General features: G+C 69.9%; 56 protein-coding genes, 1 pseudogene and 2 riboswitches (1 of these 59 running past the window's edge). Of the genes and pseudogenes, 16 read left to right on the top strand and 41 right to left on the bottom strand.

Features of this window, described 5'->3' with window-relative positions; all coding sequences use genetic code 11:
* Positions 1 to 88: 88 nt before the first annotated feature.
* The 4 genes from IT40_RS06710 to IT40_RS06695 form a co-directional block, all read right to left on the bottom strand.
* Positions 89 to 847: an electron transfer flavoprotein subunit beta/FixA family protein gene (locus IT40_RS06710; protein ID WP_036752139.1), complete on the bottom strand. Its 759-nt coding sequence runs from the start codon at positions 845 to 847 to the stop codon at positions 89 to 91.
* A gap of 120 nt (positions 848 to 967) precedes the next feature.
* Entirely contained in the window at positions 968 to 1,540 is a 573-nt protein-coding gene (locus IT40_RS06705) for a cob(I)yrinic acid a,c-diamide adenosyltransferase (RefSeq protein WP_036752137.1), read from the bottom strand.
* Positions 1,540 to 1,740 (bottom strand): twin transmembrane helix small protein, encoded by a 201-nt coding sequence (locus IT40_RS06700; protein WP_036752134.1) that lies wholly within the window; start codon positions 1,738 to 1,740, stop codon positions 1,540 to 1,542. The genes IT40_RS06705 and IT40_RS06700 overlap by 1 nt, the downstream gene beginning before the upstream one ends.
* Positions 1,741 to 1,764: 24 nt before the next feature.
* The gene (locus IT40_RS06695) at positions 1,765 to 2,583 is read right to left on the bottom strand and encodes an SDR family NAD(P)-dependent oxidoreductase (RefSeq protein ID WP_036752131.1); all 819 of its coding nucleotides are present in this window, start codon (positions 2,581 to 2,583) and stop codon (positions 1,765 to 1,767) included.
* Between the two features lie 103 nt (positions 2,584 to 2,686).
* Here IT40_RS06695 and parC point away from each other — a divergent pair, with 103 nt between their 5' ends.
* Positions 2,687 to 4,930: a DNA topoisomerase IV subunit A gene (gene parC, locus IT40_RS06690; RefSeq protein WP_036752156.1), complete on the top strand. Its 2,244-nt coding sequence runs from the start codon at positions 2,687 to 2,689 to the stop codon at positions 4,928 to 4,930.
* Positions 4,931 to 4,960: 30 nt separating this feature from the next.
* Here parC and IT40_RS28400 read toward each other — a convergent pair whose 3' ends face one another.
* The 9 genes from IT40_RS28400 to cbiE all read right to left on the bottom strand — a co-directional run bounded on the left by IT40_RS28400 (position 4,961) and on the right by cbiE (position 11,241).
* The gene (locus tag IT40_RS28400) at positions 4,961 to 5,116 is read right to left on the bottom strand and encodes a hypothetical protein (RefSeq protein ID WP_155984334.1); all 156 of its coding nucleotides are present in this window, start codon (positions 5,114 to 5,116) and stop codon (positions 4,961 to 4,963) included.
* Positions 5,117 to 5,220: 104 nt separating this feature from the next.
* Complete coding sequence (locus IT40_RS06685; protein ID WP_036752128.1) at positions 5,221 to 5,802, bottom strand: cytochrome b/b6 domain-containing protein; 582 nt, start codon at positions 5,800 to 5,802, stop codon at positions 5,221 to 5,223.
* Positions 5,802 to 6,257, bottom strand: a complete 456-nt coding sequence (locus IT40_RS06680; protein ID WP_036752125.1) for a c-type cytochrome — start codon at positions 6,255 to 6,257, stop codon at positions 5,802 to 5,804. The genes IT40_RS06685 and IT40_RS06680 overlap by 1 nt, the downstream gene beginning before the upstream one ends.
* A gap of 369 nt (positions 6,258 to 6,626) precedes the next feature.
* Entirely contained in the window at positions 6,627 to 6,935 is a 309-nt protein-coding gene (locus tag IT40_RS06675) for a DUF1636 family protein (protein ID WP_036752122.1), read from the bottom strand.
* Complete coding sequence (cobF, locus tag IT40_RS06670) at positions 6,920 to 7,669, bottom strand: precorrin-6A synthase (deacetylating) (protein ID WP_036752119.1); 750 nt, start codon at positions 7,667 to 7,669, stop codon at positions 6,920 to 6,922. Before cobF ends, IT40_RS06675 begins: the two co-directional genes overlap by 16 nt.
* On the bottom strand, positions 7,666 to 8,955 hold the full coding sequence (locus IT40_RS06665; RefSeq protein ID WP_036752117.1) for a cobyrinic acid a,c-diamide synthase CobB: 1,290 nt from the start codon (positions 8,953 to 8,955) through the stop codon (positions 7,666 to 7,668). The genes cobF and IT40_RS06665 overlap by 4 nt, the downstream gene beginning before the upstream one ends.
* Positions 8,952 to 9,725 carry a precorrin-4 C(11)-methyltransferase gene (cobM, locus tag IT40_RS06660; protein WP_036752114.1) on the bottom strand — a complete coding sequence of 258 codons (774 nt, stop codon included), beginning with the start codon at positions 9,723 to 9,725 and terminating at the stop codon, positions 8,952 to 8,954. The genes IT40_RS06665 and cobM overlap by 4 nt, the downstream gene beginning before the upstream one ends.
* On the bottom strand, positions 9,722 to 10,072 hold the full coding sequence (locus IT40_RS06655; protein WP_036752152.1) for a cobalamin biosynthesis protein: 351 nt from the start codon (positions 10,070 to 10,072) through the stop codon (positions 9,722 to 9,724). Before IT40_RS06655 ends, cobM begins: the two co-directional genes overlap by 4 nt.
* The gene (gene cbiE, locus IT40_RS06650) at positions 10,069 to 11,241 is read right to left on the bottom strand and encodes a precorrin-6y C5,15-methyltransferase (decarboxylating) subunit CbiE (RefSeq protein ID WP_036752111.1); all 1,173 of its coding nucleotides are present in this window, start codon (positions 11,239 to 11,241) and stop codon (positions 10,069 to 10,071) included. The genes IT40_RS06655 and cbiE overlap by 4 nt, the downstream gene beginning before the upstream one ends.
* On the opposite strand from cbiE, the gene IT40_RS06645 reads away from it, so the two are divergent.
* Positions 11,240 to 11,977, top strand: a complete 738-nt coding sequence (locus IT40_RS06645; RefSeq protein ID WP_036752106.1) for a cobalt-precorrin-6A reductase — start codon at positions 11,240 to 11,242, stop codon at positions 11,975 to 11,977. The genes cbiE and IT40_RS06645 overlap by 2 nt on opposite strands.
* Here IT40_RS06645 and cobJ read toward each other — a convergent pair.
* The 7 genes from cobJ to IT40_RS06610 are packed head-to-tail and all read right to left on the bottom strand — an operon-like array spanning position 11,953 to position 19,829.
* Positions 11,953 to 12,681, bottom strand: a complete 729-nt coding sequence (cobJ, locus tag IT40_RS06640) for a precorrin-3B C(17)-methyltransferase (protein ID WP_036752103.1) — start codon at positions 12,679 to 12,681, stop codon at positions 11,953 to 11,955. The genes IT40_RS06645 and cobJ overlap by 25 nt on opposite strands.
* A complete protein-coding gene (locus tag IT40_RS06635) occupies positions 12,678 to 13,427 on the bottom strand; it encodes a precorrin-2 C(20)-methyltransferase (protein ID WP_036752100.1) in 750 nt (249 codons plus the stop codon). The genes cobJ and IT40_RS06635 overlap by 4 nt, the downstream gene beginning before the upstream one ends.
* A 2-nt stretch (positions 13,428 to 13,429) precedes the next feature.
* Entirely contained in the window at positions 13,430 to 14,059 is a 630-nt protein-coding gene (locus tag IT40_RS06630) for a precorrin-8X methylmutase (protein ID WP_036752097.1), read from the bottom strand.
* Between the two features lie 54 nt (positions 14,060 to 14,113).
* A complete protein-coding gene (locus IT40_RS06625) occupies positions 14,114 to 15,277 on the bottom strand; it encodes a precorrin-3B synthase (protein WP_036752094.1) in 1,164 nt (387 codons plus the stop codon).
* The gene (gene cobN, locus IT40_RS06620) at positions 15,274 to 18,435 is read right to left on the bottom strand and encodes a cobaltochelatase subunit CobN (protein WP_036752091.1); all 3,162 of its coding nucleotides are present in this window, start codon (positions 18,433 to 18,435) and stop codon (positions 15,274 to 15,276) included. Before cobN ends, IT40_RS06625 begins: the two co-directional genes overlap by 4 nt.
* 2 nt (positions 18,436 to 18,437) lie before the next feature.
* Positions 18,438 to 19,472, bottom strand: coding sequence for a cobalamin biosynthesis protein CobW (gene cobW / locus IT40_RS06615; protein WP_036752088.1), 1,035 nt, complete (start codon positions 19,470 to 19,472; stop codon positions 18,438 to 18,440).
* A gap of 3 nt (positions 19,473 to 19,475) precedes the next feature.
* Positions 19,476 to 19,829, bottom strand: a complete 354-nt coding sequence (locus IT40_RS06610; RefSeq protein WP_036752083.1) for a DUF1636 family protein — start codon at positions 19,827 to 19,829, stop codon at positions 19,476 to 19,478.
* 76 nt (positions 19,830 to 19,905) lie between these two features.
* Positions 19,906 to 20,107: riboswitch (cobalamin riboswitch) on the bottom strand.
* A gap of 37 nt (positions 20,108 to 20,144) precedes the next feature.
* Between IT40_RS06610 and cobO the strand changes: the two genes are divergently transcribed.
* Together cobO and IT40_RS06600 are read left to right on the top strand one after the other, a co-directional pair.
* Positions 20,145 to 20,756: a cob(I)yrinic acid a,c-diamide adenosyltransferase gene (cobO, locus tag IT40_RS06605; protein WP_036752079.1), complete on the top strand. Its 612-nt coding sequence runs from the start codon at positions 20,145 to 20,147 to the stop codon at positions 20,754 to 20,756.
* 59 nt (positions 20,757 to 20,815) lie between these two features.
* Positions 20,816 to 22,318, top strand: a complete 1,503-nt coding sequence (locus IT40_RS06600; RefSeq protein ID WP_036752075.1) for a hypothetical protein — start codon at positions 20,816 to 20,818, stop codon at positions 22,316 to 22,318.
* A gap of 33 nt (positions 22,319 to 22,351) precedes the next feature.
* Here IT40_RS06600 and bluB read toward each other — a convergent pair whose 3' ends face one another.
* The 6 genes from bluB to leuD all read right to left on the bottom strand — a co-directional run bounded on the left by bluB (position 22,352) and on the right by leuD (position 26,510).
* Complete coding sequence (gene bluB, locus IT40_RS06595) at positions 22,352 to 22,975, bottom strand: 5,6-dimethylbenzimidazole synthase (RefSeq protein WP_036752149.1); 624 nt, start codon at positions 22,973 to 22,975, stop codon at positions 22,352 to 22,354.
* The gene (locus tag IT40_RS06590) at positions 22,975 to 23,511 is read right to left on the bottom strand and encodes a hypothetical protein (RefSeq protein WP_036752070.1); all 537 of its coding nucleotides are present in this window, start codon (positions 23,509 to 23,511) and stop codon (positions 22,975 to 22,977) included. The genes bluB and IT40_RS06590 overlap by 1 nt, the downstream gene beginning before the upstream one ends.
* Positions 23,512 to 23,581: 70 nt before the next feature.
* Complete coding sequence (locus IT40_RS06585; protein ID WP_036752064.1) at positions 23,582 to 24,280, bottom strand: CbtA family protein; 699 nt, start codon at positions 24,278 to 24,280, stop codon at positions 23,582 to 23,584.
* Between the two features lies 1 nt (position 24,281).
* A complete protein-coding gene (locus IT40_RS06580; RefSeq protein ID WP_024843046.1) occupies positions 24,282 to 24,458 on the bottom strand; it encodes a CbtB domain-containing protein in 177 nt (58 codons plus the stop codon).
* Positions 24,459 to 24,495: 37 nt separating this feature from the next.
* A riboswitch (cobalamin riboswitch) is annotated at positions 24,496 to 24,701 on the bottom strand.
* 160 nt (positions 24,702 to 24,861) lie between these two features.
* Complete coding sequence (locus IT40_RS06575) at positions 24,862 to 25,914, bottom strand: endonuclease/exonuclease/phosphatase family protein (RefSeq protein WP_036752059.1); 1,053 nt, start codon at positions 25,912 to 25,914, stop codon at positions 24,862 to 24,864.
* A complete protein-coding gene (gene leuD, locus IT40_RS06570; RefSeq protein ID WP_036752056.1) occupies positions 25,905 to 26,510 on the bottom strand; it encodes a 3-isopropylmalate dehydratase small subunit in 606 nt (201 codons plus the stop codon). Before leuD ends, IT40_RS06575 begins: the two co-directional genes overlap by 10 nt.
* An 89-nt stretch (positions 26,511 to 26,599) precedes the next feature.
* Between leuD and IT40_RS06565 the strand changes: the two genes are divergently transcribed.
* Positions 26,600 to 27,181, top strand: coding sequence for a hypothetical protein (locus tag IT40_RS06565; protein ID WP_052095767.1), 582 nt, complete (start codon positions 26,600 to 26,602; stop codon positions 27,179 to 27,181).
* Between the two features lie 19 nt (positions 27,182 to 27,200).
* Here the strand turns inward: IT40_RS06565 and leuC are convergent, their stop codons facing one another.
* Positions 27,201 to 28,637 carry a 3-isopropylmalate dehydratase large subunit gene (gene leuC, locus IT40_RS06560; RefSeq protein WP_036752053.1) on the bottom strand — a complete coding sequence of 479 codons (1,437 nt, stop codon included), beginning with the start codon at positions 28,635 to 28,637 and terminating at the stop codon, positions 27,201 to 27,203.
* A gap of 298 nt (positions 28,638 to 28,935) precedes the next feature.
* Between leuC and IT40_RS06555 the strand changes: the two genes are divergently transcribed.
* The 4 genes from IT40_RS06555 (at position 28,936) to IT40_RS06540 (ending at position 30,813) form a co-directional block, all read left to right on the top strand.
* The gene (locus tag IT40_RS06555; protein WP_036752050.1) at positions 28,936 to 29,169 is read left to right on the top strand and encodes a hypothetical protein; all 234 of its coding nucleotides are present in this window, start codon (positions 28,936 to 28,938) and stop codon (positions 29,167 to 29,169) included.
* 132 nt (positions 29,170 to 29,301) lie between these two features.
* Positions 29,302 to 29,700 carry a ribosome silencing factor gene (rsfS, locus tag IT40_RS06550; RefSeq protein WP_114535008.1) on the top strand — a complete coding sequence of 133 codons (399 nt, stop codon included), beginning with the start codon at positions 29,302 to 29,304 and terminating at the stop codon, positions 29,698 to 29,700.
* 3 nt (positions 29,701 to 29,703) lie between these two features.
* Entirely contained in the window at positions 29,704 to 30,171 is a 468-nt protein-coding gene (rlmH, locus tag IT40_RS06545; protein ID WP_036752047.1) for a 23S rRNA (pseudouridine(1915)-N(3))-methyltransferase RlmH, read from the top strand.
* A 111-nt stretch (positions 30,172 to 30,282) separates the two neighbouring features.
* Positions 30,283 to 30,813, top strand: coding sequence for a hypothetical protein (locus IT40_RS06540; protein WP_036752044.1), 531 nt, complete (start codon positions 30,283 to 30,285; stop codon positions 30,811 to 30,813).
* A gap of 34 nt (positions 30,814 to 30,847) precedes the next feature.
* On the opposite strand, the pseudogene IT40_RS29950 reads toward IT40_RS06540, so the two are convergent.
* Positions 30,848 to 31,037: pseudogene (locus IT40_RS29950) on the bottom strand (SAM-dependent methyltransferase); the annotation flags it as partial.
* An 808-nt stretch (positions 31,038 to 31,845) separates the two neighbouring features.
* A complete protein-coding gene (locus IT40_RS06535; protein WP_036752041.1) occupies positions 31,846 to 32,673 on the bottom strand; it encodes an LOG family protein in 828 nt (275 codons plus the stop codon).
* A gap of 92 nt (positions 32,674 to 32,765) precedes the next feature.
* Between IT40_RS06535 and dapD the strand changes: the two genes are divergently transcribed.
* Together dapD and IT40_RS06525 are read left to right on the top strand one after the other, a co-directional pair.
* Positions 32,766 to 33,590, top strand: a complete 825-nt coding sequence (gene dapD / locus IT40_RS06530; RefSeq protein ID WP_036752038.1) for a 2,3,4,5-tetrahydropyridine-2,6-dicarboxylate N-succinyltransferase — start codon at positions 32,766 to 32,768, stop codon at positions 33,588 to 33,590.
* A gap of 106 nt (positions 33,591 to 33,696) precedes the next feature.
* Complete coding sequence (locus IT40_RS06525; RefSeq protein ID WP_024843035.1) at positions 33,697 to 33,948, top strand: GlsB/YeaQ/YmgE family stress response membrane protein; 252 nt, start codon at positions 33,697 to 33,699, stop codon at positions 33,946 to 33,948.
* Between the two features lie 34 nt (positions 33,949 to 33,982).
* On the opposite strand, the gene IT40_RS06520 is transcribed toward IT40_RS06525, so the two are convergent.
* Positions 33,983 to 34,453, bottom strand: a complete 471-nt coding sequence (locus IT40_RS06520) for a YbaK/EbsC family protein (protein WP_036752035.1) — start codon at positions 34,451 to 34,453, stop codon at positions 33,983 to 33,985.
* Positions 34,454 to 34,509: 56 nt separating this feature from the next.
* Between IT40_RS06520 and IT40_RS06515 the strand changes: the two genes are divergently transcribed.
* Both IT40_RS06515 and IT40_RS06510 read left to right on the top strand, forming a co-directional pair.
* Positions 34,510 to 34,824 carry a hypothetical protein gene (locus IT40_RS06515; protein ID WP_036752145.1) on the top strand — a complete coding sequence of 105 codons (315 nt, stop codon included), beginning with the start codon at positions 34,510 to 34,512 and terminating at the stop codon, positions 34,822 to 34,824.
* A gap of 85 nt (positions 34,825 to 34,909) precedes the next feature.
* Entirely contained in the window at positions 34,910 to 36,160 is a 1,251-nt protein-coding gene (locus IT40_RS06510) for a lytic murein transglycosylase (RefSeq protein ID WP_036752031.1), read from the top strand.
* A gap of 92 nt (positions 36,161 to 36,252) precedes the next feature.
* Here the strand turns inward: IT40_RS06510 and IT40_RS06505 are convergent, their stop codons facing one another.
* From IT40_RS06505 to IT40_RS06480, 6 genes are all read right to left on the bottom strand, one after another.
* Positions 36,253 to 36,744 carry an RNA pyrophosphohydrolase gene (locus tag IT40_RS06505; RefSeq protein ID WP_036752028.1) on the bottom strand — a complete coding sequence of 164 codons (492 nt, stop codon included), beginning with the start codon at positions 36,742 to 36,744 and terminating at the stop codon, positions 36,253 to 36,255.
* A complete protein-coding gene (locus IT40_RS06500) occupies positions 36,741 to 38,156 on the bottom strand; it encodes a S41 family peptidase (protein ID WP_036752025.1) in 1,416 nt (471 codons plus the stop codon). The genes IT40_RS06505 and IT40_RS06500 overlap by 4 nt, the downstream gene beginning before the upstream one ends.
* Positions 38,153 to 39,388, bottom strand: coding sequence for a murein hydrolase activator EnvC family protein (locus IT40_RS06495; protein WP_036752022.1), 1,236 nt, complete (start codon positions 39,386 to 39,388; stop codon positions 38,153 to 38,155). The genes IT40_RS06500 and IT40_RS06495 overlap by 4 nt, the downstream gene beginning before the upstream one ends.
* Positions 39,385 to 40,908 (bottom strand): 2,3-bisphosphoglycerate-independent phosphoglycerate mutase, encoded by a 1,524-nt coding sequence (gpmI, locus tag IT40_RS06490; RefSeq protein ID WP_036752019.1) that lies wholly within the window; start codon positions 40,906 to 40,908, stop codon positions 39,385 to 39,387. The genes IT40_RS06495 and gpmI overlap by 4 nt, the downstream gene beginning before the upstream one ends.
* A 209-nt stretch (positions 40,909 to 41,117) precedes the next feature.
* Positions 41,118 to 42,314 (bottom strand): dual-specificity RNA methyltransferase RlmN, encoded by a 1,197-nt coding sequence (gene rlmN, locus IT40_RS06485; RefSeq protein WP_036752016.1) that lies wholly within the window; start codon positions 42,312 to 42,314, stop codon positions 41,118 to 41,120.
* A 110-nt stretch (positions 42,315 to 42,424) separates the two neighbouring features.
* On the bottom strand, positions 42,425 to 42,952 hold the full coding sequence (locus IT40_RS06480) for an invasion associated locus B family protein (protein WP_036752013.1): 528 nt from the start codon (positions 42,950 to 42,952) through the stop codon (positions 42,425 to 42,427).
* 151 nt (positions 42,953 to 43,103) lie between these two features.
* Between IT40_RS06480 and IT40_RS06475 the strand changes: the two genes are divergently transcribed.
* Complete coding sequence (locus tag IT40_RS06475) at positions 43,104 to 44,090, top strand: asparaginase (RefSeq protein ID WP_036752010.1); 987 nt, start codon at positions 43,104 to 43,106, stop codon at positions 44,088 to 44,090.
* 219 nt (positions 44,091 to 44,309) lie between these two features.
* Here the strand turns inward: IT40_RS06475 and IT40_RS06470 are convergent, their stop codons facing one another.
* The 4 genes from IT40_RS06470 to fsa form a co-directional block, all read right to left on the bottom strand.
* Complete coding sequence (locus IT40_RS06470) at positions 44,310 to 45,068, bottom strand: TSUP family transporter (protein ID WP_036752007.1); 759 nt, start codon at positions 45,066 to 45,068, stop codon at positions 44,310 to 44,312.
* A 126-nt stretch (positions 45,069 to 45,194) separates the two neighbouring features.
* Positions 45,195 to 46,133, bottom strand: a complete 939-nt coding sequence (locus IT40_RS06465) for a tyrosine recombinase XerC (RefSeq protein ID WP_036752004.1) — start codon at positions 46,131 to 46,133, stop codon at positions 45,195 to 45,197.
* On the bottom strand, positions 46,130 to 46,840 hold the full coding sequence (locus tag IT40_RS06460; RefSeq protein WP_036752001.1) for a DUF484 family protein: 711 nt from the start codon (positions 46,838 to 46,840) through the stop codon (positions 46,130 to 46,132). Before IT40_RS06460 ends, IT40_RS06465 begins: the two co-directional genes overlap by 4 nt.
* A complete protein-coding gene (fsa, locus tag IT40_RS06455) occupies positions 46,840 to 47,493 on the bottom strand; it encodes a fructose-6-phosphate aldolase (RefSeq protein WP_036751998.1) in 654 nt (217 codons plus the stop codon). Before fsa ends, IT40_RS06460 begins: the two co-directional genes overlap by 1 nt.
* Positions 47,494 to 47,744: 251 nt before the next feature.
* Here fsa and IT40_RS06450 point away from each other — a divergent pair, with 251 nt between their 5' ends.
* Positions 47,745 to 49,946, top strand: a complete 2,202-nt coding sequence (locus IT40_RS06450; protein WP_036751995.1) for a primosomal protein N' — start codon at positions 47,745 to 47,747, stop codon at positions 49,944 to 49,946.
* Positions 49,947 to 49,981: 35 nt separating this feature from the next.
* Positions 49,982 to 50,110 carry a hypothetical protein gene (locus IT40_RS30430; protein WP_275600381.1) on the top strand — a complete coding sequence of 43 codons (129 nt, stop codon included), beginning with the start codon at positions 49,982 to 49,984 and terminating at the stop codon, positions 50,108 to 50,110.
* 330 nt (positions 50,111 to 50,440) lie between these two features.
* On the opposite strand, the gene katG is transcribed toward IT40_RS30430, so the two are convergent.
* Positions 50,441 to 52,366, bottom strand: partial view of a catalase/peroxidase HPI gene (katG, locus tag IT40_RS06445; protein ID WP_036751992.1) — the 3' portion only. It continues 246 nt past the right edge of the window; the window shows 1,926 of its 2,172 coding nt (coding positions 247–2,172); the start codon falls outside the window, past its right edge; its stop codon occupies positions 50,441 to 50,443.

Raw genomic sequence — 52,366 nt, 5'->3', positions numbered from 1 at the left:
CCCAAGGACCCGACCGCGCCCACCGCCTTCGCCGTCGCGTCGCGGTTCAGCACCCCGTTCGTCACTTCCCCAAGCAGCAGAACAGCCATCAGATCACCCCCGCTTCCTTCAACTTGCCGACCAGCTCGTCCACCGAGCCGACCTTGATGCCGGCCTTGCGGCCCTCGGGCTCGCGCACCGAGACCACCTCCAGCCGCGGCGCGACGTCGACGCCGTAATCGGCGGCGGTCTTTTCCTCCAAGGGCTTCTTCTTGGCCTTCATGATGTTCGGCAGGCTCGCGTAGCGCGGCTCGTTCAGCCGCAGGTCGGCGGTGACCACCGCCGGCAGCGCCACCGCGATGGTCTGCAGCCCGCCGTCGACCTCGCGCGTCACCCTGGCCTTGCCCCCGTCGATCTCGAGCTTCGAGGCGAAGGTCGCCTGCGCCCAGCCCAGCAGCGCCGCCAGCATCTGGCCGGTCGCGTTCATGTCGTTGTCGATCGCCTGCTTGCCGGCGATGATCAGTTCGGTGCCCTCGGCCTTGGCCACCGCGGCGAGGATCTTCGCCACCGCCAAGGGCTCGATGTCTTGCTGCACGTCGTCCGTAGCGGTGACGAGAATGGCCCGGTCGGCGCCCATCGCCAGCGCCGTGCGCAGCGTCTCCGCCGCCTGCTTGACGCCGATGCTGACGGCGATGACCTCCTCGGCCACGCCCTTTTCCTTCAGCCGGATCGCCTCCTCGACCGCGATCTCGTCGAACGGGTTCATCGACATCTTCACATTCGCAAGATCGACGCCAGACCCGTCAGCCTTCACACGGGCCTTCACGTTGTAGTCGATCACGCGCTTCACTGGCACGAGGATCTTCATCAGCCTCTCCCCTTTGGTTGCGTCACCTTTTCGGAGGGTTTGTTAGCGGGCCATCGGCGGCAATGACAGGGAAAAAACGACCCTAACGCGTCGTAACATTTCCATTCCGTCATGTTGTCGCTAACGGCTGGCTCCTGGCACCCACAGGATATCCTGCGCGCCGTTTTCATTGGCGACGCGCCCCGCCACGAACAGCCAGTCCGACAGGCGGTTGAGATATTTCACGGCGGCCGGATTCGCATCCTCGGCCGCCGCCAGCGCCACGGCGGCGCGCTCGGCCCGCCGCGCCACGGTGCGCGACAGGTGCAGATGCGCCGACAGCGCCGAGCCGCCCGGCAGGATAAAGCTGCGCAGGGCCGAAAGCCCGGCGTTCATCGCGTCGATCTCGGCCTCGAGCCGCGCGACCTGGGCGTCGATGATGCGCAGCACCGGATAGGGCGCCTCGGCATCCTCGTCCATGCGCGGGCGCGAGAGGTCCGCGCCGAGGTCGAAAAGGTCGTTCTGGATCACCGCGATGCGCGCCGCGATCTCGCCCGCGGCATGCAGTCGCACCAGGCCCAGCGTGGCATTGAGCTCGTCCACCGTGCCATAGGCCTCGACCCGCAGGGAATGCTTGGGCACGCGCTCGCCGTTCGACAGCGCCGTCTCGCCCTTGTCGCCGGTACGGGTGTAGATCTTGTTCAGCACGACCATCAGCTGCTCCTGACCCAGAGATAAAGCAGGAAGACCGCGATGGCGATGGCCTGGGCGATGATGCGCCAGCGCATCATGCGGTTGCCGTGCTTGCGGTTGAATTCGCCGCCCTTGGCGAAGCCGCCGATGCCGGTGGCCAGGATCACCACCACGGCAAGGCAGCAGATCGCGAGCAGGTAGAAAAGCGGTTTGTCATGCATGGGCGGGCCCTTTCGGCGCGAAGCCTAGCTGCGGCGCGCGAACCAGTCCAGAGCGCGCGTGGAAAGAAGCCGCCGCCCGATGCCCGAGACATGGGTCGGCGTGGTGACGTAATAGCGCGGCCGGGGGCGCGGGCTTTCCAGCGCCTGGGCGATCCGGGCGCTGACGGCCGCGGGCGGCAGCTCGAAGCGGTCCTTCCTGGCCGCCGGCTCGTAGAGGCGCTTCAAGAGCGTGCGCCGGTATTGCTCGGCCCGCGGGCTGGACCGCCAGTCGATCCAGCGCTCGAAATGCGGGATCGAGTTCTGGCGGATCTTCGTGCCGATGGGGCCGGGCTCGATCAGGATGAAGCGCACCCCGGTATCGGCCATCTCGACGCGCAGCACGTCGGTCAGCCCCTCGAGCGCGAATTTCGTCGCCACATAGGCGCCGCGCCAGGGGATGCCGACGAGGCCCAGGACCGAGCTGATGTTCACCACCCGCCCGCCATGCGCGCGGAAATGCGGGATCAGCCGGCGGGTCAGGTCATGGGTGCCAAAGAGATTGGCCTCGAAGATCGCCCGCAACGCGCCGCGCGGCAGATCCTCGGCGGCGCCGGGGATCGCGAAGGCGGCGTTGTTGACCAGCGCGTCGATGCGCCCCAGCGCCAGCGCCGATTCGGCGCAGCGGGCGACGCTGTCCTCGCAGCCCAGTTCCAGGGGCAGGGTATCGAAACCCTCGGCGCGGCGGGCCTCGAGGTCCTCGGGCTTGCGGCAGGTGGCGATGACGCGCCAGCCGCGCCCGCGCATGTGCCGCGCCGCGTCCAGCCCGATGCCCGAGGAACAGCCGGTGATCAGAACGGTCTTCATGCGCGCCTCCTTGCCGGATGGGGTTCTGCGCCATGGCCGGGCCTTGCGCAAGCCGCGCATTTCCGGCTGGACCGGGGCGGCGCGCGGCCCTATTCAATCGGCCATGTCCGACGATCCGAATGTTCCCGATCCGACCCCGCCCGATCCCAGCGCGGATCAGACCAGCTCCGAGCCGCTGTCGCGCGCCATCGGCGAGCGTTACCTGACCTATGCGCTGTCCACCATCATGAACCGGGCGCTGCCGGATGCGCGCGACGGGCTGAAGCCGGTGCATCGCCGCATCCTTTACGCCATGCGCGAATTGCGGCTGAGCCCGACCGGCGCCTTCCGCAAGTCGGCCAAGATCAGCGGCGACGTGATGGGCAACTATCACCCGCATGGCGATGCCGCGATCTACGACGCCATGGCGCGTCTGGCCCAGCCCTTTGCCATGCGCTATCCGCTGGTGGACGGGCAGGGCAACTTCGGCAATATCGACGGCGACAACCCCGCCGCCAGCCGCTATACCGAGGCCCGGCTGACCGCGGCCGCCGAGGCGCTGATGGAGGGGCTGGCCGAGAACGCGGTCGATTTCCGCCCGAACTACGACGGCACGCTGGAAGAACCCATCGTGCTGCCCGCCGCCTTCCCGAACCTTTTGTGCAACGGCGCCTCGGGCATCGCGGTCGGCATGGCGACCAACGTGCCGCCGCACAACCTGCACGAGGTGATTGATGCCTGCCTGCATCTGATCAAGGCGCCGGATGCGCGCGACGACACCCTGGTCTCGATCGTGCCGGGACCGGATTTCCCGACCGGCGGCGTGCTGGTCGAATCGCGCGAGACCATCGCCGAGGCCTACCGGACCGGCCGCGGCAGCCTGCGGCTGCGGGCGCGCTGGTCGGTCGAGGATCTGGGCCGCGGCCAGTGGCAGGTCGTCGTCACCGAGATCCCCTACCAGGTGCAGAAATCCAAGCTGATCGAGCGGCTGGCCGAGGTGATCCAGCTGAAGAAGGTGCCGATCCTGGCCGATGTGCGCGACGAATCGGCCGAGGACATCCGCATCGTGCTGGAGCCGCGCACCCGCGCCGTGGACCCCGAGCAGCTGATGGCGGCGCTGTTCCGCGTCAGCGACCTGGAAGTGCGCTTCGGGCTGAACATGAACGTGCTGATCGACGGGCGCGTGCCCAAGGTCTGCTCGCTGAAAGAGGTGCTGCGCGCCTTCCTCGACCACCGGCGCGAGGTGCTGGTGCGGCGCTCGAACCACCGGCTGGACAAGATCGCCGCGCGGCTCGAGGTGCTGGAGGGCTACATGATCGCCTTCCTGAACCTCGACCGGGTGATCGAGATCATCCGGCACGAGGACGACCCCAAGGCGGTGATGATCGCCGAGTTCAAGCTGTCCGAGGTGCAGGTCGAGGCGATCCTGAACATGCGCCTGCGCGCGCTGCGCCGGCTTGAGGAAATCGAGCTGCGCGCCGAACACGAGAACCTGACCCGCGAGCGCGAGGGCCTGGCCGCCATGCTGGCCGACGAGGGCGCGCAATGGGCGAAGATTGCCGAGGAGCTGCGCGAAACGCGGGCGAAATTCGGCAAATCCGCCCCCGGCGGCCAGCGCCGCACCGAGATCGGCGAAGCGGGCGAGGTGGCCGAGATCGACCTGGATGCCATGATCGAGCGCGAGCCGATCACCGTGATCCTGTCGAAGATGGGCTGGATCCGCGCCATGAAGGGCCACCAGCCGCTGGACGCCGAGGTCAAGTTCAAGGATGGCGACGGCCCCTTCATGGCGATCCATGCCGAGACCACCGACAAGCTGATGGTCTTTGCCGCCAACGGCCGCTTCTATACCCTGCCGGCGAACAACCTGCCCGGCGGGCGCGGCATGGGCGAGCCCCTGCGGCTGATGATCGACCTGCCCAATGATGCCGCGGTGATCGACCTCTTTCCCTGGCGCGAGGGCGAGCGCTACCTGGTCGCCTCGAAGGCCGGGGACGGGTTTATCGTGGCGGCCAGCGACATGCTGGCGCAGACCCGCGCCGGCAAGCAGGTGCTGAACGGCGAGGCGTTGCTCTGCCGCCGCGTGACCGGCGACCATGTCGCGGTGGTGGGCCAGAACCGCAAGCTGCTGGTGTTTCCGCTGTCCGAACTGCCGGAGATGGCCCGCGGCAAGGGCGTGCGCTTGCAGAAATACAAGGACGGCGGACTGTCGGACGCGGTCTGCATCACCCTGGCCGAAGGGCTGCGCTGGCAGGAAACCGGCGGCCGGACGCGCAGCGAACCGGACCTGTCCGAATGGCTCGGCAAGCGGGCGGGCGCAGGCTATATGGCGCCGCGCGGCTTTCCGCGCGACAACAGGTTCAATTGAAAAAGGGCGGGTCTGGTCCCGCCCTTTACGCTAGCTGTTCACGCTCGGCGCGGGGGCCGGGCTTTCGGTCGGCGTGGTCGCCGCCGTTTGGTCGCTGGAGACCTTCTTGTGGCCGGGGCAATCCGCAAGCGCGGGAATGGCGGCCATCGAGAAAGCCAGCGCGAGGGCGACGGTCTTGCTGATCATCATCGGCTCCTTCGTGCGGTTCAGGCATGCCGGACAGGCCTGAGCGCAGGCCTCGACACGCTTTCAGCCTGACATGCGGGGGCGATTCGATCAATTCCGCTGCCTCAGTCTTCACGAACCTGTTTGCGGCCGGTAATCATCGGCCGCACCAGATCCTCGCGCTTCCAGTAGCGATAGAACAGGATCACCGCGACATGCAGCAGCACCAGGACCAGGATCAGGTTGGCGCCCAGGTTGTGCCAGCCCACCGCCTTGGACCGCGTGGCCCCGCTGACGTAAGAGGCCAGGGGCCCCACGTTGATATAGTCGTCGGGATCCGAGATCAGCCCGCTGCTGACCTGCGCCGCCAGCACCGCCAGCATGGCGATCACCGACAGCGCGCCCATCGGGTTGTGCCCCGGCCAATAGCTGGGCTCGCGCAGCATCAGGCCGCGCATATAGCCGGCGACGGCCTCCGGCCCGCGGACGAAATGCGAGAACCGCGCCGGGGCCGGACCGACGAAGCCCCAGACCAGGCGAAAGACCAGCAGGCCCGCCACGACATAGCCGCACCAGAAATGCAGCGTCATCCTGGCCGGGCCGAACTGGCCCAGGCCCCAGGCCGCGATGACGAAAAAGGCCAGCAGCCAGTGGAATGCGCGCAGCAGCGGATCCCACAGCCGGACCTCGCGCACAGGCCCTTTCATCAGCTCTTTTCGCGATAATTGTCGTGGCAGGCCTTGCAGGCGCCGCCCAGCTTCTGCACCACCGCGCCGACATCCCCCGCGCCGCCCCGGACGGCATCCGAGGCGCCGGTCGCCGCTTCGCCCAGCCCGGCGAACTTGGTGCGGAAATCCTCGGGGTTGGACCAGATGTCGGGCTTGGCCGCGCTGTCCTGGGCCTCGGACGAGCTGCTGCCTTCGATGAACAGGCTCGGCAGGTCGTATTGCACCAGCGCCTCGATATTGGCGGCGGCGCGGCTGGCCGCGGTCTCGTCATAGGCCAGGTCGCCCTTGGCCATGCCCGAAAGCGTGCCCATGTTGATGGCCAGCATCTGGTAAAAGCCGTGGCGGGCCTCGATGGCCTGCTTGATCGGGTCGTCCTGGGCCAGGCTGGCCAGCGGAACCGCAGCAAGGGCGGCGGCAGTGAAAATCAGGCGCATGTCGTCGTTCCTTTCATGTGGCATAGGGCTGCAATCGGGTTCGCGCCGCCTCAGAGTTGCACAGCCCGTCCCGCCTGCCAACGCATCCGGCGATGCCATTTTCGTGAAAACTCTCTGGTCCGGCGGGGTTTTCCGTTCGCGGAACCGTGGTTTTTTCACCGCCCGACGGTGCCGATGGTCAGGATTTGGGCAAAACCGCTCTCATTGCGGTTGCGCGGGGCTGCGGCGCTTGCGCCCTGCCGCGCGCCGGGTGCAGGCTGAAATGGACGGGGCATTATCCCGTTACCCCGCGCCGCACGGGGTGCTTCATGAGCGACCGCCGTCCATGCCGCGTCTCCTCCCTCCGCGCGGGCATGGGCGGCGGCTTTTTCAGCCCGCCGGGATGCGCAGCTTCAGGCAATGCCGCAGCCGCCCGCAGGGCCGGGCGTCCATGATCCAGCCATCCGGCGCCGCCAGATAGGCGCGGATCGTCGCCGCGATGTCGCCCGCATCCGCGGGGCGCAGGTCGTGGAACAGATAGGCGCCGCGCCCCGGCGCCTGCAGCGCCATCAGCACCGGCCGGGCATCGCGGGCCCGCAGCGCGGCGCGGCGCAGCGCGATGTCGGGGCCAAGCGTGCGCAATGCCTCGGCCAGCGCATCGGCATCAGAGCTCGGCGGCAGGGTCAGCGTGACCGGCATCGGTCCAGCAGATAGACGTCCATGATCCAGCCATGCTCGGCCCGCGCGCGGGCGCGGGTTTCCAGGATGTGGCCCGCCACCTCGGGCAGCGGCCCGGAGATCAGGATCTGCTCGCGCATGCCCAGGAATGCGCCCCACCAGATATGCAGCCCCTGGGCATCCAGGCTTTGGAACGAGCATTCCCCGTCCAGCATGACGACCAGCCGGTCCACCGTCTCGGGCCAGCCATGGTCGCGGATCTGGCGGCCGGTGGTGATCAGCACCGGCGCCGCCACCGCGTTCAGCGGAATGGCATGGGCGGCGCAAAGCGCCTGGATCGCGGTGATGCCGGGGATCACCCGTAGGTTCAACGGCAGGCGCCGCGCCACCCGTTCCGCGATGCGCAGCGTGCTGTCGTAAAGCGAGGGGTCGCCCCAGACCAGCAGCGCCGGGCGGATGGCGCCATGGGCGCGGATCACCTGTTCCCAGCGCGCGGCGATGGCGTCGTGCCAGGCCTCGACGCCCTGGCGGTAGCCGTCCGAGACGTCGCGCGCGGGCATGTCGAAGACGGCCAGCGGCGGCGGGCTGACCAGCACCTGCCGGCAAAGCGCCTGGCGCAGCGCGGCCAGGTCGGCCTTGTCCTCGCCCTTCGAGGGGATCAGGATCAGGTCGGCATCGGCCATGGCGGCCACGCCCTCGCGCGTCAGGTGGCCGGTGCTGCCGGTGCCGATGCCGATCAGCGCAAGCTCGATCATGGCGCCTCTCCGATCAGGTGGAAGAAGGTGCCGGTGGCATGGCCGCGGCGCGAGCCGGTCTCGGGCACCGCATCGCCATTGGCGTCAGTGACGCGGGCCAGCGGTGCGTCGGGCTGGGCCAGGATGGTGGCATAGTGGAACTCGTGCCCGGCCAGCGGCTGGCGATAGAGCCCGGCCAAGGGCTCGGCCCGGCGATAGCCCAGGTGCATCCGGCGCCGCTCGTAGCTGGTCTCAAGCCCCAGCAGCCCGGCCATTTCGTGCCGGGTGCCCTGGGCATCGACCAGCCCGGCGCCCATGGCCATGTAGCCGCCGCATTCGCCATGCACCGGGCGCGTCTCGGCAAAGCGGCGCAGCCCCTGGCGAAAGCGGCCGGCCGCGGCCAGCCGGCCCGCGTGCAATTCGGGATAGCCGCCGGGCAGCCAGCAGGCCCCGGCGCTGTCGTCCGGCGCCTGGTCGGCCAGCGGCGAAAACGGCAGGATCGTCGCCCCCGCCGCCCGCCAGCCGGCAATGAGATGCGGATAGACAAAGGAAAACGCATCATCCTGTGCCAGCGCGATGCGTTCGGCCGGCGGCGACAGCGGGCGAAAGGGCTCGGCCGCGATCCCGCCCGCGGCGGCGGCGATGATGGCGTCCAGGTCCAGGTGCCGCGCCGCCGCCTCGCCCGCGGCCGCCAGCAGCGCCTCCAGCGCGGCATGTTCCTGTGCCTGCACCAGGCCCAGGTGTCGCTCGGGCAGCTCGATCCCGGCCTCGCGCGGCAGCACGCCCAGCACCGGGATGGCCAGCGCCTCCAGCGCGTGCCGCATCAAGGCTTCGTGGCGGGGCGAGGCGACGCGGTTCAGCACCACCCCTGCCAGGGCCACGTCGCGGCGCATCTCGCGGAACCCCAGCGCCACGGCGCCGGCGGATTGCGCCTGCCCCTTGCAATCCATGACCAGCACCACCGGCCAGCCGGTCAGCGCGGCGATGTCGGCGCTGGCGCCATTGCCGCAGCCGCCCGCATGCGCCACGCCGTCGAACAGCCCCATCGAGCCCTCGGCCAGCGCGATATCCGCCCCCCCGGCCGTGCCGATCAGATGCGCGATCTGCGCCCGGCCCATGGCCCAGCTGTCGAGGTTATAGGATTCGCGCCCCGCCGCTGCGCGGTGAAAGGCGGGGTCGATATAGTCCGGCCCGCTCTTGAAGGGCTGCACCACCAGCCCGCGCGTCCGCAAGGCCGCGATCAGCCCCAGCGTGACCGTGGTCTTGCCGGACCCCGAGGCGGGGGCGCTGACGACAAGGCCCTTCATTCGGGGAACCTCGGCGCGGTGCCCACGGGGCGGAAGCGGCGGTCGTAATCGCCGGCATAGAGCCGGCTTTCGTCGAAGCCCTCGGCCGCCAGCGCCGGGCCGACCAGGATCAGCGCCGTGCGCTCGCCCGCGCCGATGGCGGGGTCCAGCGTGCCCAGCGTGGCGCGGATGACGCGCTGGTCGGGCCAGCTGGCGCGGAACACCACCGCGACCGGGCAACCCTCGCCGTAATGCGGCACCAGCTCGGCCTGCACGCGGTCGAGCACATGCACCGACAGGTGGATGGCCAGCGTGGCGCCGGTGGCGGCGAAATTGGCCAGGGTCTCGCCCGCGGGCATCGAGGAGGCGCGGCCCGAGGTTCGGGTCAGCACCACCGATTGCGCGAGGCCGGGCAGGGTCAGTTCCGTCCCCAGCGCCGCAGCGGCGGCGGCGAACGAGGGCACGCCGGGCGTCACGTCATAGGGGATGCCAAGGTCGCGCAGCCGGCGCAATTGCTCGCCCATGGCCGACCAGACCGACAGGTCGCCCGAATGCAGCCGCGCCACGTCATGGCCCGCCCGATGCGCGGCGGCGATCTCGGCGATGATCTGGTCCAGGTCCATGGGCGCGGTGTTCACGATCCGCGCGCCGGGCGGGCAATGGCTCAGCAGCGCCTCGGGCACCAGCGAGCCGGCATAGAGGCAGACCGGGCAGGCGGCGATCAGGTCGCGGCCGCGCAGGGTGATGAGGTCGGCCGCACCGGGGCCGGCGCCGATGAAATGGACGGTCATGCGGGGTCTCCTTCTGCGACGGCGGCGGTGGCCATGCCGTCTTGCGATGTCACGCGCGGCGCGACGATGCGCGCGCCGGGGCCAAGCGCGGCCAGCGCCGCCGCCTCGGCCAGCGAGCCGGTGCCAAGCCGCGCCAGGATGCGCGGCGATTGCGTGGGGGTGGCGATGCCGGCGACCTCGACCGCCAGCAGCGGCAGGCCGGTCCGGGCGGCCAGCGCCCGCATCACCGGCGCCTGCGCCTTGGCCGGGCTGGTCGCCAGCGCATCCGCCGCGCCGGCGCGGGCCAAGGCGTCTTGCAGCGAGGCAAGGCTTGCCGCCTGCCGAAAGCCGATGCCCGCGACCCTCATGGCCAGCTCCATTGCGTGACGCTGCGCGCCGGGGTCCAGCCGCGCATCCGGCCCAGCGGCGCGGCCTCTTCCAGCGCGATCCGGGTCAGGCTGCCGCCGCGCGTGGCGTGAAGGGCGATCAGCAGCGCCTCGGTCTCCAGCGTCACCGCGTTCACCACCAGCCGGGCCGGGGGCAGGGCGTCGATCAGCGTGGCCGAAGCGCCGCCGCCGACGAAGATCGCGTCGGGCGGCGGCAGGCCGGCCAGCGCCTCGGGCGCGCTGCCGTGCAGGGCACGCATCCGGCCGGCCAGCCCGAAGCCCTCGATATTCGCGGCGATATTGGCGATGCGGTCGGCGCGGGGCTCGACGGTCACGGCGCGGCCGCCGTTCAGGCACCACTCGACGCTGACCGAGCCCGAGCCGCCGCCGATGTCCCACAGCATCTCGCCCCCCCGCGGGCCAAGCGCCGCCAGCGTCATCGCCCGGACGCTGCGGCGGGTGATCTGGCCGTCATGGGCGAAACTGTCGTCGGGCAGGCCGAAGCCGCGCGGCAGGCCGGCGCCCGGCGGCAGGTCCGTCCCGTCCAGCGCCACCGCCACCGGGGCGGCGCAGTCCAGCGCGAAGCCCTGGGCGCGCGCCTGCCGGATGCGTTCGCGCGGGCCGCCAAGCGCCTCCATCACCACCATGCGCGTCGCGCCCAGCCCCTGTGCCACCAGCCACTCCGCCAGGGCGGCCGGGGCAGAGCCGTCGCGCAGCAGGCAGATCGCCCGCGCGCCGCGCGTCATCACCGGGCGCAGCCGGGCCAGGGGTGCGGCGTGCAGGCCAAGGCAGGCGACCTTTTCCAGCCGCCAGCCCAGCCGTGCCGCGGCCAGCGAAAACGTGCCGGGCGCGGGAAAGGCCCGCCATTCGCCGGGGTCCAGAACGGCGGCGATGCTGCCGCCGGCGCCGTGCCAGAACGGATCGCCCGAGACCAGCGCCGCCACGCCTTGCCCGCGCAGGGCCAGCAGCGGGGCCAGGTCGAAGGGCACCGGCCATTCCCGGCCCCGCGGCCCCGCGATCCCCGCCAGGTCCAGGTGCCGCGGCGCGCCGAAGACGATTTCCGCCCGATCCAGCGCATCGCGGCTTGCAGGCGGCAGGCCGGCAAGGCCATCTTCCTGGATACCGATGATGGAAAGCCAGGGTTCAGGCATGACGCGCATCCTTTTGCTGGGCGGCACCACCGAGGCGGGGGCCATGGCCCGCGCGCTGGCCGAGGCCGGCCTGGATGCGGTCTATTCCTATGCCGGCCGCACCGCCAACCCGGTGGCGCAGCCCCTGCCCACGCGCATCGGCGGCTTCGGCGGGCCCGAGGGGCTGGCCGATTATCTGCGGGCCGAGCGCATCAGCCATGTCATCGACGCCACCCATCCCTTTGCCGAGGGCATGAGCCGCAATGCCGTCGCCGCCTGCTGCGCGACCGGCACGGCGCTGATCGCGCTGGAGCGGCCGCCCTGGGTGGCCGAGCCGGGCGACCGCTGGACCCGCGTCGCCGATTACGAAGCCGCCGCCCGCGCGCTGCCGGGCGACGGCTCGGCGGTGTTCCTGGCCATCGGGCGGCAGAACCTGCAGCCCTTCGTCGGGCTGAACCATGTCTGGATGCTGCGTTTCGCCGAGGTGGCGGCGCATCCCTTGCGCGACGCCACGCTGATCGTCTCGCGCGGGCCGTTCACCGTCGCGGGCGACATCGCGCTGATGCGGCGCCACGCCATCGCCCATGTCGTCGCCAAGAATGCCGGGGGCCAAGCCGCCCAGGCCAAGCTGGCTGCCGCCCGCGCGCTGGGCCTGCCGGTGGTGATGATCGACCGTCCCGTGCTGCCGTTGCGCCGCGTCGTCGCCACGCCGGCCGAGGTGATGGCCTGGCTTCATGGCACGGATCGCGGCGTATAGACCCAGGGGCCGACCCGGCGGGTGGCGCTGTTGCCCAGGATGACGACGGTGCGCATGTCGGCCATCTCGGGGCGGGCCTCGGCCAGGGTGACGGTGCGGACCGCCTCGTCCGGGGTCGAGACGGCGCGGGCGAAGCAGATCAGCCGGTCCGGCCCGCAAGCCTCGCGCAGGATCTCCAGCACGCGGGCGAACCCCTCGGGCCGGGCCTTGGAGCGTGGGTTGTAGAAGGCCATGGCGAAATCCGCCTCGGCCGCCAGGCGCAGGCGCTTTTCGATCAGCGCCCAGGGCTTGAGGTTGTCCGACAGGTTGATGGCGCAGAAGTCATGGCCCAGCGGCGCGCCGATCCGGGCACTTGCCGCCAGCATGGCAGTGATGCCGGGCAGGATGCGGATCTCGGGGGCGTCCTCGCGCCCCTCCAGCGCCTCGAACAGCGCCGAGGCCATGGCAAAAACCCCCGGATCGCCCGAGGAAACCACCACGACCCGCTTGCCCTCCGCCGCCAGGTCCAGCGCGAAGCGGGCGCGATCCAGTTCGACCCGGTTGTCCGAAGGGTGCAGCGCCAGACCCGCGCGTGGGGCGACGCGGGCGACATAGGGGATATAGCCCACGATGTCGGTGGCCTGGGCCAGCGCCGCCCGGACCTCGGGCGTGACGAGATCGTCCGTGCCCGGCCCCAGGCCCGCCACCGCGACCCAGCCGCTCATTCCGCAGCATCCGCCAGAGGGCGGCGGCCGTTGCCATGCACCAGCACGGTGGCGAAATAGGGGCAGGCGTCCAGGTCGGCCTGCGCCAGCGGCGTCACGCGCTGGTTGGGCATGGTGCCGCGCTCGACCAGCCAGGCATCGGCCATGCGGCCGGCGGTTGCCAGCGCGCGGGCGATCTTGGGCAGGTTGCGGCCGGTCTTCATCACCACCACCGCATCGGCGGCGCGCATGTGGCGGGCCAGTTCCGCCTCGGGCAGGGTGCCCATCAGCACCGTCATCGCATCGTCGCCCCAGGTCATCGGTTGGCCGATGGCGTTCCAGCAGCCGGTCATGCCGGGGATGCCGGGGATGATCTCGACCGGGGCGATGCCTTGCAGCCGGGCGTGCAGATGCATGAACGAGCCGTAGAACAGCGGGTCGCCCTCGCACAGCACCACCACGTCGCTGTCGGCGGCCAGGGCGGCCAGCCGCACGGTCCAGTCGTCGTAGAAACCCGAAAGCAGCCGGTTGTATTCCGGGCTGTCGAAGGGGATCTCGGTCGTGACCGGATATTCCATCGCATGTTCGACCACGTCCGGGGCCAGCATCTGTGCGACGATGCGGCGGGCCTGGCCGGCGCGGCCCTTCTTGCGGAAATAGGCGATCTGCCGCGCGCCGCGGATGGCGCGGTCGGCGCGGACCGAGATCAGGTCGGGATCGCCGGGGCCGAGGCCGGCGCAGATGATCTTTCCGGTTCGGGGGCCCATGGCTATTCCTTTCGGCTGGCGAGCGCGTTGACGGCGGCGACGGTGATGGCCGAGCCGCCCAGCCGCCCGCGCACGATCAGCGCCGGCGCCGGCAGGTCGTCCATCAGCGCGGCCTTGGATTCCGCCGCGCCGACGAAGCCCACCGGGCAGCCGATGATCGCGGCCGGGCGCGGGCAGGCCGGATCGCGGAGCATGTTGAGCAGGTGGAACAGCGCCGTCGGCGCATTGCCGATGGCGACCACGGCGCCATCCAGGTCGTCGCGCCACAGCTCCAGCGCCGCGGCGCTGCGGGTGTTGCCCATCCGGGCGGCGAGGTCCGGCACGCGCGGGTCTTGCAGCGTGCAGATGACCCGGTTTTCGGCGGGCAGGCGGGCGCGGGTGATGCCCTCGCTGACCATGCGCGCATCGCAGAGGATCGGCGCGCCGCCTTCCAGCGCCTGGCGCGCCGCCGTGGCCATGCCGGGCGAGAATGCCACGTCGCGCTCCAGCCCCACCAGCCCGGCGGCATGGATCATGCGCACGACGACGGGTTCCTCTTCGGCGGTGAAGCGGGCGAGGTCGGCCTCGGCCCGGATGGTGGCGAAGGACTGCGCGTAGATCCGGGCGCCGTCGGTTTCGTATTGGTGCAGCATCGGGGTTCCCTGGGATTTTCGCGGCTATCTCATGCAAGCGGGCATTGGGCAAGGTCAGAGCGGGATGCGATGCGGCGCAAGCCCGCCCTGCGCGGCGGGATCGCGGGTGCCGCCGTCCCGGATCAGGTCGAAGCGGTCGGGCGCGGTGGCGACCAGCGTGACCGAGGCCGCGCCCCGATGCGCGCAGCCCTTGGCGCAGCCGCTGACATGCAGGCTTTGGCCGGGGGCAAGGCGCGGGGCGAGGCTGCGGGCCAGGGCGCGGACATCGGCCAAAGCCTGCGGGCAGCCGGGCGCGCCGGTGCAGGCATGGATGCGCAGGAGCGGGTCGTGGGGGTCGAGGATCGCGCCCTCGATCCGCGGGCGGGCGGCGCCCTCGATCAGCAGCGCGCGCCAGGGGGTCAGGCGCAGGGGGCCGATCGCGGCGGCGGCGGCCAGCTGCGCCGGCGTGATCTGGCCGAAGGCGAAGCCCAGCAGCCAGCCGTTCGGTGCCGGGCCGGGGCCGGGCGGATGGGCGCCGGCGGTTCCGGTGGCGCGGTCGCATGGGTATTTGGGCAACAGAGAAGACGGCAGCGGGGTCGCGCCATGGGGCAGGGCGGGGCTGCGGCGCAGGTAGTCGCGCATCCGCCCGCGGCCGTCCTGCACGCCGCCTTGCATGAACCAATGCGCCAGGGCGATGGCGCGGGTGGCGGCCTGGGCGGTGTTATCGGCCTTGAGCGCCCAATCGGCGCCGTCCGGCAGGATCAGCCAGCCTGGGCCCTGCGGGCGCAGCCTGATGTCCGCGGGCGTGTCGGCCAGCACCGGCGGGTCGGCATCGACGGCAAAGCCGAACTTGCCGGGCACCTGCGGCGCATCGGGCGCGGTCATCGCCTGGGCGATGGCCTCGGCCAGTTGCCAGGCCGGGCCGCCCATCGGGGCGAAGGGCGACAGGATCACGTTGCGCCGTGCCTCGGATTCCGGGTCGTCGTCGATCAGGCCGATGCCGGCCAGGGCGGCGACGGCCGCGGCATGGCCAGAAGGGTCCAGCCCGCGCAGTTGCAGGTTGGCGCGGCTGGTCAGGTCCATCAGCCCGTTGCCGTGCCGGGCCGAGAGTGCCGCGATCAGCCGTGCCTGGTCCGGTTCCAGCCGGCCGTTCCGCGCCCGGATGCGCAGCACCAGCCCGTCGCCCGATTGCATCGGCCGCAGCGCACCGGGGCACCAGCCCTTGACGGCGAAGCTCATGGCGCCAGCTCCGCCAGGACCGAGTTGCGGCGGCTGACCCAGAGGCCCGATTCGAGCAGCCGCGCGAAAAGCGCGCGCATGGCGGCGAGCGCGGCGGGGTTTTCGCGTTCCATGAAGGCCAGGACCTCGGGCCGGCCCAGCGTGGCGTCGTGATAGAGGTCGAAGAGATGGCCGGGCACCACGCCGGCCAGGTTGGCGAAGGCGGCCATGTGGTCCAGCGTCGCCGCGATCTCGGCCGCGCCGCGAAAGCCGTGCCGCATCATGCCGTCGGCCCAGGCCGGATTGGCGGCGCGGGCGCGGGTGACGCGGGCGATTTCCTCGGCCAGGGTCCGGGCCCGCGGCTGGTCCGGGCGGGTGGCGTCGAGGTGGTAGAGCGCCGGCCGCGCGGCGCCGATCCGTGCCATGGCGGCGGCGAAGCCCGCCTCATGCGCGGCATAGTCGCCGGCCAGCAGCAGGTCGGATTCCGGCAGGTCCTGCGCATGGACGAAGGCATCGGCCTGGGCCAGCCGGTCGCGGATCGCCTGCGGCTGGTGGGTGATCCGGCCATCGGCGGCGATGGCATGGGAGGAGGCGGCCAGCCATGCCTCGCCCGCCGCCTGCCGCGCCTGGTCGGTGAAGCTCTCGGCCAGGTCGGCGATGCCGAGGCCGTAAAGGCCGGGCCTGGGGCCGAAGACGCGGGGGGCGCGGTTGCGATAGGGGTTGTCGGTTGGGGTTTCGTCGCGGGCCGCCAGCGCCTCGGCCCCGGTCTCGAAAAGCTGCGCGAGGCCGGGGAAGATGTCGCGAAACAGGCCCGAGACCCGCAGCGTCACGTCGATCCGCGGCCGGCCAAGCTCGGCCAGGGGCAGGATCTCGATGCCCGCGACCCGGCCCGAGGCGCCGTCCCAGCGCGGGCTGAGGCCGGCGAGATGCAGCGCCATGGCGAATTCCTCGCCCGCCGTGCGCATGGTGGCGCTGCCCCAGAGGTCGACGACCAGGCCGCGGGGCCAGTCGCCATGGTCCTGCAGGTGGCGGCGCAGCAGTTCCTCGGCCAGTTTCACCCCCTGGGCATGGGCATTGCGCGAGGGCACGGCGCGGGGATCGACGGTGAAAAGGTTGCGCCCGGTCGGCAGCACGTCCTGCCGCCCCCGCGCCGGTGAGCCCGAGGGGCCGGGTGCGACCCGCTGGCCGGCCAGCGCGCGCGCCAGCCCTTCGGCTTCGCCCGGAGCGGTGCCATAGACATGCAAGCCGTCGCCGAAGCGGCTGTCCTTGAGATCGCAGAGGAAGCGGTCGATCAGCGGGATCGCCTCGGCCGCCGCGGCCTCGGGGGGCAGGCCCAGGTCGGTTTCCACCCCGGCGGCGCGGGCCTCGTCGCGGATCGCCGCGATCAGCCGGTCGCGGCGGCGCGGGTCCAGCCCGTCGGCGGTGGAATATTCGTCGAGCAGCCGCTCCAGATGCGCGAGGTTCTCGGGCACCGCGGAATCCGCCAGCGGCGGCGGCAGGTGGCCCAGCGTCACGGCGGAAAGCCGGCGCTTGGCCTGCGCGGCCTCGCCCGGATCGTTGACGATGAAGGGATAGATCACCGGCATGTCGGCCAGCAGCGCCTCGGGCCAGCATTCGCCCGACAGGGCAACCGACTTGCCGGGCAGCCATTCCAGCGTGCCATGCGCGCCCATGTGGATCAGCACGTCCGCCTGCGCGCGCAGCCACAGGTAGAAGGCGACATATTCATGGCGCGGGGTGCGGGTCAGGTCGTGGTAGTCGTCGACGCGGGTCTTTGCCTCGCCGCGTTCGGGTTGCAGGGCGATCAGGTCGGCGCCGTGGCGGAGGGCGGCGAAGCGGAAGCCGTCGGGAGGCTCGCCCCATGCGGCGGCGAGGTCGTCGCGCAGGCGTTGCGGCAGGCGGGCCAGCGCTTGCCGGTAGTCCGAGAGCGGCCAGTGGATGCGCTCGGCGGTCAGCCGCCGGCCCAGGTGGTCATGGGGAAGGCCGAGGATCGCGCCGCAGGAGGCCAGCGCGTCCAGTCCGACCGCATGGGCCAGCTGATGCGCCTTGCCGGGATAGGTGGACAGCACCACCGCGCGGCGTGTCGCCTGCCGCAGCCGGTGCCAGGCGGTGATCCGCGCCATGGCCGCGTCGATGCGGTCCGGGTCGGGGGCATGGATCACGCGGGCGAATTGCAGGTCGGGGTCGCGCTCTTGCGGTTCCTTGAAGCTGATCGCGCCCAGGAAGATGCGGCCGTCGACCTCGGGCAGCACGACATGCATCGCCAGGTCGGCGGCGGAAAGCCCGCGATCCTCGGCCGCCCAGAGGGCGCGGGGCGCGGTGGACAGCGCCACCTGAAAGACCGGGCAATCCGTGCCGTCGAAGGGCGTGGCGCCGGCATCGTCGCGGGCGGAAAAGGCGGTCAGGTTCACCACCGCGACAAGGCCGGGCAGGTGCGGCGCCAGCCAGTCGGCAAAGCCCGGCGCCTTGAGCGAGGGCGCAAAGACCCCGGTCGCGGCAAAGCCGGCCGTGCGCAGGGCGCGGATCATCGCATCCACCGGCGCCAGGTCGGCCGCGGTCAGGTAGCTGCGATAGAAGCTGACCAGCACGCCGGGTGCGGGGTCGGGCCGGGGGCGGTCGATGACGCCGCGGTCGGGATCGTAGAAGCCGAAGTCAGGGATCGCGGCCTGCCCCTGGACCGGGGCGGCGGGCAGGCCGGCGGCCCCGGCCAGTTCCGCCAGCGCCATCTGTGCCGCGACCGCGCCGCCCTGGTCGCAAAGCGCCGCCAGCCGGTGCAGCAGCGGCAGCGGCAGGGTGGAAAACCGCTCCAGCGTCGGGTCGGGACGCCCGTCCGCCGGCAGGAAGGCCAGGGCGATCCCGCGGCGGCGGGCCAGATCCTGAAGGCTGGCGACGCCGTAATGCCAATAGGGCTCGCCGCCGATCAGCCGGACCAGCACGGCGCGGGCGCCGGAAAGCGTCGCCTCGCAATACTGATCGACCGAGACCGGGTGCCGCAGCGCCGAGAGGTTGCACAGCCGCAGCGAAGGCAGCCCCCCGGCAGCGCGATGCCAGCCCGCCGCGAAAGCGCCGAGGTCGCTGTCGGAATAGGACAGCACGACCAGGTCGGCGGGGCCTTGGCCGGGGTCGGTCGGAACCTCGGTCTCTTCCAGCCCACGGCTTTCGCGGAAGACGACATGCATCGTCAGGCAGCCAGGACCGCCCGGATCGCGGCCTCGTCGATGTCGTCATGTTCGGCGATCACCACCAGGCGCGAGGCGCGGGGGGCGTCGCCCCAGGGCCGGTCGTATTGGTGCCGCACCCGCTCGCCCACCGCCTGCACCAGAAGGCGCATGGGCTTGCCGGCGACGGCGACATGGCCCTTGACCCGCAGGATGTTCTGTTCGCGGGCCAGCCGCTCGATGCGGGCGGCAAGCTCGCCGGGGTCGGCGATCTCGGCCAGCTCGATCACCACCGAGTCGAAATCGTCGTGTTCGTGGTCGTCGGCGCCGTCGTGGTGGCTGGGGCGGGCGGCGAGATCGTCCTCGGCCGCGGCACCCAGGCCCAGGATCACGCGCGGGTCGATCACCCCGTCGGTCAGCGGCAGGATCGGCAGCTTGCGCGGCGCCTCGGCCTCGATCACGGCGCGGGCGGCGGCCAGCCCCTGCTCGCCGGCCAGGTCGGCCTTGGACAGCAGCACGATGTCGGCGCAGGCGATCTGGTCCTCGAACACCTCGGAGAGGGGCGTCTCGTGGTCCAGGCTGTCGTCGGCGGCGCGCTGCGCCTCGACCGCGGCCTCGTCGGGGGCGAAGCGGCCGGCCGCCACCGCCTCGGCATCGGCGAGCGCGATCACCCCGTCCACGGTGATGCGCGAGCGGATCGCCGGCCAGTCGAAGGCTTTCAGCAAGGGCTTGGGCAGGGCCAGGCCCGAGGTCTCGATCAGGATGTGGTCGGGCTTGACGGGCATCGCCATCAGCCGTTCCAGCGTCGGGATGAAGTCGTCGGCGACGGTGCAGCAGATGCAGCCGTTCGACAGCTCCATGATGTTCTCGGCCGGGCAATTCTCGTCGGCGCAGGACTTCAGGATCTCGCCGTCGACGCCCATGGTGCCGAATTCGTTGACCAGCACCGCCAGCCGCTTGCCCTGCGGCTGCGACATCAGGTGGCGGATCAGCGTGGTCTTGCCGGCGCCCAGAAAGCCGGTGATGACGGTGACGGGGGTCTTGGTCAGGTCGCTCATCTTCTATCCAATCGGGGGAATGCGCGCGAGGCTGCGCTTGCGGAAAATCGTGACGCGCTCGCGCCAGGGCACGATGCCGTCGGGGGCCTGGGCATAGGCGGCGGCGCCCAGCAGGATCTCGGTCGCGTCCTCGGCCGACATGCGGCCGTAGACATAGGTCCAGCGGCCCGGCGCCGACAGCGCGATGGCGGCGCCGTTGGCGCAGGCGGACAGGCATTCGACGGGGACGATGCGCACGCCGTCGGGGGCGCCTTCGGCCGCCAGCGCGTCATGCAGCCGCGCACCGGGCACGGGCTCGCCCTCGGGGACGGGCTGGCCGGCGCGGCAGGTGATGCAGACATGCAGCGTGACGGTCATGCGCCCTTCATCCCTCAAGGCGGCACGAGGCAGGGGACCAGCGCCCAAGCCCCAGCGGGAACACCCCGTCCGCCGGTCAATCCTTCGCGCGCTGGCAGGTCTCCCGGCTTGCGGATTCGGGCCTGGGCCCACGGCCGCCCCGCCTTCCCGGCGTCTCGCCAGTGGCCTCGGGACGACCTTTCCGGTCACGGTCGCGGGGGCGGCTGCTTCCAGGCGGTTGCCTGTCGCATTCCCTCTTCGCCTGTCGTAGGACAGGAACCAGCGCCTCTCGTCTGTGCGCGCCCGGTCCCGACTTGTCAAGCGAAGGAGTGCCCGATGCAGACCGACGACAATACCCGCCACGCCGAGAAGATGGCCCGGATCAAGGCCGCCCGCGACCGGATGATGGCCGAGAAGCAGGGCGAGAAGGGCCTGGTCATCGTCCATACCGGCAAGGGCAAGGGCAAGTCGTCCTCGGGCTTCGGCATGATCCTGCGCTGCATCGCCCATGGCATGCCCTGCGCGGTGGTGCAGTTCATCAAGGGCGCCTGGGACACCGGCGAGCGGCGGTTGCTGACCACGCATTTCGGCGACCTGTGCCAGTTCCACGCCATGGGCGAGGGCTTCACCTGGGAAACCCAGGACCGCGCGCGCGACATCGCCGCCGCCCGCGCCGGCTGGGAAAAGGCCAAGGAGCTGATCCGCGATCCGCAGATCCGCATGGTCCTGCTGGACGAGATCAACATCGCGCTGCGCTATGACTACCTGGACCTGGACGAGGTGCTGGATTTCCTGCGCAGCGAAAAGCCGCCGATGACGCATGTGGTCCTGACCGGACGCAACGCCAAGCCGGAACTGATCGAGCTTGCCGATCTTGTGTCCGAGATGGAACAGGTCAAGCACCCCTTCCGCGATGGCATCAAGGCGCAACCGGGGGTGGAGTTCTAGCCTGTTTCCTGTCATCTGCCGCTTGTGCAGGATCAGTGAATTCGAAAGGATGTTCGGACATGTTTGCGAGACAAGGCCTTGTGGCGCTGCTGGCGATCTGCCCCGTCTCGGCGGCCTGGGCCGTGCCCGCCACCGAAGAGGGGGCCGCGCGGCTGCGCGGTGTTTTCCAGACCTATTTCGGCGGCACCGAGGGCGTGGTCGCCGTCACCCCCCAGGGCGAAAGCTATGAGCTGCGGATCGACCCGGCGCCGCTACTGGCGCAGGTTCCGGCCGAGCAGGCCCAGGTCAGCGTCTCGGCCCTGACCTATCGGCTGACCGACAATGGCGACGGCAGCTGGGGCGTCAGCGAGGACCAGGTGCTGAGCTGGTCGGTGGTGGTGCCGCGCCTGTTCGAGCAGAAGGGCACGACCAGGGTCGAATCCACCGGCATCTGGGACGAGGGGCTGATGAGTTTCCGCGAACAGACGGCGGTGATGACGGATTACGTCATCGAGTCGGTGCAATATGCGCCCCCGCCGCCGCCCGGCGCCGAAGCCGCGCCCGAACAGCCCCCGGCCGAGCCCGAGGTCGTCTCGCGCGATCACCAGCGCACGGCGCGGATGGAGGTGTCGCTGACCGGCGTGCCCGGCAAGGCCGGCGGCGTCGACCAGGCCATGAGCTTCACCGCCGAGGGGCTGGAGCAGTCGCAGGAGATCCTGATGGGTCCGGGCGGCCAGCCGATGACCTTCCAGATCACCGCGCCCGGCTACGAGGGCAGCGGCCAGATCACCGGCGCGCGCACCGAAGGCATGCTGTCCCTGCTCGCCTGGTTCGTCGCCCATCCGTCCGAGGAGCTGATCAAGGGCTCGCAGGACGGGCTGCGCGACAAGCTGGCCGCCGCCATGCCGCTGTGGGACGACCTGTCGATGGACGCGGTCCTGCATGATCTGAAGATCGGCTCTCCGCTGGGCGAATTCGGCCTTGCCTCGACCAAGGTGACGGTCGGCCTGTCCGGCGCCACCGCCGACGGCCGGCTGCACGAACGGGTGGCGCTGTCGGGCGTGACCGTGCCCGAGGGCGTGCTGCCGCCCTGGGTCGAGCCGATCCTGCCGCAAGAGGTGACGCTGGACTTCACCGCCTCGGGCTTCGACCTGGCGGCGCCGGCGAAGATGCTGATCGAGGGCTTCGACCTGGCCGCCGAGGAACCCTTTGCGCGGCTGGTGCCCGAACAGCTGCAGGCGGCGCTGCTGCCCGGCGGCACGGCCGATCTGAAGCTTGCGCCGTCGCAGATCAAGGGCGACGGCTACCAGATCGACTATCGCGCGGACATCGCGGCCGGTCCGGGCGCGGCGCCCACCGGCGCGGCGCTGATCTCGGCCACGGGGCTCGACAAGGTCGAGGCGGCGCTGGCCGCGGCCCCGCCCGAAGAGGCCGCCCAGCCGCTGATGATGCTGCGCATGGCCCGCGCCATGGCCAAGCCCGGCGCGAGCGGCGAGAATGTCTGGGACATCCAGATGCCCGAGGGCGGCGGCCCCTTTACCGTCAACGGCCAGCCCATGGGCCCGGCCACCTCGCAGCCCTGAACCAAGCGGCCCCGCCGGATGCGGCGGGGCCTTTCAGCGCCGTTGCCAGCCGGAGGCGGTGTTTTCCTGCCAGCCGGTGCGGTGCAGCAGCGGCGTGTCGTCGGTGAACTCGGGCCAGCCGAGGCAGAGCAGCGCCGAGAACTCCCAGCTTTCGGGAACCGCCAGCAGCGGGCCGATCCGCGCGGGGTCGAGGATCGAGACCATGCCAAGCCCCAGGTTGCGCACCCGTGCCGCCAGCCACAGCGCATGGATCGCCATCGCCGTCGATTGCCGCAGGGTCTGCGGCATGGTGGCGCGGCCAAGGCCGTGGCCCTCGGACGGGTCGATCTCGGTAAAGACGGCCAGCCAGACCGGCGCGCGGTCCAGCCCGGCGAGCTTCAGCGCATCGTATTCCTGCCGCTGCCGGCCCTGGTAGCGGGCGGCGGCCCGGGCATTGCAGCGCAGGAAATCGGCGCGGATCGCGGCGCGCAGATCGGGGCTTTCGACCCGGATCACCCGCCAGGGCCGGGCATTGCCGACCGAGGGCGCCAGTTCCATCGCCGCGCGCAATTCCTCTAGCAGCGGCTCGGGGATCGGGTCGTCGCGGAAATGCCGCACGTCGCGGCGCCAGCGCAGGATGCGGTCCAGCGCCGCCTGGTCCTCGTGGCCGAACCGCATCATCGGGGCGTGGCGCAAATGGCGCTGTCGGGCAGGCCCTCGGCCCCGGCGCGGATGCCGACAGGGCGGTCGGGCACGGTCAGTTCCACGGCGAGCGGCCGGCCCGCCACGGTCAGCGGGCGGTGGTCGTTCGAGTTCAGCTCGACCCGCAGCCGGTCGCCGGCGGCGAGCATGTCGAGGTGATGGGCCGGGCCGTAGAGCCGGGCGATCTTGGCGCCGTTCAGGTAAAGATGCGCATGCCCCTCGCCGCGGCGATCGGCCAGCCCGGCATGTTCGGGGGCGAAGCAGAAGCCCTCGGTCTCGACGAACAGGTTCCAGCCGGCGGTGCTGTCGGGCTCCAGCCGGGCCGAGGCGGTGGCGCTGCCCGCGGGCAGGTCGATGGGCGCGCCGTGGTCATGCGCCGCGGCCTGGGTGCCGTGGCCATGCGCGCCGTGGTCGTGGCCGTCCAGCGTGATGCCGTTGGCGGCGGCGATGACGAAGCCCATGCCGCCGCCGAAGATCAGGCCGATCAGCAGCATCGGGATCGAGCGATCCATGTCTTTTCCCCGCTTTCATGAAAGGGCCGGGCGCGACAGGCACGCCCGGCCGAAACGGTTGCGGCCCGGATCAGGCGGCTTGCGGCACCGGCGCGCGCTGGCTTTCGCGCTGCCAGAACCAGCCGGCCAGCAGGCCGAGCAGCGCCCAGGCCATGGCGCCGGCACCCAGGGCGCGCCCGGCGAATTCCGCCGAAAGCTCGGGCGGGACCGGGCCGGCATAGCTGTCGGGCTGCGGCGCGCCGATCACATGCGGCGCCAGGATCAGCACGATGGCCACGCCCCAGGCCGCCCAGCCCTTGCCAAAGGCGACCAGCCACAGCGCCAGCCCGGTGGCGGCGGCGGTGCCCAGCCACCAGATCGCGCGCAGCTGCACATCGGCGGCGGCGACGCCCGGCACTTCCGGCGCCAGGCCGAAGGCGGGGGCAAGCTGCATGGTCAGGTAGCCGGCCAGACCCCAAAGCAGCCCCTGCCGCGCCGTGACCGCGTTGCCCTGCGCCTCGGACAGCGCCATCAGCGCCACCAGCATCAGCCCGTAGCCGGCATAGACCATCATGGTGAACAGGACCGAAAGCATGTTGCGGGTCCATTCGAAGGGCCCCAAGTCCTGGTGCGCGCTGACGGCCTCGGCCCCGAAATGCGCCAGTTGGCCGGATTCATACAGTTCGGCATGCAGCAGCACGGGCTGCACGAACCAAAGCTGCAACAGGGCGGCAATCAGCCCCGTTGCAGCGCCAGCGATCAACCCGCTGGTCAGAATGCGTGAGAACATGTCAGTGGCAGGGGAAGCCGGTCGCGTGACGCACGTCATGGGCGGCGTCATGCAGGGTCTCGGCCTGCACCAGCCCGGACATGAAGATCAGCCCGAAGCCGATCGCGAAGGCGGCGATGGCGGGAAACAGGACCGAGGCGCGGCTGGCGCCGGCGGCGGTCATGGGTTTTGCGGTCATCTGCGACCCTTTCCTTTGGTCGTCCAACCCGACGACATTGCGGTTCCATGCATCGGCAGGTCTCCTGGCTTGCGGGTCACGGCAGACGCCCGCCTTCCCGGCCGGATGGCCAGTGGCGCGATGGACGTCCGCTCTCCGCCTACAGTCGCGGGGGCGGCTGCGGATTTGGCCCCCGAGACGCCGAGGACCGCACCGCATTCCCTTTTGGCCCCGGAAAGGGGCACCGATACACGCGCATGTTACCTGCGATGCCGCGGCGGCGGCAAGCGGAATCGGGCGGCCGCTGCGGGCGGGGTCGAAGGCCGGGCGACGGGCCGGCAGGCGGCGCCGTCGCATGGGTATTTGGACAACGGAGAAGATGCCGGGGCATCGCGCGGGGACGGGCGGAAGGGGCTTGTCCGAATCAGGGTGCCGGCGGCCAGTCCAGGTCGACCCAGACCAGCCGGTGCGCGGAAGCGGCCAGCGCGGCCTTGGCCAGCGGTCCCTCGGCCGGCCAGAACACGCCCGAGTCCAGCACCTTGAGCGGCCTTGCCGGCAGGACGTAATCGACGCGCAGGTTGCCTGGCGGCTTGTCGTCCGGCCAGTCGCCGGTATCCAGCGCCGGATCGCCCCGGTGGCCGTCGTTCACCCCGCCCTTGGCCGCCGCGCCGCCCGCGCTGCGGGGCAGGGGGTCGGTGACATGGGCCATGATCCGGGCCAGCGCCTCGGGCCGGCCTTCGCTGTCCAGGGGGTCGAGGTTCAGGTTCCCGGCCAGAACGAAGGGGCCGTCGGGCAGGTGATGCAGCCAGAACGCCAGCTCGTCATGGTTGCGTCGCCCGTTCAGATCCTCGGGCCCGTCGAAGACCGGCGGCGTCGCGGACATGGCCAAGAGGTGCAGCGGCCGGCCCGCGACCGTGACCACCGCATCCCAATGCGCGGTCGAGGACAGGCGGCGGATGGCCGCCACCTCCTCGGGCAGCGGCGGCATCAGGTTGTCGGGCAGGTCGCGCCACAGGAAATCCGTGTAATCCTTGACCGGACCGATGGGATGGCGCGACAGGATCGCCATGCCGCCCTGCCCCGAGAAGGTGCCGAAGCCCTGCGCATCGTCGGCCGTGCCCAGCCGCCCGTCGGCGTTCAGGTCGAGCCCGGTCGCCATGCCGGAATTCGGCCGGGCGGCGAAGCGGTGCGGATAGTCCAGCCCGGCCTGCGCCAGCCTGGCGGCAAAGGCGTCCAGCGCGCTGTCTTCGTAATCCCAGTCGAAATGCGTCAGCAGCAGGATGTCGGGCCGGGTTTCCGCCAACACCTGCACCACGGTGTCGATCTGCGCATCCTTGCGGCCGAGGTCGCGCAACAAAAGCCCCGGCCCGTCGCGCGACAGGTCGGGGCTGAAGGTCGCGATCCGCAGCGGATCGGCCTGGGCGGCCAGGCCAAGGGCGGCAAGCAGGGCCGCCCCGGCCAGTGGGCTTACACCCAAGGCCGGCTCTGGGCCATCTGCGCCTCGTAGGCGTCGATGGCGGGGGCCTTTTCCATGGTCAGGCCGATGTCGTCCAGCCCGTTCAGCAGGCAGTGGCGGCGGAACGGGTCCAGCTCGAAGGGGAAGCTCTGCCCGTCCGAGGTGGTCACGGTCATGTTTTCCAGATCCACGGTCATGCGGGCGTTGGCGCCCTTCTTGGCGTCCTCCATCAGCACGTCCACCACCTCTGGCGGCATGACGATGGGCAGGATGCCGTTCTTGAAGCAGTTGTTGTAGAAGATGTCGGCGAAGCTGGTCGAGATCACGCAGCGGATGCCGAAATCCAGCAGCGCCCAGGGCGCGTGTTCGCGCGAGCTGCCGCAGCCGAAGTTGTCGCCGGCGACGATGATCTGGCTGTCGCGCCAGGCCGGCTGGTTCAGCACGAAATCCGGGATCTCGTGGCCCTGGGCGTCATAGCGCATCTCGTCGAACAGGTTCTTGCCCAGACCCGAGCGGTGGATCGTCTTCAGGAACTGTTTCGGGATGATCATGTCGGTGTCGATATTGACCAGCGGCATGGGTGCCGCGATTCCGGTCAGGGTGGTGAACTTGTCCATGTCGTGATCCTCGCAGAATTGACTTGGGCCGCAGCGGCCCGTTAACCGAGACCCGTCCGGCGCCTTGCGCCATGGAAAGGGCTTCGCTGATGTTTTTCGGGTTTTCCAGCCTTGCGGCCCTGCGCGCCTGCATTGCGCGCGACTGGAGGCCGCAGATCGGAGACCCCGAGATCACCGGCTGGCTGACGGTACTCTCTTACTTCCTGTGCTTCGTGCTGGCCGTCATGGTGCTGCGCCGCCGTCCGGCCGGCGCGGCGCGCGGGCTGTGGCTGACGATCGCCGGGCTGATGGCCTTCCTGGGGGTGAACAAGCAGCTGGACCTGCAGACCGCGCTGACCGCCACCGGACGCTGCATGGCGCGGGCGCAGGGCTGGTACGACGACCGCCATATGGTGCAGCTGGCCTTCATCGCCGGGCTGGTGCTGGGCGTGGCACTCGCGCTGGCCTGGACGACGAATGCCCTGCGCGGGCACATGCGCCGCAACGGCCCGGCCCTGCTGGGGCTGGCCGTGCTGTGCGGCTTCGTGCTGGTGCGCGCGGTGGGCTTTCATCATGTGGACAGGCTCATCAGCGCCGATTTCGCGAACATCAAATACAACTTCTGGTTCGAGAACGCCGGGCTCTGGCTGATTGCGATCAACGCCTTGATGCTGCTGCGGCGGGGCCGGTAAGGCCCCGCGCCGCCCGCCATCAGACGGTTTCCGCCAGCAGTTCGCGCACGTCGGTCAGGTGGCCCCTGATCCCGGCCGCCGCCGCCATCACCGGCGACATCAGGTGGGTGCGGCCGCCCCGGCCCATGCGGCCCTCGAAGTTGCGGTTCGAGGTCGCGGCGCAGCGCTCGCCCGGCGCCAGCTGGTCGGGGTTCATGCCCAGGCACATCGAGCAGCCGGCCAGGCGCCATTCGAAGCCGGCGTCGATGAAGATCTTGTCCAGCCCCTCTTCCTCGGCCTGCATGCGCACCAGGCCCGAGCCCGGCACCACCATGCCGCGCACGCCCGGCGCCAGCCTGTGGCCTTTCAGGATGCCGGCGGCGGCGCGCAGATCCTCGATCCGGCCATTGGTGCAGGAGCCGATGAAGACCGCGTCGATGCTGATCTCGTTCAGCGGCGTGCCCGGCTTCAGGCCCATGTAGTCCAGGCTGCGGCGCGCGGCCTCGACCTTGCCGCCCTCGAAATCCTCGGGCGCGGGCACCTTGCCGGTGATCGGCAGCACGTCCTCGGGCGAGGTGCCCCAGGTCACGACCGGGGCGATGTCCTCGCCGCGGATGGTGACGACCTTGTCCCAATGCGCGCCCTCGTCCGAGAACAGCGTCTTCCACCAGGCGACGGCGGCCTCCCATGCGGCGCCCTTCGGGGCGTGCGGGCGGCCCTTGACATATTCGAAGGTCTTTTCGTCCGGCGCGATCAGCCCGGCGCGTGCGCCGCCCTCGATCGCCATGTTGCAGACGGTCATGCGGCCTTCCATCGACAGGTCGCGGATCGCCTCGCCGCAATATTCGATGACATAGCCGGTGCCGCCGGCGGTGCCGGTGGCGCCGATCACCGACAGGGTGATGTCCTTGGCGGTCACGCCGGGACGCAGCTTGCCGGTGATCTCCACCTTCATGTTCTTGGATTTCTTCTGGATCAGCGTCTGGGTGGCCAGCACATGCTCGACCTCCGAGGTGCCGATGCCATGCGCCAGCGCGCCGAAGGCGCCATGCGTCGCGGTGTGGCTGTCGCCGCAGACCACGGTCATGCCGGGCAGGGTCCAGCCCTGCTCGGGGCCGACGATATGCACGATGCCCTGGCGGATGTCGTTCATCGGGTAATAGTTCAGCCCGAATTCGCGCGCGTTCTTGTCCAGCTCGGCGACCTGGATGCGGCCCTCGGGGTTCTCGATCCCGTCCACGCGGTCGGGCGTCGTGGGCACGTTGTGGTCCGGCACGGCGATGGTCTGGTCGGGGCGGCGCACCTTGCGCCCGGCCATGCGCAGCCCTTCGAAGGCCTGGGGCGAGGTCACCTCATGCACCAGGTGCCGGTCGATATAGAGGATGCAGGTGCCGTCCTCGGAACGCTCGACCACATGGGCGTCGAAGATCTTGTCGTAGAGGGTGCGGGGCGCGCCCGCGTTCGTGTTGCCGGTCATGGCTGTCTCTTTTCTGGAAGACTAGCTGGGAAAGGGCGGAGGGGGTGCCGCAGCCTGCGGCAGGGCGCGCGCAAGCGCCCGCTCCCGTCAAAGTCGGGCGGTGACGGACAGGCTTTCGCCGTAGAACCGGCCGGGCAGGCGGGCGCGGTCGTGAATGTCGAAATAGACGAATCCTCGCATAGGGGCATTAATAGGGCGATTTCACGTCATATTCAATATCGCCACACGGCCCTGTTAATTCCAAGTTGGGAAATGGTCCCTATCTTGGCGCCGAAAGACACGGGAAAGGGGACCGATCATGCTGATTCGCATCATCCTGCGGGCGATCCCGCTGATCTGCGTGGCCGTTTTCGCGTTGGCGGTGCATTGGGCGGACACGCCGCTGAAGCAGGCGCGGGCGGCGGCGGGTGCCGAAAGCCTGCACCTGGCCTGGGGCGCGGGGCAGGTCAGATGCGCCGATCCCTGGGGAAATCTGCCGGTTTCGGCCTGCCCGCCGGCGGATGCGTCCAGAAATCCGCTGCGCCTGCATTGAGCGGGCGCGATTCCGTGCTACATTGGTAAGGCCCCGGCGCCGGGGGAGATCGGCGTGATGACCGGAGGATGAACCCTGTCCAATACCGTCTCGCCGGCCGCTGCGCCGGCTGCGACCACCGCGGAATCCGGGCTGACGAGCGATCAGCTACTGGACCGCATTCTTGCCTCTCTTGACGACGACAAGGCCGAGGATGTCGTGACCATCGACCTGCGCGGCCGCTCGGCCATGGCCGATCACATGGTGATCGCCTCGGGCCGGAACGCGCGGCAGGTGGCCTCGATCGCCGAAAAGCTGGTCGAGCGCCTGAAGGAGCAGACCGGCCGCTCGGCCCGGATCGAGGGCAAGGAGACCGGCGATTGGGTGCTGATCGACACCGACGACGTGATCGTCCATGTCTTCCGCCCCGAGGTCCGCGAGTTCTATCAGCTGGAAAAGATGTGGATGCCCGCCGACGCCCTGCGTTCGGCCACGCTTGAGCGGCTGCGCGCCGAACACGCCGCCATCGAGGCCGGCAAGCACCAGATCTGATCCATGCGCATGGTCATTGCCGCGGTCGGGCGGCTGCGGCAGGGCCCCGAGGCGAAGCTGATCGCCGATTACCTGGACCGTCACGCCAAGGCGGGCCGCGGTCTGGGCCTGCCCCCCGTGACCCTGGCCGAGGTCGACGACCGTCGCGGCGGCGGCATGGCGGCCGAGGCGGCGCTGCTGGCAAGGGCCATTCCCGACGGTGCTGCCCTGGTGGTGCTGGACGAGCGCGGCCAGATGCTGAGTTCCCCCGAATTTTCCACCCGCATCGCCGGCTGGCGCGACCAGGCGCGCGACATCGCCTTCGTGATCGGCGGCGCCGATGGCATCGACCCCAGCCTGCGCGACCGGGCCGACCTGGCGATCAGCTTCGGCCGCATGGTCTGGCCGCATATGCTGGTCCGCGTCATGCTGGCCGAGCAGATCTATCGCGCCACCACCATCCTGGCCGGCAGCCCCTATCACCGGGAATGACAAGCCGTTCAGATTGCTAGGATTTTAAGAAAACACCCGGCAAAGAGCGGGTGAAATCCGCCGGGAAACGGCTATGATGGGCATATCCAGACCAGTATCTTCGGGTGTCTCATGATTCCAACCGTTCACCAGATCCAAAGCCGGGCCGGTCCCGCCGCCACGCAGGCGGCGCGAGAGGTCGAAATCGTCGGTCCCACCCTTGCCCGCGCCCAGCCCGAGGTGCCCGCGGTCGAGGAATCCGGCGGCGTGGGGCAGGACATGCAGCTTGGCCGCCAGGGCATCGACCATTCGCGGCAGGCCGCATCGGCCCAGGCTGCGCAGGGCGGCGGCCCGGCCGCATCCGCGGCCGAGGATGCCGACGGGCCGCAGGATCGCGCGGTGTTTCGGGCCAAGGTGATCCGCTTCCTGACCGCGATCTATGGCGATGACGAATCCTTCCAGCGTGCGCTGAAGCTGGGCACCATCGTGATTCGCGCCGTCGAGGATCAGCCGGACCCCGAGATGCGGCCGGAGCTGTCGCATGCGACCTATCGCCACGGTGCGGCCCAGGCGCAGCAGGCGCAGGCGGCGACGGAACGCCGGGGCGGCGGCCCGCCGCCGAATGTCGCGGCGGGCGATTTCGTGGCCTGGTGGCCGAAATAGCCCTGGCGGAAAGGCCGGGTTCGCCTGCCCGAGTCCTGGTCGAGGGGCGGCCGGCGCGCTTGCCGACCGGGATGCGCTCGGCCTGCGGGCCGGCCTGCTCCCGCACCGGCCTTCCCGAGGCGAGGTCGTCGTAAAGCACCACGTCCGCCTGGGCCAGCCGCGGCGCGCAGGGTCAGGAGTTCGGGGTCGCCCGGACCCGAGGAGACGAAGCTGACAAGGCCGATCTGTTCACGCTGCCCCGGCTGTCCGACATGCTGGCGTCGTGATGCCTGCCCCGGTGCGATGCGATCCGCGGCGACGCTCCGGCGACCTGGGGCCGTAGCGCGTGGCGGCGCCGGGGCGGGAAAGGCTGCCGAACGAAAAAAGCGCCTGAGCGGGAAGGCCCGAACGAAAAGCGGTTGAGCGGGAAAGGTGCCCTACGAAAGATCCGCAGTCATTGTTGTGGCCCTCGGACGAAAGGCCCCCGAAGGATATAAAGGCCCCGAAGGATGGTGCCCTGCACCGGTAAGGGGGCCTGAATGGAAAGGGCCCGTGACCGGAAAGGTCCGTGACCGAAATGGGCCGAGGCTGTGTGGAAATTCAGTCGAGCATGGTCGGGCACGGAACAATGTCCGCCTGCTGGCATTGCGGAGAGACTTTGTTCTAAGGCGGGCCGCCGTGAATGTATTTCTAAGGAAACTGTTCTTCGTGAATTTTCAGAATTGGAGTTTTCACACAGCCTCGGCCGCGACCCCCAAAGGCCTGTGACCGAAGTAAAGGCCGCCGGGTCGGAAAGGTGGCCTGAACGGAAAGCGGCCTGAAAGGGCATCCGACCGAAGAAGGGGCCGGCGGAAGAAGGGGCCGACCGAAGAAGGGGCCGGCGGAAGAAGGGGCCGACGGAACGAAGCAGCTAGCGGAACGAAGAAGCCAGCGAAACGAAGCAACCAGCGGAACGCGACCGCGCATGATCGGCTGCATGACCGGCCATTCAGCGCCCAAAGCTGCGCGAAGCCGGGTGCCCAGGATCTGGGCCCGGCCGGCGCCTGCCCCGTTTCAGGGGCAGGGCACGACCCAGTTGTCGATGATCTCGACCGCCTCGTCGGCGCTTTCGACGAAGCTGATCAGCTCCAGGTCCTCGGGGCTGATGGTGCCGGCCTCGGCCAGCGCCTGCCAGTTGATGACCTTGTGCCAGAATTCCGGCCCGAACAGGATGAAGGGCACCCGCCTCATGCGGCCGGTCTGGATCAGGGTCAGCGCCTCGAACATCTCGTCCATGGTGCCGAAGCCGCCCGGAAACACCGTGACCGCCTTGGCCCGCATCAGGAAATGCATCTTGCGGATGGCGAAATAGTGGAAGTTGAAGCACAGGTCCGGGGTCACATAGGCATTCGGCGTCTGTTCGTGCGGCAGCACGATGGACAGCCCGATCGAGGCGCCGCCGGCCTCGTGCGCGCCCAGGTTGCCCGCCTCCATCACCCCCGGCCCGCCGCCGGTGCAGATCACGTTCTCGGCGCCATAGCTTTTCAGGCTGCGCTCGGTCATCAGCCGGGCAAAGCGCCGCGCCTCGTCATAGTAATGCGACAGCGCCGCCAGGACCGGCGTGCGCGCGCCCTCGCGCCGCTCGGGCGAGGGGATGCGGGCGCCGCCGAACATCACCACGGTCGAGCGGATGCCGCGCGCATCCATGATCATCTGCGGCTTCAGCAGTTCAAGCTGCAGCCGCACCGGGCGCAGCTCTTCGCGCAGCAGGAATTCGGTGTCGGTGAAGGCCAGCCGATAGGCCGGCGCGCGGGTCTGGGCCGTGTCGGGCGTGGTCTGCGCCACCGCCACGTCCTGATGGCTGTCGCGGAACGGGTGGCTGCGCTCGTCAAGTTCTGTCATCCAATCCTCTGGCCGAAACCGCCGCATTGCGCGGCCGCACCCCTCGGCTTATAGCCCTTGGGCAAGAGTTTCCACCGTTGAGAGGCCAGACCATGTCGAATGACGCCCTTGAAGCCGCCATCGAATCCGCCTGGGAGATCCGCGACCAGATCACCCCCGCCACCAGGGGCGAGGTCCGCGATGCCGTCGAGGCCACGCTGGAGGCGCTGGACAAGGGCGAGCTGCGCGTCGCCGAAAAGCGCGGCAGCGACTGGCACGTCAACCAATGGGCGAAAAAGGCCGTGCTGCTGGGCTTTCGCCTGAAGGACATGGAGGTCCAGACGGGCGGGCCGCAGGGCGGCACCTGGTGGGACAAGGTGGACAGCAAGTTCGCCCATTGGGGCGAGGCGCAATGGAAGGTCGCCGGTTTCCGTGCGGTGCCGAACTGCGTCGTGCGCCGCTCGGCCTATATCGCCAAGGGCGTGGTGCTGATGCCCAGCTTCGTCAACCTGGGCGCCTATGTCGACGAGGGCACGATGGTCGATACCTGGGCCACCGTCGGCTCCTGCGCGCAGATCGGCAAGAACGTGCACCTGTCGGGCGGCGTCGGCATCGGCGGCGTGCTGGAGCCGATGCAGGCCGGCCCGACCATCATCGAGGACAATTGCTTCATCGGCGCGCGGTCCGAGGTGGTCGAGGGCTGCATCGTGCGCGAGGGCTCGGTCCTCGGCATGGGCGTCTTCATCGGCAAGTCCACCAAGATCGTCGACCGCGAGACCGGCGAGGTGATGTATGGCGAGGTTCCGGCGGGTTCGGTGGTCGTCGCCGGCTCGATGCCGTCGAAGAACGGCGTGAACCTCTATTGCGCGGTGATCGTCAAGCGGGTCGATGCGCAGACCCGCTCCAAGACCTCGATCAACGAGCTTCTGCGCGACTGAACCGTTGCGCCCCTGCACCGGGCTCGCCCTTGCGTGAGCCCGGCGTGAAACCCAAGCGCCGCCGCTGCGTTCAACCCGCACGAATGTCCTGAAAGCGGAGTTTCACATGCAGGGTTTGGGTTGGCTGGCCGCGATCATCGTCGGCGGTCTTGCGGGCTGGATCGCCAGCAGCATCATGAAGGCGGATACGGGGATCATCCTCAACGTCATCCTGGGCATCGTCGGCGCCATCGTCGGCAATGCGCTTCTGGGTCTGGTCGGGCTGAACGCCCAGGCCGGCAGTTGGCTGGCGCAGGGGGTCGCCGGGCTGATCGGGGCGGTGATCCTGATCTGGCTCTATCGTGCGGTGGCCGGATAGCGGAACCGGGCGGGGGTCTTCCCGCCCCTTCCCGTCAGGCGGTGAAATCCGCCGCCTTCGCGCCGGTGAGACGGAGCAGGTCGGCCGGCGCGATGGCAAAGACATGGCGCGGCGTGCCCGCCGCCGCCCAGACCAGGTCGAAATCCAGCAGGCGCGGGTCCAGCCAGGCCTCGATCTGCCGCAGATGCCCGACCGGGGCCACGCCGCCGATGGCAAAGCCGGTCTCGGCCCGGATCAGTTCGGCATCGGCCTTGCCCAGCCTTTGCCCGGCCACCTCGGTCGCCTTGGCCGGATCGACGCGATTGCCGCCCGCAGTCAGGAACAGCACGACATGGCCGCTTTCCTCGCCGCGGAAGATGATCGACTTGGCGATCTGGTCCAGCGCGCAGCCGACCGCCGCCGCCGCGCCCGCGGCGGTGCGGGCGCTGTCGTCGGTCTCGTGGATCCGGGCGGCAAGGCCCGCCGCCTCCAGCGCCGATCGCACCCGTCGCAAGCTCTTGCTCATTGTCACCTCCGTCCGTTTCGGGCGATATGACGGCAAATCGCGACGAAGGAAAAGCCATGCAACAGGTCTATACGCTTCTGGTCCAGGTCGGCCGCGCCACCGACGACGGCCTGCCGCAGGGCGCCACCGGCGCGGCGCTGGTCTGCTACGCCGCCGGCACGACCGAGGACGAGGCGGTGCGCGAGACCGTCGCCATCCTGAAGCAGGCCGGCCTTGCGCCGCTGGAAGTCACCGGCCACGGCAGCATCGACGAACGCCTGGCCGAGGGCCACGAAATCCCCGACGAAGAGCGCGCCCTGATGGACCGCGCGCTGGCCGAGAACGCGGTGATCGTGGCGCAGATGGAGCCGCTCTGGGACGAGCAGGGCTGATCCGCCCCTATCCAGCCGCGCCGGCCTGGGCTAGACTGGCTGCGAGCAGAGCAGGCAGAACAAGAACACGGAACGGACAGGCAGAATGACCAGACGCATCTCGCGCATCGCGACCATGGCCATCCTGATCGGCACGCTGGCCGGCTGCGGCGTGTCGCTGAACCAGGGACCGGGCGCCGCCGGCGGCCATTTCGGCGGGCTGCCCACGGCCGGGGGGCAGGGCTCCGAGGCCGGTTTCCAGAACTGGGTGCAAAGCTTCCGCCCGCGCGCGCTGGCCTCGGGCGTCTCGCCCGCGACCTTCGACCGGGCCATGGCCGGGGCGCATTACCAGCCCAGCATCGTCGCGCTGGACCGCAAGCAGAGCGAATTCACCAAGCCGATCTGGGACTATCTCGACGGCGCCATCGGCACGCGCGGCGCGACCGGCCGGTCCAAGGCTGCGCAATATGCAAGCACGCTTTCGGCCATCGAGGCGCGCTACGGCGTCCCGCGCGAGATCGTGCTGGCCGTCTGGGGCATGGAATCCAATTTCGGCGCCAACCGCGGCAATACGCAGATCGTCCCGGCGCTGGCGACGCTGGCCTATGACGGAAGGCGCGGCGAATTCTTCGCCGGCGAGCTGGTGGCGGCCTTGCGCATCATCCAGTCGGGCGACGTGGACAGCGCCCATATGGTCGGCAGCTGGGCCGGCGCCATGGGGCATACGCAGTTCATGCCCTCGTCCTTCCTCGGCCATGCCGTGGACTTCAACGGCGACGGCCGCCGCGACATCTGGTCGGACGACCCGACCGACGCGCTGGCCTCGACCGCCAGCTACCTGCGCCAGAACGGCTGGCGCCCCGGCCAGCCCTGGGGGACCGAGGTGATCCTGCCGCCGGGCTTCGACTTCAACCAGGCCGGCAAATCGGTGCAGCATTCGGGCAGCCAATGGGCGGCGATGGGCGTGCGCACGATCAGCGGGGCGCCGGTGCCCTCGGGCTCGATCCTGGCGCCGGCCGGGTCGCGGGGCCCGGCCTTCCTGATCACCGAGAACTTCCGCGCCATCCTGAAATACAACGCCTCGGACAGCTACGCCCTCGGCGTGGCCTATCTGGGCGAGGCCATCGCCGGCCGCCGTGGCATCCAGGGCAGCTGGCCGCGCGGCGACCGCACGCTGTCGAACAGCGAAAAGGCCGAGATCCAGCGCCTGCTGATGGCCCGCGGCTTCGACACCGGCGGCGTGGACGGTAAGCTCGGCAGCCAGTCGGCCGAGGCGATCAGGGCCTTCCAGCGCTCGCGCGGCGTGACGCCCGACGGCTATGCCGACACCCGCCTGCTGGCCATGCTGCGCAGCTAAGGCAAAAGGGCGGCCCCGAAAGCCGCCCTTGCGCATTTCTCCGTTGCCCAAATACCCATGCCGCCCGCGCCACCCGGCGCGGCGCGGGCCGTTCAGGCCAGGATCTCGCGGAAATCGCCCAGAACCTGGGCATAGACATCGCGCTTGAAGGGCACGATGCCGTCGATCAGATCGGCCGCCCGCATCCATTGCCAGCGCTCGAACTCGGGATGCGCGGTGGCGATCCGCACCACCTCATCCTCGCCCAGGAAGCGCATGGCGAACCATTTCTGCTTTTGCCCGCCATAGCGGCCCTTCCAGACCTTGCCCAGCAGCTCGGGCGGCAGGTCATAAGTCACCCAGCCGGGCGTTTCCATCAGCACGTCGACCAGGTCGGTGGTGACGCCGGTCTCCTCGACCAACTCGCGCAGCGCCGCCTGGCGCGGGGTCTCGCCCTGGTCGATGCCGCCCTGCGGCATCTGCCAGGCCGGGCCGGGGTTGTCGATGCGCTGCCCGGCAAAGACCAGCCCCGCCGGGTTGATCAGCACCACCCCCGCGCAGGGGCGATAGGGCAGGCCCGAGGGGCCCAGCAGGTCCGCGCTCATTCCGCCTGCGCCCCCTGGGCCGCATCCTCGCCGGTGACGGCGGGCTTTGCGGCATCGGGCACGGCCTGGGCGTGATAGTCCACCGCCGCCAGGCCCTTGAGGATGTCCACCGCATAGGCCAGCTGGTAATCCTCCTCGCGCAGCTTGGCGGTGGCCTCGACCTGCTTGGCCTCTTCCTCGATCTGCTTGCGCTCTTCGTCGCTGATCGAATCGTTGTTCAGCGCGCCGCGCAGGTCGGCTTCCGAGTTCAGGAATTTCGAATCGGTCCGCGGCTGGCCGGCCTCTTCCTCGTCCTGGGGCTTGGGCGCGGGCTGTTCGACGATGATGTCGGGCTGGATGCCCAGCGACTGGATCGACCGGCCCGAGGGCGTGTAGTAGCGCGCCGTGGTCAGCCGGATGGCGCTGTCCGAGGTCACCGGCATCACCGTCTGCACCGAGCCCTTGCCGAAGCTCTTGGTGCCCACGACGATGGCGCGGCGATGGTCCTGCAGCGCGCCGGTGACGATCTCCGAGGCCGAGGCGGAGCCGCCGTTGATCAGCGTCACCATGGGCTTGCCCTGCGCCAGGTCGCCGGGCTTGGCGTTCCAGCGCTCGCTTTCCTCGGGCTTGCGGCCGCGGGTCGAGACGATCTCGCCCTTGTCGAGGAAGGCGTCCGAGACCTCGATGGCCTGGTTCAGCAGCCCGCCCGGATTGTTGCGCAGGTCCAGCACGAAGCCCGTCACCTTGTCGATGCCGCCGGCCTCCTTGATCGCCTTGTCCATCTCGGTCTTCAGGGTCGAGAAGGTCTCGTCGTTGAAGGTGGTGACGCGCAGCACCACGGCATGGCCCTCGATGCGGGTCTTGACCACGGTCAGCTTGATCGTGTCGCGGGTGATGGTCAGGTCGAAGGGCTCCTTCTCGCCCTCGCGCAGGATGGTGATCTTGATCTCGGACCCGACGGGGCCGCGCATCTTCTCGACCGCCTCGTCCAGGTTCATGCCCATCAGCGATTCGCCGTTCACATGGGTGATGTAGTCGCCGGCCTTGACCCCGGCCTCGGCCGCGGGCGTGTCGTCGATGGGCGAGATCACCTTGACCAGCCCGTCCTCCTGCCCGACCTCGATCCCCAGCCCGCCGAAGCTGCCGCGGGTCTGGGTCTGCATGTCGTCGTAATCCTTGGCCGACAGGAACGAGCTGTGCGGGTCGAGCGAGGTCAGCATGCCGTTGATCGCCGCCTCGATCAGGTCCTTGTCGTCCACCTGCTCGACGTAATCGGCGCGCACCCGTTCGAACACGTTGCCGAACAGGTCCAGCTGCTCATAGACCGAGGCGTTCCTGCCCGATTCCTGCGCGACCAGCGGGCCGGCGAATTGGGTGGCGACGGTGATGCCCGCAAGCGTGCCGATCGCCCCTGCCAGAAGATAATGTTTCATTCAGCTCCGTCCTGCCCGGTTGCGTTGCGGCTTGTCCCGTCCGCGGCCTCTCCGACAATGGGATTCATCACGAACCACTCTGCCGGGTCCAGTGTTTCCTTGCCCTTGCGAAGTTCAACATACAGTGTCTCGCTCTGTCCAGCACCGCCCCCGGCCGCGGCATCGGCGACGAATTCGGCGCCGAACTCCTGCGCGGGCGGCTCTTGCCCGCCCATCAGCCCCACCGGCTCTCCTGCCGTCAGGACGTCGCCCGTCTCGCCGAAGACCTGCGCCAGACCGGCGAATATCATCAGATACCCCCGCGCGGGCTCAACGATCATCACATTGCCGTAATCAAGCAGCGGACCGCGATAGCGGATTGTCGCAGGCCAGGGCAACGTGACCAGCGCGGCGGGCGCGGTGGCGATGACCATGCCCGGCCGGCGCACCCCCGCGGCATCGGGTTCGTCATAGCGGCGCAGCACCCGGCCCAGGGCCGGCAGCGGCAGGCTGCCCTGCGCGCCTTCGAAATCGGCCATGGGCGCGCCCACGTCCTGCTCCATCCCGGCGATGCCCGAGGCGAAGGCGTCCAGCGTATCGGCCGATTCCACCAGCGCGGTCAGTTCCCTGGGATCCTCGCCGAAGCGCACCGGCAGGCTGGAGCGGTCCGTCACCGCCGAGGCCAGAAGCCGCCGCGCCTCCTGCACCTGCCCAAGCCCCTGCGCCAGCGTGTTCGCGGCGTTCAGCTGGATGGCGCGCACGGCGCGGATCTCCTCCAGCTTCTGCTGCATGTCGCGGGCCTCGGCCTCCAGCCCCGGCGCGACCGAGGACAGGATCATCCCCGCGCGGGCCGAGGATTCCGGCCCCGAGGGATGTAGCAGCAGCACGGTCTCGGGCGATTTCTGCATCGAGGTCATCACCCCCAGCACCCGGCCCAGCCGCTCGCGGCGGGCGTCGAACTCGGCCCGGATCTCCTGCTCGCGGATGCCGGCACGGCGCAAACCCTCGCGCAGCGCGGCCATGCCCTGCTCATAGGCGCGGATCATCCGGGTCAGCGAGGCGACCTGGTCGTCCTCGGTCAGCGCCTCGTCCAGCTGGCCCACGGCGGCGCGCAGCATGTCGGCCGCCTCGGCCGCCTCCTGCGCGGCCAGGTCCAGGGGCGAATCGTCCTGCGCGGGCGTCGCCGGCTGCGCCGGGGCCATCGAGCCGATGGCAAGGGCCACCAGCACCGGCAAGAACAGCCTGGCTCTCATGCCCGCCCGATCAGCGAGGTGCCGGTCATCTCGGGCGGCAGGTCCAGGCCCATCAGGTCCAGCACCGTCGGCGCCACGTCGGCCAGCCGGCCGTTCCGCAGGCTCGCGCCCTCGGGCCCGCTGAAGACGATCACCGGAACCGGGTTGGTGGTGTGGGCAGTATGCGGGCCGCCGGTCTCGGGGTCGATGGTGGTTTCGCAATTGCCGTGGTCGGCGATGACCACCGCGGCGCCGCCGGCCTTTTCCAGCGCCGCCAGCATCATGCCCAGCCCCTTGTCCACCGCCTCGCAGGCGCGGATGGCGGCGGGCAGGCTGCCGGTATGCCCCACCATGTCCGGGTTGGCATAGTTCACCACGATCAGGTCGTAGCCCGCCTCGATGGCCTCGACCAGTTTTGCGCTGACCTCGGGCGCGGCCATCTCGGGCGCCAGGTCATAGGTCGCGACCTTGGGGCTGGCCGGCATGAAACGGTCCTCGCCCGGCTCGGGGGTTTCCTTGCCGCCGTTCAGGAAGAAGGTGACATGGGGATATTTCTCGGTCTCGGCCAGGCGGAACTGGCGCAGGCCCTTGGCCGCGACCCAGGCGCCCAGGGTGTTGACCACCTGCCGCTTGGGATAGGCGGCCTGCATGTATTCGTCATGGCTGGCCGAGTAATCGACCATGCCCAGAAGCGCCGCCCATTGCGGCCGCCTGCCGGTGTCGAAGGCGGCGAAATCCGGCTGGCCGATGGCGGCCAGGATCTCGCGCGCGCGGTCGGCGCGGAAATTGAGGCAGAAGAAGCCGTCGCCATCCCGCGCGCCGGCATAGCCCTCGATCACTGTGGGCTGGATGAACTCGTCCGTCTCGTCGCGGGCATAGGCATCGGCCACGGCCTGGGCCGCATCCGGCGCGGGCAGCCCCTCGCCGCGCACCATGGCGCCGTAGGCGCGTGCGACGCGCTCCCAGCGGTTGTCGCGGTCCATGGCGTAATAGCGGCCGATGACGGTGCCGATGCGGGCGGCCTCGGGCAGGGCACGCTGAAGCTCGGTGACGAAGCCCGCGGCCGATGTCGGTGCCACGTCGCGGCCGTCGGTGACGGCATGGACCACCACCGGCACGCCCTTGTCGGCCACGGCGCGGGCGGCGGCGATGACGTGCTGGAGATGGCCATGCACGCCGCCGTCCGAGACGACGCCCATCAGATGCGCCGTGCCGCCGCTGGCCTTGAGCTTGCGGATGAATTCACCCAGCGCGGCATTCTCGTAGAAGCTGCCGTCCTCGATCGCCAGGTCGATCTGGCCCAGGTCCATGGCGACGACGCGGCCGGCGCCGATATTGGTATGCCCGACCTCGGAATTGCCCATCTGCCCCTTGGGCAGGCCGACGTCCGGGCCGAAGGTCACCAGCGTCCCATGCGGGCAGTCGCGCATCAGCCGGTCGAAATTCGGCGTCCTGGCCTGGTCGGGTGCGCTTTGTTCGGGGCGCGAGGAAATGCCCCAGCCATCGAGGATGCAAAGGACGACGGGTTTCGGACAGCTCATGCGTCACCTCTTTCGCGGGTCGCGATGCTTCTACGACTGCGGGGCGCGCGGGGCAAGGTCGCCGCGGATCTTGCCGGATTCGTGAAGCGCCCCGCCTTTCGGTGCTGTTGCATGGGTATTTATGCAACGAAGAAGCCCGCAGCCGGCCCAAGACTTCTTCGTTGTTCAAATACCCATGCGGCCGGGCCGCAGGCGCAAGACATGGCGTCTTAGGCGCGGGCCTCGGCCGCGATCTGGGCGGCGGATTTGCGGCCGCGCTCGGTCGCGGATTTCAGCTGGCCGCAGGCGGCCATGATGTCCTCGCCGCGGGGGGTGCGGATGGGCGAGGCATAGCCGGCCTTGTGGACGATGTCGGCGAAGGCCTCGATCCGCTCCCAGCTGGAGCGGCGATAGGGCGAGCCGGGCCATTCGTTGAACGGGATCAGGTTCACCTTGGCCGGGATGCCGCGGATCAGCCGGACCAGCCGGCGCGCATCCTCGTCGCTGTCGTTCACCCCGTCCAGCATCACATATTCGAAGGTGATGCGTTCCGAGTTCGACAGCCGCGGATAGTCGCGCAGCGCGTTGAGCAGCGTCTCGATGTTCCACTTCTTGTTCACCGGCACCAGCCTGTCGCGGGTCTCGTCGGTGGTGGCGTGGAAGCTGACGGCCAGAAGGCAGCCGATCTCTTCGGCGGTCTTGGCGATTTCCGGGACGATGCCGCTGGTCGACAGCGTGATGCGGCGGCGCGACAGGCTGATGCCCTCGCCATCCATCACCACCTTCATCGCGTCGCGGACATTGTCGAAGTTGTACAGCGGCTCGCCCATGCCCATCAGCACCACGTTCGAGACCAGCCGCGTCTCGTCCTTGGGCGCGCCGGGCTTCGGCCATTCGCCCAGGTCGTCGCGGGCGACCAGCACTTGGCCCACGATCTCGCCCGCGGTCAGGTTGCGCACCAGCTTCTGCGTGCCGGTATGGCAGAAGGAACAGGTCAGCGTGCAGCCCACCTGGCTGGAGATGCAAAGCGTGCCGCGGCTTTCCTCGGGGATGTAGACGGTCTCGACCTCGTGCCCGCCATTGATGCGCAGCAGGTATTTGCGGGTGCCGTCGGCGCTGATCTGGCGGGTGACGATCTCGGGCAGCGCGATCTCGAACCTCTCGGCCAGCAGGGCGCGGTAGTCCTTGGCCAGGTTGGTCATCTGCGCGAAGTCGCGCACGCCCCAGTGATAGATCCATTGCCAGATCTGGCCCACGCGCATCTTGGCCTGCCGTTCCGGGGTGCCGGCCTCGATCAGCGCCTCGTGCAGCTGCGCGCGGGTCAGGCCGACGAGGTTCCGGCGCGCCGTCTCGGGCAGCTTGCGCGGGATGGTCAGCAGATCCTGGGTGATCGGGGCGGCGGGCGTGACTGGCGACGGGGCGTTCATGGCTGGCGGGTCCGGGCGGCGAAAGGGGCAATGGGCCTATATAGGGCAAGGCGGCCCAAAAGAAAACAGGGGCTCGCGCCCCTGTCCGCCGCGGTTCCCGCAGCTGTAGCTTATTTGCAGGCGGCCTGGGCCTTGTTCGTCGCGGCGGTGATGCCCGACAGGCTGAAGGTGTCCTTGGTCACGGTGCCCCGCGCCGAGCGCCCGGTCACCACCGCGGTCGAGCCCGCACGCAGCGCCGAGACCAGCTTGGCGTCGTCGGCCGGCGAGCCGGTCCATGCGCTTTCGCCCTCGGTGAACAGCTTGAAGACATTGCCGCCGATATTCACCTCGACCGCCGAATCGGGCGCGAAGGGATAGCCGCCCGAGAACGAGACCTCGCCCGACTGTCCGGGCCGATAGGCGACGTAAAGCCGGATGTCGCCGCGCGTCACTTCCTTGGGCTTGCCGCTGGAATCCAGGTTCTGGGTGGATTTCGGGGCCGACACTGCCCAGCATTCCTTGGGGCTGGTCGCCGAGAAGACGGTCCAGTCGCCCTCGGTCCCGATCACATTCGTCGAGTCCTGGGCCAGGACCGGCGAAGACGCGGCGATCGCAATTGCGGCGGCTGCCGCTGCGGCGCGCGGCGCGAATTTCAACATGCTCTGGCCTCCTGCCATGGTCCGGTTCGATCCGGCTTGTTGCCGATGATGGTGGTGTTTTCAACCATCTGGCGGCAAGATAATGCGAAAAGGAAGGCGTGAAAAACCCCCGTTTGCGGAAAATCGCGCGATTGTCAGAGGAAAAACAGCCATGACCGCAGCCAGACTCATCGAATTGTGGCGGGGCGGGATGCGCGAAAGCACCCATCTGGGCCATGTGGTGATCGCGGATGCGAACGGCATCGTCGAGGCCTGGGGCAATCCGGGGGCGGTGATCTATCCGCGCTCGTCCTGCAAGATGATCCAGGCGCTGCCGCTGGTCGAAAGCGGCGCGGCCGACCAGGCGGGGCTGGGTAGCGAGCATCTGGCACTGGCCTGCGCCAGCCACAGCGGCGGGCGCATCCATACCGAGCGGGTCGCGGCCTGGCTGTCGGGCCTGGGGCTTGATGACAGCGACCTGCGCTGCGGCGCGCATCTGCCGGCCGACCCGGCCGAGCGCAAGCGGCTGGTCTGCTCGGACGAGAGCCCCTGCCAGGTCCACAACAACTGCTCTGGCAAGCATGCCGGCTTCCTGACGCTCAAGCGGCACATGAACGCGGGGCCGGAATATGTCGAGATCGACCACCCCGTGCAGCGCGCCGTGCGCCGCGCCTTCGAGGAGGTGACGGGCGAGGTCGCCACCGGCTGGGGCATCGACGGTTGCTCGGCGCCGAATTTCGCCTGCACGGTCGAGGGGCTGGCCCATGCCATGGCCGGATTTGCGCAACCGGCGGCCGGCAAGCGCGGCCAGGCACAGCGGCGCCTGGTCGAGGCGATGCTGGCCCATCCCGAACTGGTCGCCGGCGAGGGGCGGGCCTGCACCGAACTGATGCGCGCCATGGACGGCCGTGCCGCGGTCAAGACCGGGGCCGAGGCGGTCTTCGTCGGCATCCTCCCCGAACGCGGGCTGGGGGTCGCGCTGAAGATCGCGGATGGCGGCACCCGCGGCGCCGAGGCCGCGATCACCGCGCTGATGGTGCATCTGGGCCTGTTGGAGGAAGCCCACCCGGTGGTGCAGAAATACCTGACTGCGCCCTTGCGCAACTGGCGCGGGTTGGCGACGGGCGAATTGCGCCGGGCGGAAGGGTTCCCGAGCTGATCCGGGCGCGGCTCTGGCGCGCAGCCTTCCCGAGCAGATCGGGGGCTTTGCCCCCGCGCGTTCCGCGCTCCCCCAGGATATTTCGACACGGAAGAAGCCAGGCGCCGGGCATTGCCTTTTTCCGAGGCCTTTTTCCGGGTTTCTTCCGTGGGCAAATATCCTGCGGGGGAAGCCCGTCGGGCTTGCCCGGCGGGCGTGGGGGCGCAAAGCCCCCATCCTTCAAAGAAGCTGCCAGATCAGCCGCAGCGCCAGCAGGGTCGAGGTCGCGACCAGCAGCGGCTTGATGACCCGCGCGCCGATCCGCATCGCCAGCCTTGCGCCCAGCAGGGCGCCGGCGATCTGCGCCACGGCCATGACGGCGCCGACCAGCCAGAGCGGCTTTCCTACCGCCGCAAAGGCGACCAGCCCGCCGAGGTTCGAGGCGAAGTTCAGCAGTTTCGTATGCGCCGTCGCCTTGAGGATGCCGTAGCCCGCCAGCATGACGAAGCCCAGCATGAAGAACGATCCCGTGCCTGGCCCGACCAGCCCGTCATAGAAGGCGACGAGGGGCACGACCGAGGCGGTGAAGGCGGCTGGGGTGATGCGGCGCATGCGGTCGGTATCGTCCAGTCCCGGCCTGAGGGCGAAGAAGGCGGCGATCCCGATCAGCACCACCGGCAGGCCGTAGCGCAGCGCCTGCGCCGGGATCCAGCTTACCAGCAGTGCGCCGCAGAGCCCCGCCGCGAAGGCGACCGCTGCCGCCCCGCTTTGCCCGCGCAGGTCCACGAGCCCGCTGCGGGCATAGGAGATCGCCGCCGTCGCCGCGCCGAAGACGCCCTGCACCTTGTTCGTCGCCAGCGCCTGCGCCGGGGGCAGGCCGGCCAGCATCAGGGCGGGGACGGTGATCAGCCCGCCTCCGCCGGCGATGGCATCGACGAAGCCGGCGGCGAAGGCGGCACCGGCCAGCAGCAGCACGAGATCGAGGGAAAGTTCGAACATTCCGCCCCTTTGGGATGCCGCACGGGAAATGTAAAGCCGGCTCGGGCGGCGCGGCGGGATGCGCATTGGGGCATGCAGAAGCCGTTTGTGCCGGCGGCTTGAGTATTCGGGAAACGGTGAAGCCGCTCAGGCGCGGGGATGGGCGGCGCGATAGACCGCCAGCAGATGCGCGTCGTCCACGCCGGTATAGACCTGGGTCGTGGACAGGCTGGCATGGCCCAGCAGTTCCTGGATCGTGCGCAAGTCGCCGCCCGCCGCCAGCAGATGGGTGGCGAAGGAATGGCGCAGCGCATGCGGCGTCGCCGTCGGCGGCAGGCCCAGCACCTGGCGCGCCTGGCGCATCGCGGCCGCGACCAGCGTCGGGTTGAGCCGGCCGCCGCGGGCGCCGCGGAAGAGCGGTTCCTTGGCTTGCAGCGAATAGGGGCAGAGCCGCAGGTACTCGGCGATGGCCTCGCGCGCGATGGGCAGGACCGGCACCTGTCTTTCGCGCCCGCCCTTGCCGCGGATGGTCAGCGCCTCGCGCAGGGGCCAGTCGGCGCCGTTCAGTCCCAGCGCCTCGGAGATGCGCAGCCCGCAGCCCCAGAGCAGCGTCAGCACCGCCGCGTCGCGGGCGGCGATCCAGGCCTCGGGATGGGCGCCGGCGGTGATCTTCAGCACGTCCTGCGCCTGTTGGGGCGCCAGCGGGCGGGGCAGCGAGCGGGTGTATTTCGGGCTGCGCGAGGCCAGCGCCCTGGAGGCGTCGAAGCCGTGCCGGTCGGCCATCCAGCGGATGAAGCTGCGCGTGGCCGAGAGCCTTCGCGCCAGCGAGCGGGCCGAAAGGCCGCGGCCGCGCTCGGCGGCGGCGAAGGCGCGCATGTCGGTCTGCGTCAGCCCGGCCAGCGTCGCCGGCAGCGCGGGTGTGCCGTGATAGCCGCCGAGGAACGAGAGGAAGGCCAGCAGGTCCGCCTGATAGGCACGGATCGTGTGGTCCGAACGGTCGCGCGTCGCGCGCTCGCTGTCGAGCCAGCGCGCGAGGTTGTCGGCCATGGCCGGGGCCAGCGCCAAAGGCTCGGCCCCGCCGGTCATTTCCTGAGCCAGGAGATCAGCGCCAGCCGGAACGCCTGGCCGAAGAAGCGCAGCAGATCCGTGCCCTGGGCCGGGTTGAAGCGCCCGACATCGGCCGAGCCCATCAGCAGCAGCGCCGGGAAGCGGCCGGGGCCGAGGTCGATGGGCAGAAGCGCCTCGGACCGGATGGGCGCGCGGGCGTCGCCATGGAAGGGCAGGGTCTCGCGCACGACGCCGCGCAGCACGATGTCGTCGCCGCGCGGCATCCGCCGCCCGCCCGAGATCAGCCGCGCCACCGTGCCGGCGGGGGCGATCGCCAGCGGGCTGCCGTCCTCTGGCTCGGGCACCTCGCCGCCCGATTCCATCACCAGCCGCAGGGTTTCCACCCGCAGGATCGGCGCGACGGCGATGTCGAGGTTTTCCAGGAACTCCTCGAAATCCGTCGGCTCCAGCAGCGACAGCACGGCGCGGTGGATGGTGTTCATCCCCGACTGGTTGTCATAGGCGGCCGAGATCACCGATTCATGCGCCGCCTCGAGCCGGTCGAGCCGCGCCTCGAGCGCCTGCATGGCGCGGCCGCGGATGTCGATGACGTTCTCGCCCACCTCGGCCTCGCGCGCGCCGATCAGCGCGCGCATCAGGTCGCGGTCGGAGAGGATCAGCTCGGGCTGCGCCAGCAGCCGGGCGCGGATGTCCTCGGTCAGTTCGGCCGCAGTCTGCTCGGTCATCAGACGATCTTCTGCCCGGTCTTGGCCCAGTCGGCGTTGAACTGTTCCAGGCCCCGGTCGGTCAGCACGTGATTCGCCATCGCCTTGATGACGGCGGGCGGCGCGGTGATCACGTCGGCGCCGATGCGGGCGGCGTCGGTGATATGGTTCACCGAGCGGATCGAGGCGGCCAGGATTTCGGTCTGGAAGTCGTAATTGTCATAGATCTCGCGGATCTGGGCGATCAGCTCCATGCCGTCGAAGTTGATGTCGTCGAGCCGGCCGATGAAGGGGCTGATGAAGGTGGCGCCGGCCTTGGCGGCCAGGATCGCCTGCGCGGCGCTGAAGCACAGCGTCACGTTGACCTTGTGGCCCTGCGAGGACAGTGCCTTGCAGGCTTTCAGCCCGTCCCAGGTCAGCGGCACCTTGACGGTGATGTTCGGGGCGATCTTCACCAGGTGCTCGCCCTCGCGGATCATGTCCTCGGCCTTGGCGGCGACGACCTCGGCGCTGACCGGACCCTCGACGATGTCGCAGATCTCCTTGGTGACTTCCAGGATGTCGCGGCCCGATTTCAGGATCAGCGACGGGTTGGTGGTGACGCCGTCCACCATGCCAAGGTCGTTCAGCTCGCGGATGGCGGCGACGTCGGCGGTATCGACAAAGAATTTCATGCGGGGAAGCCCTTCTTGCGGTTTTGCCGTGGGTTTAGCGCATAACAGCCCGCGCGTGAAGTCCGGGCCGCGCGGCTTGCGGGGCAGAGGTCTTGCATGCCACTATCCCCGCCGCATGCAACCGGAGAATGACTTGGAAGCCTTTCAGCCCGATCTCGTCGCCCTGTTGCCGGCCCTGGCCGCCGGACCGTTGCTGGTGGGCAACTGGCCGCTGCTGCTGCTGATCGGCTGGGCCTCGCTGCCGGTCTGAGATGTCCCCGCCGCTTTTCTATCCCCATGGCGCGCGCATCGCGGTGCTGACGCAAGAGGTGGTCGGGGTGCTGGACTATCTCGCGCCCGAGGGCGGCGTGCGGCTGGGCCAGCTGGTGGTGGTGCCGCTGGGTCCGCGCCGGGTGATGGGTGCGGTCTGGGGACCGGGTGTCGGCGATTTCGATGCGGCGCGGCTGCGGCCGGTGGCACGGCTGGTCGATGCGCCGCCGCTGGCGCCGGGGATGATCGAATTCCTGACCCGCATGGGCGAATACACGCTGACGCCGCTGCCCTCGCTTCTGCGCATGGCGACGCGGGCGCCGGACCTGGACCAGCCGCCCTCGGCCCGGCGCATCATCCATCGCGCCGGGCCGGTGCCCGCGCGCATGACCGATGCCCGCGCCGCCGTGCTGCGGGTGATCGAGGATCACGGCGGCGCCGGCTTTGCGCCCGGCGAGCTGGCGCAGCTGGCCGGGGTCAGTCCGGGCGTGGTGCAGGGGCTGGTCAAGGCCGGCACGCTGGCCGAGGTGCTGGCGCCGCGCGACACCCCCTATCCGCAGCTGGACCCCGCCTTGCCGGGCAAGCCGCTGGCCGCCGACCAGGCCGAGGCGGCCGAGGCCCTGCGCGACGCCTTGCGCAGCCGCGCCTATGGCACCACGCTGCTGCGCGGCGTCACCGGCTCGGGCAAGACCGAGGTCTATCTGGAAGCCGTGGCGGAATGCCTGCGGCAGGGCCGGCAGGCGCTGGTGCTGCTGCCCGAGATCGCGCTTTCGGCCGAGTTCCTGGACCGGGTCGAGGCGCGTTTCGGCGCCCGGCCCGGCGAATGGCATTCCGGCATCACCCGCAGCGAGCGGCGGCGGCTCTGGACCATGGCGGCGCAGAACCATGTCGGGCTGGTGGTCGGCGCGCGCTCGGCGCTGTTCCTGCCCTTTGCCGACCTGGGCCTGATCGTCGTCGATGAGGAACACGATTCCAGCTACAAGCAAGAGGATGTCGTCTATTACAGCGCCCGCGACATGGCGGTGCTGCGCGCCAGCGTCGAGCAGGCGCAGGTGGTGCTGGCTTCGGCCACGCCCTCGGTCGAAAGCTGGGTGAATGCGGCCACCGGCAAATATCGCCGCCTGGACCTGCGCGCCCGCTACGGCACGGCGGACCTGCCCGAGATGGGCACCATCGACCTGCGCCAGCAAGAGATGGAGAAGGGACGCTGGATCAGTCCCCGCCTGGCCGCCGAGATCGCGGCGCGCCGCGACAGGGGCGAGCAGTCGCTCTTGTTCCTGAACCGGCGCGGCTATGCGCCGATCACCGCCTGCCGCGCCTGCGGCCAGCAGATCGGCTGCGACCATTGCGACGCCCGCATGGTCGAGCATCGCTTCCAGAACCGCCTGGTCTGCCACCAATGCGGCGCGACCAAGCCGATCCCGGTGGCCTGCCCCAGCTGCGGGGTCGAGGGCAAGATGACCGCCATCGGGCCGGGGGTGGAACGGCTGGCCGAGGAAGTGGCCGAGCGCTTCCCTGAGGCGCGGTCGACGGTGCTGTCCTCGGACCTGTTCCATTCGGCGCGGGCCTTGAAGGAGGCGATCGCCGAGATCGGCGCGGGCGGCACCGACATCATCATCGGCACGCAGATCGTCGCCAAGGGCCACAACTTCCCGCGCCTGACGCTGGTGGGCGTGATCGACGCCGACCTGGGCCTGCAAGGCGCCGACCTGCGCGCGGCCGAGCGCAGCTTCCAGCTGATGCGGCAGGTCGCCGGCCGCGCCGGGCGCGAGGGCGGCGATGCGCGGGGGCTGGCGCTGTTGCAGACCTACCAACCCGACCACCCGGTGATCCGCGCCATCCTGTCGGGCGAGGACGAGGCGTTCTGGGATGCCGAGGCGGCGGCGCGCCAGGCGGCGGGGATGCCGCCCTTCGGCCGGCTGGCGGGGATCATCCTGTCGCATCCCGACCAGCCAGTGGTCGAGGATTACGCCCGCGAGCTGGCCCGCCGCGCCGAGCCCCTGCGCATCATCGGCGCCGAGATTTTCGGTCCCGCGCCCGCGCCCATCGCCCGCATCCGCGCGCGCTATCGGGTGCGGATGCTGATCCGGGCGCCGCGGCAGGCGCCCTTGCAAGGCGCGATTTCGCAATGGCTGGGCCTGGCGCCGAAGCCGCCCACAAACCTGCGGCTGGCGGTGGACATCGACCCGCAAAGCTTCCTGTAAGCGCAAGCCGCGCCCCGGCCCTGCGGCGGTTTCGCATGACCAGAGCAAGCGGCTGGCCGATGCAGCGCCCCGCCCGCATCTTCTTCGTATGGCTGGGTCTGGCGCGGAAGCCGCCAGCCAATCTGCGGCTGGCGGTGGACATCGACCCGCAAAGCTTCCTGTAAGCGCAAGCCGCGCCCCGGCCCTGCGGCGGTTTCGCATGACCAGAGCAAGCGGCTGGCCGATGCAGCGCCCGCCCGCATCTTCTTCGTTCTGCAAATACTCCCCGCAAGCTTTCCTGCAGCGCCGAGATCGCGGATCGGGGCCCGGCCGCGAAAGACCGGCGAGCCTGCATGATCTCCGGCTCCAGATGGGTCGGACCGGGCGGGCGCGGGGGTCGCACCGATCGCGGCATGAAAAATCCCCAGGGACCGTCGGTCCCTGGGGCTGCAATCGTTACCACTACCGAACCCCTGGGCAAGCGTCGCCGGGCGCCGCTCAGGGGTTTAGTCCGGTTACGACCGCAGATCGAAGCGGTCGGCCTCCATCATCTTCACCCAGGCGGCGATGAAATCGGCGACGAACTTGCCGCCGTTGTCGTCCTGGGCATAGACCTCGGCATAGGAGCGCAGGATCGAGTTCGAGCCGAACACCAGATCCAGCCGCGTCGCCGTCCATTTCACCACGCCGGTCTTGCGGTCGCGGATCTCGTAGTGGTCGCCGGCCTTGGCCCAGGTATTGGCCATGTCGGTCAGGTTCACGAAGAAATCCGTGGTCAGCGCGCCTTCGCGGTCGGTGAAGACGCCGTGGCGGGTGCCGCCGTGATTGGTGCCCATGGCCCGCATGCCGCCGACCAGGACCACCATCTCGGGTGCGGTCAGCCCCATCAGCTGGGTGCGGTCCAGCATCAGCTCTTCGGGGGCGACGATATAGTCCTTTTTCAGCCAGTTGCGATAGCCGTCGTGGATCGGCTCCAGCACCGCGAAGCTGTCGGCATCGGTCATCGCATCCGTGGCGTCGCCGCGGCCGGGCGAGAAGGGCACCTCGACCTCATAGCCCGCCGCCTTGGCCGCCAGTTCCACGCCGACATTGCCGGCCAGGACGATGGTGTCGGCGAGGCTGGCGCCGAACTCGGCCGCCAGCGGCTCCAGTACCGCCAGCACACGGGCCAGCCGGTCGGGTTCGTTGCCTTCCCAGTCCTTTTGCGGGGCCAGGCGGATGCGCGCGCCATTGGCGCCGCCGCGATTGTCCGAGCCGCGGAAGGTGCGCGCCGAGTCCCAGGCGGTCGCCACCATCTCGGCCACCGTCAGCCCGCTTTCGGCGATGCGCGCCTTCAGGCCCGCGATGTTCCATTCGCGGTTGCCGGCGGGCACCGGATCCTGCCAGATCAGGTCTTCGGTCGGCGCCTCGGGGCCGATATAGCGCACCTTCGGCCCCATGTCGCGATGGGTCAGCTTGAACCAGGCCCGCGCAAAGACTTCCGAGAAATAGTCCGGGTCGTTGTAGAAGCGCAGCGAGATCTCGCGATAGATCGGGTCCATCTTCATCGCCATGTCGGCATCCGTCATGATCGGGTTGTAGCGGATCGAGGGATCCTCGACATCGACCGGCTTGTCTTCTTCCTTGATGTTGACCGGCTCCCACTGCCAGGCTCCGGCGGGGGATTTCCGCAGCTCCCAGTCATAGGTGAAGAGCAGGTAGAAGAAGCCGTTGTCCCATTGGGTCGGATGGGTGGTCCAGGCGCCCTCGATGCCCGAGGTCATGGTATAGCGGCCCTTGCCCGACTTGTTGGAATTGGCCCAGCCCAGGCCCTGTTCGCAGACATCGGCCGCTTCCGGGTCGGCGCCCAGCAGCTCGACCTTGCCGTTGCCGTGGCATTTGCCGACGGTGTGGCCGCCCGCGGTCAGCGCCACGGTTTCCTCGTCGTTCATCGCCATGCGGGCGAAGGTTTCGCGCACCAGGGCGGCGGTCTTCAGCGGGTCGGGCTGGCCGTTCGGCCCTTCGGGGTTGACATAGATCAGCCCCATCTGCACCGCGGCCAGCGGGTTTTCCATCGAGGTCGCGTCATCGGCATTGCCCATGCGCTCGTCCTGGGGCGCCAGCCATTCCTTTTCCGCGCCCCAGTAGGTGTCCTTCTCGGGGTGCCAGATGTCGTCGCGGCCAAAGGCGAAGCCATAGGTCTTGAGGCCCATGTTCTCATAGGCGACGGTGCCGGCCAGGATGATCAGGTCGGCCCAGCTCAGGCGGTTGCCGTATTTCTTCTTGATCGGCCACAGGATGCGGCGCGCCTTGTCCAGGCTGACGTTGTCGGGCCACGAGTTGATCGGGGCGAAGCGCTGGTTGCCGGTGCCGCCGCCGCCGCGGCCGTCGGCGATGCGATAGGTGCCGGCGGCGTGCCAGGACATGCGGATGAAGAGCCCGCCGTAATGGCCCCAGTCGGC

It is taken from the genome of Paracoccus versutus, assembly GCF_000763885.1.
Classification (GTDB): domain Bacteria; phylum Pseudomonadota; class Alphaproteobacteria; order Rhodobacterales; family Rhodobacteraceae; genus Paracoccus; species Paracoccus versutus.
This window is presented reverse-complemented; position numbering and strand designations above follow the sequence as displayed.

Excerpts from the sequence above, each read along its gene's own strand:
- cobN (WP_036752091.1), bottom strand. The coding sequence starts at position 18,435 with ATGCATGTCGTCTTCCGCGAAAGCCGTGGGCTGGAAGAGACCGAGGTT.
- IT40_RS06580 (WP_024843046.1), bottom strand. The coding sequence starts at position 24,458 with ATGACCGCAAAACCCATGACCGCCGCCGGCGCCAGCCGCGCCTCGGTC.
- IT40_RS06610 (WP_036752083.1), bottom strand. The coding sequence starts at position 19,829 with ATGACCGTCACGCTGCATGTCTGCATCACCTGCCGCGCCGGCCAGCCC.
- IT40_RS06505 (WP_036752028.1), bottom strand. The coding sequence starts at position 36,744 with ATGAGCGCGGACCTGCTGGGCCCCTCGGGCCTGCCCTATCGCCCCTGC.
- IT40_RS06710 (WP_036752139.1), bottom strand. The coding sequence starts at position 847 with ATGAAGATCCTCGTGCCAGTGAAGCGCGTGATCGACTACAACGTGAAG.
- IT40_RS06480 (WP_036752013.1), bottom strand. The coding sequence starts at position 42,952 with ATGTTGAAATTCGCGCCGCGCGCCGCAGCGGCAGCCGCCGCAATTGCG.
- dapD (WP_036752038.1), top strand. The coding sequence starts at position 32,766 with ATGTCGAATGACGCCCTTGAAGCCGCCATCGAATCCGCCTGGGAGATC.
- IT40_RS06680 (WP_036752125.1), bottom strand. The coding sequence starts at position 6,257 with ATGCGCCTGATTTTCACTGCCGCCGCCCTTGCTGCGGTTCCGCTGGCC.
- leuD (WP_036752056.1), bottom strand. The coding sequence starts at position 26,510 with ATGGACAAGTTCACCACCCTGACCGGAATCGCGGCACCCATGCCGCTG.
- IT40_RS06525 (WP_024843035.1), top strand. The coding sequence starts at position 33,697 with ATGCAGGGTTTGGGTTGGCTGGCCGCGATCATCGTCGGCGGTCTTGCG.
- IT40_RS06675 (WP_036752122.1), bottom strand. The coding sequence starts at position 6,935 with ATGCCGGTCACGCTGACCCTGCCGCCGAGCTCTGATGCCGATGCGCTG.
- IT40_RS06460 (WP_036752001.1), bottom strand. The coding sequence starts at position 46,840 with ATGACCGAGCAGACTGCGGCCGAACTGACCGAGGACATCCGCGCCCGG.
- IT40_RS06515 (WP_036752145.1), top strand. The coding sequence starts at position 34,510 with ATGCAACAGGTCTATACGCTTCTGGTCCAGGTCGGCCGCGCCACCGAC.
- IT40_RS06495 (WP_036752022.1), bottom strand. The coding sequence starts at position 39,388 with ATGAGAGCCAGGCTGTTCTTGCCGGTGCTGGTGGCCCTTGCCATCGGC.
- IT40_RS06585 (WP_036752064.1), bottom strand. The coding sequence starts at position 24,280 with ATGTTCTCACGCATTCTGACCAGCGGGTTGATCGCTGGCGCTGCAACG.
- IT40_RS06630 (WP_036752097.1), bottom strand. The coding sequence starts at position 14,059 with ATGCTGCACCAATACGAAACCGACGGCGCCCGGATCTACGCGCAGTCC.
- IT40_RS28400 (WP_155984334.1), bottom strand. The coding sequence starts at position 5,116 with ATGATCAGCAAGACCGTCGCCCTCGCGCTGGCTTTCTCGATGGCCGCC.
- cobJ (WP_036752103.1), bottom strand. The coding sequence starts at position 12,681 with ATGAGCGGCTGGGTCGCGGTGGCGGGCCTGGGGCCGGGCACGGACGAT.
- IT40_RS06540 (WP_036752044.1), top strand. The coding sequence starts at position 30,283 with ATGATTCCAACCGTTCACCAGATCCAAAGCCGGGCCGGTCCCGCCGCC.
- IT40_RS30430 (WP_275600381.1), top strand. The coding sequence starts at position 49,982 with ATGACCAGAGCAAGCGGCTGGCCGATGCAGCGCCCCGCCCGCATCTTC.
- IT40_RS06520 (WP_036752035.1), bottom strand. The coding sequence starts at position 34,453 with ATGAGCAAGAGCTTGCGACGGGTGCGATCGGCGCTGGAGGCGGCGGGC.
- IT40_RS06655 (WP_036752152.1), bottom strand. The coding sequence starts at position 10,072 with ATGAGGGTCGCGGGCATCGGCTTTCGGCAGGCGGCAAGCCTTGCCTCG.
- IT40_RS06700 (WP_036752134.1), bottom strand. The coding sequence starts at position 1,740 with ATGCATGACAAACCGCTTTTCTACCTGCTCGCGATCTGCTGCCTTGCC.
- IT40_RS06450 (WP_036751995.1), top strand. The coding sequence starts at position 47,745 with ATGTCCCCGCCGCTTTTCTATCCCCATGGCGCGCGCATCGCGGTGCTG.
- rlmN (WP_036752016.1), bottom strand. The coding sequence starts at position 42,314 with ATGAACGCCCCGTCGCCAGTCACGCCCGCCGCCCCGATCACCCAGGAT.
- leuC (WP_036752053.1), bottom strand. The coding sequence starts at position 28,637 with ATGACCGGCAACACGAACGCGGGCGCGCCCCGCACCCTCTACGACAAG.
- IT40_RS06470 (WP_036752007.1), bottom strand. The coding sequence starts at position 45,068 with ATGTTCGAACTTTCCCTCGATCTCGTGCTGCTGCTGGCCGGTGCCGCC.
- IT40_RS06695 (WP_036752131.1), bottom strand. The coding sequence starts at position 2,583 with ATGAAGACCGTTCTGATCACCGGCTGTTCCTCGGGCATCGGGCTGGAC.
- IT40_RS06510 (WP_036752031.1), top strand. The coding sequence starts at position 34,910 with ATGACCAGACGCATCTCGCGCATCGCGACCATGGCCATCCTGATCGGC.
- rlmH (WP_036752047.1), top strand. The coding sequence starts at position 29,704 with ATGCGCATGGTCATTGCCGCGGTCGGGCGGCTGCGGCAGGGCCCCGAG.
- IT40_RS06625 (WP_036752094.1), bottom strand. The coding sequence starts at position 15,277 with ATGAGCTTCGCCGTCAAGGGCTGGTGCCCCGGTGCGCTGCGGCCGATG.
- IT40_RS06635 (WP_036752100.1), bottom strand. The coding sequence starts at position 13,427 with ATGGGCCCCCGAACCGGAAAGATCATCTGCGCCGGCCTCGGCCCCGGC.
- IT40_RS06565 (WP_052095767.1), top strand. The coding sequence starts at position 26,600 with ATGTTTTTCGGGTTTTCCAGCCTTGCGGCCCTGCGCGCCTGCATTGCG.
- IT40_RS06705 (WP_036752137.1), bottom strand. The coding sequence starts at position 1,540 with ATGGTCGTGCTGAACAAGATCTACACCCGTACCGGCGACAAGGGCGAG.
- IT40_RS06535 (WP_036752041.1), bottom strand. The coding sequence starts at position 32,673 with ATGACAGAACTTGACGAGCGCAGCCACCCGTTCCGCGACAGCCATCAG.
- IT40_RS06600 (WP_036752075.1), top strand. The coding sequence starts at position 20,816 with ATGTTTGCGAGACAAGGCCTTGTGGCGCTGCTGGCGATCTGCCCCGTC.
- IT40_RS06500 (WP_036752025.1), bottom strand. The coding sequence starts at position 38,156 with ATGAAACATTATCTTCTGGCAGGGGCGATCGGCACGCTTGCGGGCATC.
- IT40_RS06685 (WP_036752128.1), bottom strand. The coding sequence starts at position 5,802 with ATGAAAGGGCCTGTGCGCGAGGTCCGGCTGTGGGATCCGCTGCTGCGC.
- IT40_RS06475 (WP_036752010.1), top strand. The coding sequence starts at position 43,104 with ATGACCGCAGCCAGACTCATCGAATTGTGGCGGGGCGGGATGCGCGAA.
- cobO (WP_036752079.1), top strand. The coding sequence starts at position 20,145 with ATGCAGACCGACGACAATACCCGCCACGCCGAGAAGATGGCCCGGATC.
- cobM (WP_036752114.1), bottom strand. The coding sequence starts at position 9,725 with ATGACCGTCCATTTCATCGGCGCCGGCCCCGGTGCGGCCGACCTCATC.
- cobW (WP_036752088.1), bottom strand. The coding sequence starts at position 19,472 with ATGAGCGACCTGACCAAGACCCCCGTCACCGTCATCACCGGCTTTCTG.
- bluB (WP_036752149.1), bottom strand. The coding sequence starts at position 22,975 with ATGCGGTTCGGCCACGAGGACCAGGCGGCGCTGGACCGCATCCTGCGC.
- gpmI (WP_036752019.1), bottom strand. The coding sequence starts at position 40,908 with ATGAGCTGTCCGAAACCCGTCGTCCTTTGCATCCTCGATGGCTGGGGC.
- cobF (WP_036752119.1), bottom strand. The coding sequence starts at position 7,669 with ATGATCGAGCTTGCGCTGATCGGCATCGGCACCGGCAGCACCGGCCAC.
- fsa (WP_036751998.1), bottom strand. The coding sequence starts at position 47,493 with ATGAAATTCTTTGTCGATACCGCCGACGTCGCCGCCATCCGCGAGCTG.
- parC (WP_036752156.1), top strand. The coding sequence starts at position 2,687 with ATGTCCGACGATCCGAATGTTCCCGATCCGACCCCGCCCGATCCCAGC.
- cbiE (WP_036752111.1), bottom strand. The coding sequence starts at position 11,241 with ATGCCTGAACCCTGGCTTTCCATCATCGGTATCCAGGAAGATGGCCTT.
- IT40_RS06665 (WP_036752117.1), bottom strand. The coding sequence starts at position 8,955 with ATGAAGGGCCTTGTCGTCAGCGCCCCCGCCTCGGGGTCCGGCAAGACC.
- IT40_RS06645 (WP_036752106.1), top strand. The coding sequence starts at position 11,240 with ATGACGCGCATCCTTTTGCTGGGCGGCACCACCGAGGCGGGGGCCATG.
- IT40_RS06590 (WP_036752070.1), bottom strand. The coding sequence starts at position 23,511 with ATGGATCGCTCGATCCCGATGCTGCTGATCGGCCTGATCTTCGGCGGC.
- IT40_RS06465 (WP_036752004.1), bottom strand. The coding sequence starts at position 46,133 with ATGACCGGCGGGGCCGAGCCTTTGGCGCTGGCCCCGGCCATGGCCGAC.
- IT40_RS06555 (WP_036752050.1), top strand. The coding sequence starts at position 28,936 with ATGCTGATTCGCATCATCCTGCGGGCGATCCCGCTGATCTGCGTGGCC.